The following is a 54,053-nucleotide window of genomic DNA, read 5'->3' as shown; positions in this document are numbered from 1 at the left end:
GCCGCTAGAAACTTCTTTCTGCTTGCCGGTGTAGAACGGGTGGCACTCGGAGCACACGTCCAGGTTCAGATCTTTACCGATGGTAGAGAAAGTGTTGATGACGTTACCGCAAGAGCACTTGGCGGTGATGGCTACGTAGTCAGGATGGATACCAGCTTTCATGGACAACCTCAATTAATAGGCCGTGTCGCCATCCGATCTCTTGTCGGACACCACACGATTGTTGAACACAGTTTCAAAGGCTGCGAATAATATAGGAAATGCCTGAGATCAGGCAAGTGGCTTCGCAGAAAAAATAGGCAACCCCTGGTGAATTCTTCCCAAACGCTGGATCTGGTTCGTGTCGCTGTCCCGGTACCGTTACGCCGTCACTTCGACTATCTCTCTCCCCTGCCGTTACCTGCCCCCGGTTGCCGGGTCGAGATCCCTTTCGGTCCCCAGACCCTGGTCGGGCTGGTGGTGGATCATCCGGTTGACAGTCAGGTGCCCCGCAACAAGCTCAAGCCCATCAAGCGCGTACTCGATACGACGCCGGTGCTGGGGCCGGATATTCTGGCGCTGATGAACTGGAGCGCCAGCTACTACCAGCATCCACTGGGTGAGGTGTTGCCTCACGCCCTGCCAGTGCTGGTGCGCAAGGGGGAGCCAGCCGCCTATCGCGAGCTGGAGTTCTGGTTTGCTACTGAGGCTGGCATGGCCATCGACCTTAACGAGCTCAAGCGGGCGGCCAAGCAGCAGCAGGCGCTCGCCCTGCTGCGCAAGGGGCCGCAGACCCCCTCTGCCCTCAAACAGGAGGAGATCCAGAGCGCCGCTCTCACCGCGCTGGAGAAGAAGGGGCTGCTGGAGAAGCGCTCGCTGGAGCCGAGTCACGATGGCGATTGGGCTACCCGTTTCGAGCCGGGGGAGGGGCTGCGCCTCAATGGCGAACAGGCATTGGCCGTCTCCGCCGTCACCAGCCAGAGCGACAAGTTTGGTGCCTTTCTGCTGGATGGCATCACAGGCTCCGGCAAAACCGAGGTGTATTTAAGCATCCTCGAGCCCTTGCTCAAGGCGGGCAAGCAGGCGCTGGTGATGGTGCCGGAGATCGGTCTCACCCCGCAGACCATCAACCGCTTCCGGCGCCGCTTCAACGTGCCTGTGGTAGCGATGAACTCGGCCATGAACGACAGGGAGCGCCTCGACGCCTGGCTCGCCTGTCGCGACGGCGGCGCGGCCATCCTGATCGGTACCCGCTCTGCGGTGTTCACCCCGTTTAACAACCTCGGCATCATTATCATCGACGAGGAGCACGACGGCTCCTTCAAGCAGCAGGACGGTTTTCGCTACCACGCGCGGGATCTGGCGGTGATGCGGGCTCATCGTGCCGGTATTCCGATCCTGCTTGGCTCGGCCACCCCGTCACTGGAGACGCTGCACAACGCCCGCAGCGGCAAGTATCACCACCTCACCCTGACCCGTCGCGCCGGTAACGCCCAGACCGCCCGTCAGGTGATCCTGGACATCAAGAACGTGCGGCTGCAGGCCGGACTCTCCCCCCAGCTGGAACAGCTGATGGCGGAGCATCTGGCGGCAGGCAATCAGGTAATGCTGTTTCTCAACCGCCGTGGCTATGCCCCGGCTCTGATCTGCCACCAGTGTGGCTGGAGCGCCGCCTGTGAGCGCTGTGATGCCTGGTACACCTGGCATCAGGCCGGGCGACGGCTGCACTGCCACCACTGTGACAGCGTGCGCCCGTTGCCCCACCACTGCCCCGAATGCGGCAGCAACGAGTTGATCGGATCGGGAGTGGGCACCGAGCAGCTGGAACAGTTGCTCACCACGGTTTTCCCTCAATATCCGGTGGTGCGCATCGATCGGGACAACACCCGCCGCAAGGGGGAGCTGGAGACCCATCTCGGCGACATCAAGGCGGGCAAGTACAAGATCCTGATCGGCACCCAGATGCTGGCCAAGGGCCACCACTTTCCGGACGTGACGCTAGTGGGTCTGCTGGATGTGGATGGTGCCCTGTTCAGCGCCGATTTTCGCGCCGCCGAGAAGCTGGCCCAGCTCTACACCCAGGTGGCGGGCCGTGCCGGTCGTGCCAGCAAGCACGGGCTGGTGGTGTTGCAGAGCCACCATCCGGAACATGCCCTGCTGCAGGATCTGACCCAGAATGGCTACGGCCACTTCGCCGATACGGCGTTGAAAGAGCGCCGCCTGTTGGGGCTGCCGCCGTTCAGCTATCAGGGGCTGTTCCGCGCCGAGGCCAATGGCCGTGACGAGGTGCAGCTGTTCCTCGCCCGCCTCGCCGATACCCTGCGCAGCGCCCGCTATCCCCACGTTCAGGTGCTGGGGCCCATCAGCGGCTTTATGGAGCGCAAGGCGGGCAAGTTTCGCATGCAGTTGCTGGTGCAGGGGCCGAATCGGGCACCGCTGGCCCAGCTGCTGGATTGGGCGGTGAAGGAGCTGGAAGGCTGGCCGGAAACCAAAAAGGTGCGCTGGAGTCTGGATATCGACCCCACCGAGCTGAGTTGATGGTGGCACCGGAGCCGGTCGCTGGCAGCTCTCGTCAGCGACCGGGTTTGCCATGCGGGTGCGGGGTTCAGACCCGCAGATCGATCTGCTGCACCCAGCCTCCCTTACCCTGTTCGGTGAGATAGAGGCCGGATTGGCGCAGCACCCCCTGATTGCCGCTCTCCCCCAGATGGTTGAAGGGGGTGTCGAGGGGGCGCAGCAGGATGGCGCCGATCCCCAGCTCCACCAGAGCGATAGGGGCGTGCTCGGGATGCCAGAACTGCAGGGCTGAAAACTGGCTATCCCCCTCATCCAGCACCCCGTTGCCATCCTCATCCAGGGTTGCCAGCTCGCCGAAGCCATTGCCGGAGCGGGCACCAAACAGCTCGCCGCCATCGTCTATGGTGCCGTTGCCATTGCGATCCAGCGCCACAAAGCCGCTGCCTTCACTCAAGCCCGGCAGGCTATCTTCTTTGCCATCCTGATCGATATCGAAGTTGACCCGTGCCTCGGTCAGATCGGCAATCTTGCCATCCAGACTGAGCACCAGCGGGTCTTTGAGGGCATTGAGGGTGGTGCGCCGCTGGCTCACCTCCAGCTGGCGCCAGTCGAGCACAAAGCCGAGATCGAGCTGAATAGTCTGACCATCCCGAGTCGCTACGCTGGCTGACGCCACCACGTTGAGCAGCTCCTGTTGCAGCAGGGTGTCAGTCACCTCCACCAGTTGATCCGGCTCGGCGGCTTGAGCCGCGGCGTCTCCTTGGGTCACTCCATAGCCTCCCTCTTCGGAGGGGTTGATCGGCTTGGGCAGCTCGATTTCGTGGCCCAGCATCGCCTCAATCATCAGCTTGATCAGTCGCTGGCGGTTATCCAGCCCATCATCGGGAATACCATCTTGCTCTTTGCCGACGTCCGCTGCGGGCGGGGCGGGAGGTGTTGTCGCTTGCTGGCTGGCGGCGGATTGCCTCGAGGTTTGCAGCATCAGGGCGCTGGTGAGAGTCAGGGCGCTACTGCGTTCGCCGGCCACTGCCGTGTTGTTGCCTTCCGGTGGATTGACGGCGGGTGGCACGGGCCCAAGATTGCGCACCTTGCGGCTCTGGGCCTGTTGTTGCCGGTATTGCACCTCCCCCTGGAGGTCGTAGTGATCGATGCGCATACGTTCGCCCTCGGCGCTATACATCTGGTCAGTTATCGACCAGAGAATAAGCAGGGCTTAACACCAAATCGGATTAATCAGAGAGGTGGTTAGTACTAGGTTGCAAGGTGGCGGCGTGGCAGGATGGCAAGAGACTGGACGGTGGTGCTGTAGCTGAACATTTTCAGGTAACGCGGCGCACTCTGGCTGACAAGCGGCATCGGTGAGGATAGGGAGAATTACATGGGAAATTGTCTGGTGATGGACGTGGCGGGCTATGGTGGATTCCTGTCTGGCACCCCTTGCATCAATGATGTTGAGGGCTTCACTCATGCGTAACTGTCTGGTGATGGGAGCGGCAGGATATATTGGTTCCTATCTGGTGCCTCACCTGCAAACCCTTGGCTACAGGGTGATTGCCGGGGCGCGCCGTCCCTGCCGCTTGCCTGAGGGGGTCGAGTTTCGCCTCGCCGACAGCCTCAAACCCATCACCCTGCTGCCTGCGCTGGCGAACATAGACACCGTCTTCTATCTGGTGCATGCCATGGGGGCGGGGGCCGATTTTCACCGATTGGAGCAGCAGGGGGTAAAGAACTTCGCTGCCGCCGCCCGCGCAGCCGGGGTGCGCCGCATCATCTATCTCGGGGCAATCCAGCCTGAGCAGTGCAACAGCCGCCATCTCAACTCCCGCCGCCACTGTGGCGAGCTGTTTCGCGAATCCGGTGTGCCTACGGTGGAGCTGCGCGCCGGCATCATCATCGGGCCCGGTTCGGCGGCGTTCGAGGTGATGCGGGATCTGGTGTTCAACCTGCCGATGATGGTGACGCCCAAATGGGTGCGCTCGCGTACGCCGCCGATTGCGCTGTCCAACCTGCTTCACTATCTGGGTGGGCTGGTGGAAGCCGACGAGGTGGATGGCCGCATTTTCAATGCGGTCGGCCCAGAACTGCTCAGCTATCAGCAGCAGTTGCAGAAGTTCGCCGCCCATATCGGCAAGCGCTGCCCCATCATGCCCATCCCGTTTCTGAGTCCGCGCCTCTCAGCCTGGTGGCTGCAGTTTGTTACCTCGGTGCCGCAACCGGTGGCCAAGGCGCTGGTGGGGGGCCTCAAGCACGATATCCCGGCCGACGATGGTCCGCTGCGTGCCCTGCTACCACAGACCCTGCTCAGCTTCGATGAGGCGCTGGCGGAGAGTCTGGCGCTGGAGCAGAAGCTGGGTGCCGAGCAGCAGGGGCAGGAGACTCCCCTCGGCCTGCGCTGGCGCCATCCCGAATATGGTTTTTACGATCGCACCGCCAGCGGCGAGGCCATCTGCCTCGCCTCTCCCGAGGTGGTGTGGCAGGTGTTGCAGCAGCTGGGGGGTGAACAGCGCTACTTCTACATGAACGAGCTGTGGGTGGTGCGCGAATGGATGGATCATCTGATCGGCGGCCCGGCCCGCACCCGTGGCCGCACCAATCCCGATCGCTTCGTGAAGGGGGATATGCTCGACTCCTGGCAGATCCTCGGGGTGGATGAGGGGCGCAGGCTCGATCTCTTGTTCAACATGAAGGCCCCGGGCGTCGGGCGGCTGGAGTTCAACATCCTGCCGGAGGAGTCCGGGTTGACCCGCATCCGGGTCACCGCTCACTGGCACCCGCAGGGCGCCTGGGGGTTGGCCTACTGGCTCGCCATGCTGCCATTCCACCTCTTTATCTTTCAGGGGATGACCGAGGCCATCGCCCGTCAGGCTGAGGCGAGGGCAGGTATCCCGGTGATGGATTAAACCCTCTTCACACCATTCTCGCTGATAGAGTGCCCCGTTCGGGGCATTTTTTATGCGGCGGCCATGCCCGGTTATGGCAGATAGTGGTAGGCGTCTCATGGCAAAGGCTGGCATCATGCCGCGGTCTTGTTTACCGCGGATAGATAATCAGTCAGAAAAAGAAGGGATTATGAAGAAAAAACCGTCAATTTTGGGGGGCGCCTGCATCATTGCCAGCGTCTGCGTGGGAGCCGGCATGCTCGGTCTGCCGAGTTCGGGGGCGGGGGCCTGGACCCTCTGGTCGGTGCTGGCGCTGACCGTCACCATGGTGATGATGACCCTCTCCGGCTGGATGTTGCTGGAATCCTTCCAGCACCACGATATGCGGGTCTCCTTCAATACCGTGACTCGCGAGCTGCTGGGGGAGAAGCTCAATCTCCTCAACAACCTCTCGGTCTACTTTGTTGGCGGCATTCTGCTCTACGCCTATATCACCTCCTCCGGTGCCATCCTGCAGGGGATACTGGGGATCGACAGCAAGCTCGCGTCCGTGCTGTTCGTGGCGCTCTTCTCTGCGGTGGTGTGGCACTCTACCCGCGCCGTTGACCGTATTTCGGTGGTACTGATCGCCTTTATGATCCTCAGCTTCGCCCTCGGTGTGGCCGGTCTGCTCGGCAGTATCAAGCTGCCGACCCTGCTCGATCTGGCGGGCAGCGAGAGTCGCTACGCCCCCTATGCCATGGCGATGCTGCCGGTGGCGCTCACCTCATTTGGTTATCACCACTCGGTTGCCTCCCTGCGTGCCTACTACCAGAACGAGCAGCAGGCCAGATGGGCCATTCTGGGGGGAACCCTGATCGCGCTGGCGCTCTACGTGCTCTGGCTGCTGGGGATCTTCGGCAACCTGCCCCGTCAGGATTTTGCCCCCGTGATTGCCAAGGGGGGTGATGTGAGCGTGCTGCTCTCCGCCCTCTCCGGGGTCATTGAATCGGAGAAGGTGGCCAGCGCCATCAACGGCTTCTCCATGGCGGCCATCCTCTCCTCCTTTATCGGGGTGGGGCTCGGGGTGTTCGACTATCTGGCTGATCTGTTCAAGTTCGACAACAGCCGCGCCGGTCGCTGCAAGACCTGGGCGGTCACCTTCCTGCCGCCGCTGGTGCTCTCCCTGCTCTTCCCGTTCGGCTTCCTGCTGGCCATCGGCTATGCCGGTGCCGCCGCCACCATCTGGACTTGCATCATCCCGGCACTGCTGGTGCTGCGCACCCGGGCGCGGGCCGAGCGGGGCGAAGTCACCCCCCATTTCGTCACCCCAGGCGGCAAGCTGATGGCCTGGCTGCTGATCCTGTTCGGATTGGCGACCGCGCTGTTCCACTTCCTGTCGATGGCAGATCTGTTGCCGGTCTATCTGGGCAACTGAGTCAGGCCTACAGCACTGGCAGAAAGGGTGGCAAGGCCAACTTGCCGCCCTTTTTGCGCCATTTTTACCCCACGCAGCAGGATCTATAACTAAAGTGGTAGGTGTGGGTGGAGTAAGGTGCTGAAACAACTGGTCTGATCTGGCTGGCGGTAGCATGATCTGCTGGGAATGACCCCTGCTTTCTTTTATGATCCCCGCCCTTCTGCGTGCCCCTGTCGGCACCTCATTTGCACCAACCACATCGGGGTCCCCCATGTCCGATCTGCGTCAAGAAGCACTCGATTACCACGCCCTGCCCGTACCGGGCAAAATTGCCATCGCCCTGACCAAGCCTGCCGAAACCGCCCGCGATCTGGCGCTGGCCTACAGCCCGGGTGTTGCCGAGCCGGTGCGCGAGATCGCCGCCAACCCGGCCGATGCCTATCGCTATACCGGCAAGGGCAATCTGGTGGCCGTCATCTCCAACGGCACCGCCATTCTGGGTCTGGGCAATCTGGGGCCGCTGGCCTCCAAGCCGGTGATGGAGGGAAAGGCCCTGCTGTTCAAGCGCTTTGCCGGCATCGACGCCATCGACATTGAGGTGAAGCACGAGACCAGCCAGCAGTTTATCGACACGGTGGCGGCCATCGCCGATACCTTCGGTGGCATCAATCTGGAAGATATCAAGGCACCTGAGTGTTTCGAGATTGAAGAGGCGCTGATCGCGCGCTGCGACATTCCGGTGTTCCACGATGACCAGCACGGTACCGCTATCGTCACCGCCGCCGGTCTGCTCAACGCGCTGGAGATTCAGGGCAAGCTCATCAGCGACAGCCGCATTGTGTGCATGGGGGCGGGGGCTGCCGCCACCGCCTGCATGGACCTGCTGATCAAATGTGGCGCCAGAGCGCACAACATCTTCATGCTGGATCGTCAGGGTGTTATCCACAGCGGCCGCAGCGATCTCAACAAGTACAAGCAGCGTTTCGCCAACGAGACCCCGCTGCGCACCCTGATGGATGTCATCGAAGGGGCGGATGTGTTTGTCGGTGTTTCAGGCCCCGATGTGTTGCCCGCCGAAGCGGTCGCCCTGATGGCGCCCAACCCGGTGATCTTTGCCTGCTCCAACCCGGACCCGGAGATCAAACCGGCGCTGGCCCACGGGGTGCGTAGCGACCTCATCATGGGCACCGGCCGCTCCGACTACCCGAACCAGATCAACAACGTGCTCTGCTTCCCCTTCATCTTCCGCGGTGCCCTCGACGCCCGCGCCAGCCGCATCAACGATGCCATGAAGATTGCTGCGGTCGAGGCGATCCGCGCGCTGGCCAAGGAGCCGGTGCCAGCCGAGGTGCTGACCGCCGCCGGGGTCAGCGAGCTCGCCTTCGGCAAGGATTACGTCATTCCCAAGCCGATGGATGCCCGTCTGCTGCCGCGCGTAGCCCGCGCCGTGGCGCTGGCAGCGGTGGCCTCCGGCGTTGCCCGCATCGAGCTGCCCGCGGACTACATGCTGTAATCCGGCATTGCAAACGGCCCCATAGCGGGGCCGTTTTTATTTCTGCTTCTGGCGACAGCCAGAGACGCCAGCCGGGCGACAGGTTGGGGCATATGGAGGCAAATCGGGTGCAAAGGTGGTCAAACAGCGCTCTCCTCTGACACAATATTGCCACTATGACGCTAACGAGAATCAAGATGCAGCAGCCTGTCAGCGGCCGTTTGGCCCACGCCCTCTCCTTCTTGCGCCATGATGGTCGCCACTTTGCCCAGTTTGTCTGGGGCCGTTTCCAGCAGGACAGATTGACGGTTACCGCCGGCTATCTGGCCTATGTCACCCTGCTTTCGCTGGTGCCGATGATTGCCGTGGTCTTTGGCATGATGTCCGCCTTCCCGGTGTTCCAGAGCCTCAAGCAGGCGATGGAGCAGTTCGTCTACCACAACTTCGTGCCGACCGCGGGCGACATGCTCAAGGAGTACATCGACGGCTTCGTGGCCAATGCCACCAACACAACGGCAGTGGGGATTGGGGCGCTGGTGGTGGTGGCGCTGATGCTGATCTCCGCCATCGACAAGAACCTCAACTACATCTGGCGTTCGACCCAGGGCCGCCCGCTGGCGCAGGCGTTTGCCATGTACTGGATGATCCTGACCCTGGGACCCGTGCTTATCGGGGCCAGTATCGCCATCTCCTCCTACATCTTCTCGCTACGGCTGTTTGGCGCCGAGAGCCTGTTCGGCATCGGCTATCTGCTGCTGCGCGGCTTGCCGTTCCTCTTCTCGGTGCTCACCTTCCTGCTGGTCTATACCGTGGTGCCGAACTGCAAGGTGCGGCTGATCCACGCCTTTATCGGTGCGCTGGTGGCGGCGACCCTGTTCGAGCTGGCCAAGCGCGGCTTTGCCATCTACATCACCAACTTCCCCTCCTATCAGGCCATCTACGGCGCGCTGGCCACCATCCCGATCCTGTTTGTCTGGGTCTATCTCAGCTGGCTGGTGGTGCTGCTGGGGGCTGAAACCACGGCCTGCCTCGGCGAATACGAGAAACCGGCGAGTGAGGAGCTTGGCTAAGCCATCGCCTTGGCCACCGGTTTATTGGTAGCATCGACGACCGCCCTGCGAGGGGGCGGTCGTTCTGTTTTCAAAGGAGAGGGATGTGATTGCATTGATTCAGCGGGTCAGCGAGGCCAGCGTGACTGTCGAGGGGGAGGTGACCGGCGCCATCGGTCAGGGGCTGCTGGTACTGCTCGGGGTGGAGCAGGGGGATGATGAGGCCAAGGCCGACAAACTGCTGCACAAGGTGAGCGGCTATCGGGTCTTCAGTGACGAGAACGGCAAGATGAACCTCAATGTCGGCCAGATCGGCGGCAGCCTGCTGGTGGTCTCCCAGTTTACCCTGGCGGCCGATACCAAGAGCGGGATGCGCCCGAGCTTCTCCTGCGGTGCCCACCCGAGCGAGGCCGAGCGCCTCTATGACTACTTCGTGGCGAAGGCCGCCGCTAGCGGCATCCCGACCGCAACCGGGCGTTTTGCCGCCGACATGAAGGTGGCTCTGGTCAACGACGGCCCGGTTACCTTCTGGCTACAGGTCTGAGGATGCCTGATCCCGCGGTATGACGTGGACGATCACGTTGATAAGCCCAGCGACCGGATAGGGGGTAGCCGGGCCAATCCACTGCTCGATCAGCGTCAGGGCGTGGGTTAGCTCCAGTTCGGTGCGCGGCAGCAGGTTGATGACCAGGGTGCCGGTCAGGCGGGGGGCCAGCGCCCGGTAGAGCCGCTCCTGAAACAGCAGCAGCGGGTTGCCATCCTGACTGAAGAGATCGAGCAGGATGAGGTCGTACTGCTGCTCGCTCTGCTCGAGAAAGGCGAGGGCATCGGCCTGATGGAGTGCCGGAACGGCGCGTTCATCGCTCTCCTGATACTGGAAAAACTGCTGATAAATGGTCAGCACCTCTTCGTCGAGGTCGACGCACTCGTGGCGAGCATCTGGCCAGCGTTGGCAGAGATGGCGGGTGAGATCGCCGCCACCCAGACCCAGTTCTAGGATCCGGGTGGCCTGCTCCGGCAGCAGGCAGGCGATGACCCGTTGATGGGGCAGACAGAGGGTCGCGGGGTTGGCGAGCGACATGGCGGATTGCACCACGCCATCTATCTCCAGCCAGCGGTGCTGGTCATTTTCCTGTACCGTGAGGCGGCGCTGGGGTTTGACGCTGAGGTGCAACAAGTGATCGGCTTGGTACGCTTGCAGATTGAAGTCCATGAATTTGCACGGCAAGATGGTTTCCGACCAGTGTAACTCAAGGATGAAACTATGTACCGGGTAGTCACCCCTCAGACAGTCGCCGAGCTGGATGCCTACTACCAGTTGCGCTGGGAGCTTCTGCGTAAGCCCTTCAATCTGCCCGTCGGTTCCGAGCGGGACGAATACGACACCGTCGCCATTCACCGGCTGATGCTGGCACCCGATGGCACCCCCATCGCGGTGGGCCGCCTCTTTATCGGCGGTGACGAGGCGCAGATCCGCTTTATGGCGCTGCGCCCCGAATATCGCGGGCAGGGGCTGGGCGCCAAAATGGTGGAGGATCTCGAGGAGCTGGCCCGCAGCGAGAAGGTGAAACGGCTGGTGATGAACGCCCGTCAGGAGGCGGTGGAGTTCTATCGCAAGTGCGGCTTTCTCGAAGTGGGGGGCGGCCCCGTCTCCTTCGGCCGGATTCCCCATCGCCAGATGATCAAATCCCTGAGCCCGTTGCAGACCATCCAGTACCGGCCGGAGTGGTGTCAGGATCTCACCACCCGCTGGTCGCGCGGGGTACCCATCAGCGAGAAGATGGGGATGCACATCAGCCACTACGACGGCCAGACCTTCCATCTCAAGGCCAATCTGGCGGCCAATTTCAACGTGCATGGCAGCATGTTCGCCGGAAGTGTCTACAGCCAGTGCGTGCTGGCGGGCTGGGGGCTGATCTGGCTGCAGCTTAAAGAGGAGGGGCTGGTGGGCGAGCCGGTGCTGGCCGAGAGCACCATCAAATATCATGGCCCGGTCGATGAGGAGCCCGAGGCGCGAGTGGCCCGCGAGGGGATGCCCGCCGTGCTGCAGCCGCTCAAACGGGGGGAGCCTGCCACCTTCAGCCTCAAGATCCAGCTGTTCAGCGGCAGCAAGCTGGCGGCGGAGTTCTGCGGTCACTATGTGGTGCAGCCGCCCCGCCGTCCGGGCCAGTAACCGCGTCGTTTCCCCATCAAACAACAAGGCCTCATCATGAGGCCTTGTCTGTTTTTACCCTTGCTGGCTGTCGCTTGTCTGCCCGGTTTGGGTCTGCACTTGGGCCTGGTTTTGGGCTTTCGGTGCGGGAGCCGGTCGCCAGAGCGGGGCGCTGTTGCCTTGCGGCGGATAGCGTACTCCCACTTCCCAGCCGCAGGCGTCCTGCTTCTGCGGGAAGCTCCAGGCCAGTGTGGGTTCCGTCAGCGGCCCGCGCCACTGACCGAGCAGCTCGGCGCAGCGGTTGCCATTGAGGATCCCCAGATCGAGCTGCCACTGTTCGTTGACCAGATCGATCCCCCCTTGCAGCGCCAGCAGATGAGTGATGGTGGAGGCGCCAGCCTGCTCGACTTGTAGTTGCCCCTTGTCGATCTTGCCCTGCAGCTTGATGCGGTAGAAGGGGGTGTCACCCTCCTGCATCGCCTGCCACAGCTGATCCGGCGTCAGGGTGGGCGGAGTCGCGCCCTTGAACCACTCATCCAGCAGCGGATCTATCTTTACCTTGTCCCAGAATGGCTCGTCGGCATCGAGGGCAAAGCTGCCCTGCAGGGTCTGGCGCCACTCGCCCGCCGTTTTGCCGTGTTCGGCTTGCAGGTCGGCGCTCACGTCCGCCTTGCCTGCGAACGACACAGGGGAGTGGAATATCTTGCCCCACTGCTGCAGATCCAGCTTGGTTGCCTGCAACTGCAGGCGGCTGCTCTGGCCCGGTTCGCGGCCCCACTGGCCACTCAGGCTGAGAGTGCCCTCATCCGGCAGCGAGCTGGTGAGCTTGCCCAGCTGCCAGGAGCTGGGGGTCAGCTCCCCATCCAGCTCGCCGTTGCGGGCGCTGAGGCCATCCCACACCAGCTCGAACCACTTGCTCTCGATACGGGCTCGGCCCAGCAGCGGGCCGGGCTGGTTATCGCGCAGGGCGAGATCGCTCAGATAGAGCTGCCAGCCGGTCAGCGACAGGGGCAGGGTATCGTCGAAGGAGAGCACCTTGAGCTTGTCGAACGCCAGCTTGCGGATATCGACCTGCTGCGGGCGCCAGCTCTGCCAATCCTGCCACCATCCCTGCGGCAGGCTGATATCCATGCCGCTCAGCGCCACGTCTTTCAGGGTCAGCTTCTGCTGCTGGGTATCGAGGGAGAGCTCGACATTGAACTCCCCTTCATAGGCCTTGCCCTGCAGTTCGCCGTCGATCTGTTGGGACGAGAAGGCGAGCTTGCCCTTGATCTCCTCCAGCTGGAACAGGCCACGGCCCATGTCCCCCAGGGTGCCGCTCAGATAGCCGGTGGGCTGGCTGCCCGCCTGCCAGTTGAAGGCGGTGAGCTGGCCGCTGAAGTTGTTGAAAGAGAGCTCCTGATTGATGTCGTTGAGGCTGACGCCGTCCAGCTGGCCGCGATCCAGCGACACGCTTTGCAACGGGAAGCGCTGCGGGAAGCCTTGCTGTGTCAGATCGCCCAGCTCCACCCGCATGCCGCGCGCCTTGAGATCGTGCAGTTGCAGGGTACGAGCGGGCCAGTCCAGCACCATGCTGGTCTCCAGCAGACCTTCAAACAGGTTGGTCACCAGCTTGTCGGTGCGCAGCACTTCCCCCTCCAGCCGTCCTTGCAGGCTGAGACGGGCGAAGGTGAACTGCGGAGTCTCCAGCTGGCCGATATTGAGGCTCAGGTTGGCCTGTGGCTGCCGTTTCGGGTCGATCAGCTCCCAGTCACTCAGGGTGGCGTTGAGACCGCGCAGGGTCAGCTCGGGGCTCTCCAGACTGAGGCGATCGATAGTGCTGTCACTGATGGTGAGGGAGTGCACCGGCAGGTTCGGCAGTTGGTTGGGCAGCGGCAGCTTGATGGCGGGGCGAATGAGATCGAGATGGGCGATGCGCACGTCGCGGCTCAGCCAGTCGATGCTCTCGATCTCCAGATAGATCTTGTCGAGGGAGACCGCATCGCCGTAACGCACCTGCTCAGCCAGCAGGGTGTAGGGGTGGAGCGGGTTGAACACCAGTCGCCCTATGGTGACCGGCACGCCTGTCTGCTGGCTGATCCAGCTGGCGATGGGGCCTTTGGCGCGCTCGGCGTCGAACAGGCCGAGGGCAACCCAGACAAACAGCAGCAGGAAGGCAAAGGTGTAGAGCAGGCCGCGTAGCCAGGAATTCATAAGTGCTTTCCTCCTGTTTTGGGATGTGTTGTCAGGCGTTGGAGTAGTGGTCTCGCAGGCCGAGCCAACGCCGAATCAAGGGTTGGACATGACTCGGGTGCCTATCCATAAGGAAGCGCGCCATCTTCTGTACCTGCGGAATAAGCGGCTGATCCCGCACCAGATCGGCGATCTTGAGATCGGCCAGACCGGTCTGGCGGGTGCCGAGCAGTTCCCCCGGGCCGCGCAGTTCCAGATCGCGCTGGGCGATGAGGAAGCCGTCGTTGGTCTCCCGCAGCACCCCGAGTCGGCTCTGGGCCGTCTTGGACAAGGGGGCATGATAGAGCAGCACGCAGTGCGAGGCCACCGCCCCCCGGCCAACCCGACCGCGCAGCTGGTGCAACTGCGCCAGCCCGAGCCGTTCCGGGTTCTCGATGATCATCAGGCTGGCGTTGGGCACATCCACCCCCACTTCGATGACGGTGGTGGCGACCAGCAGTTGCAGTATGCCCGCCTTGAACTCCTCCATCACCCGCTGTTTCTCCACCGGGCGCATCCGGCCGTGCACCAGCCCGATATGCAGGCCGGGCAGCAGGTTTTGCAGCTCGGCAGCGGTATCCTCGGCGGCTTGGCACTCCAGCACCTCCGACTCCTCGATCAGGGTGCAGACCCAGTAGGCCTGCTTGCCCTCGGTGCAGGCGAGTTTGACCCGCTCGATCACATCGCCGCGACGGCTGTCGGGCAGCGCTACCGTGGTGATAGGGGTACGGCCCGGCGGCAGTTCGTCGATGATCGAGGTGTCGAGGTCGGCATAGGCGGTCATCGCCAGGGTGCGGGGGATGGGGGTGGCGGTCATGATGAGCTGATGGGGATGCACCCCTTCCCGCTCCCCTTTCTCGCGCAGGGCGAGGCGCTGATGCACCCCGAATCTGTGCTGTTCATCGATGATGACCAGCGCCAGACGCTGGAACACCACCTGCTCCTGAAAGATGGCGTGGGTGCCCACCACCATCTTGACGCTGCCATCGGCGATGGCGGCCAGCGACTCTTCCCGCGCCTTGCCTTTCTGTTTGCCCGCCAGCCAGCCGACTCCAATGCCGAGCGGCTCCAGCCATTTGGCGAAGTTGATGGCGTGCTGTTCCGCCAGCAGTTCGGTCGGCGCCATCAAGCCCACCTGACAGCCGTTGCCGATGGCCTGCAGGGCGGCCAGCGCTGCGACCAGGGTCTTGCCGGAGCCTACGTCACCCTGCACCAGCCGCATCATGGGGTGGCTCTGTTGCAGATCCTTACTTATCTCGGCTACCACCCGGCTCTGGGCGCCGGTCGGCTTGAACGGCAGGGCGCCGAGCAGCTGTTCGACCAGCGCAGGCGCCGGTTTGAGGGCGCGGGCCAGCTGGGTTTGTGCCTGAGCGCGCACCTTCAAGACCGAGAGGTTGTGAGCCAGCAGCTCCTCCAGCACCAGCCGCTGCTGGGCCGGATGCTGGCCGCTTTCGAGCAGCGGCAGTGCCACCGAGGGGGGCGGACGGTGCAGCAGCTTCAGAGCAGCGGCCAGCTCAATCTGGTGGGGATAGAGGCCGGCGGGCAGCAGCTCCTCCACGCCGTAGAGGTCGAGCTGGGCCAGCGCCTGATCGGTGAGGCTGCGCAGGGTGAGCTGGCGCAGCCCTTCGGTCGTCGGGTAGACGGGGGTGAGCGCCTCTTCGGTCTGGCCGGCCTGCTCCTCGCCGAGCAGCTTGTACTCGGGATGGGCCATCTCTAGCCCGTATTTGCCGGGGCGCACCTCGCCAAAGCAGCGGATCAGGCGGCCCGCCGCCAGACTGTTTTTCTGGGCGGCGGTGAAGTTGAAGAAGCGCAGGGTGAGGGTGCCGGTACCGTCGCTGATGCGACAGACCATCATGCGGCGGCGCCCCATCACCAGTTGAGTGTCCTGGATTTCGCCCTCGACAGCGCCGTGCAGGCCGGGCGGCAGATCGCCGATGGGCCACACCTGGGTGCGGTCCTCGTAGCGCAGGGGAAGGTGGAACAGCAGATCCTGTACCGTGGCCAGCCCCAGCCGCTCGAGCTTCTCCAGCATCTTGCTGCCGACACCCTTGAGGCTATCGAGAGGAATTTTATCCAATTTCATCAATTAGATGCCCGAAAACACTGTAAATATGTCCAGATGATAGGGGTTGTTGAGGGGCCGATGCAAGCCGAGTTGCTGCTGGCTGGGCCGTCAAAGTGGGGGAAACGGCGGATATAACAAAGGCCTGCCGAAAACGGGAGGCCTTTGTGCGGCTGCCAACAGGCAAGGTGCGGGCGCATGGCGCCCGGAGTCAGATGATGCGTTTGAGCAGCAGGTGGGCCTTGACCCTGTGGATCCGTCCCAGCAGCTTGCGCACCTGTTCCGGGTAGTCCTGAATCTGCTCAACCTGATCAAAGTGGCTGATCCGCTTGGTGTTGGTCAGGATGTTCTCCCGCTCCGCGTTGAACTGGGGACGCAGCAGGTGGCGACGATCGTGTACCAGCAGGCCATTCTCCAGATCCAGCGCCCAGGCGCGCGGGTTGAGGTTGTTGCCGGTGAGCAGGGCCCACTCGTCATCCACGAAGATCCCCTTGAGATGGTAGGAGTTGCGTTCGCAACACCAGAGCATCAGGTTGAGGCGGCCGTCGTCGATGTGACGCTGGTTGCGCTCGGCAAACTTGCGCAGGTTGGTCTCGTAGAGATAGGGCAGGCCACCGATGGTGGAGAACTTCTCTTCCGGCGGAATGAAGAAGTCGTTGGCGGTCTTGTCGCCCACTACGATGGTGACTTTGCAACCGCGCTGCAGCAGATCCTCGATATCCTTGCTCAACTCCTTGGGCGGGTTGAAGTAAGGGGTGCAGATGAAGATCTCCCGCTCGGTGGCGCGCACCAGATTGCGGATCATCAGGTTGAGCTGATTGTTGCGCTTGCCCAGACCCACCATGGGGGTGACGGCCACCTCCTGGGTGTTGACCGGCATGGTGCTGAAACGGTACTGGCTCTGGCGCAGGCTCTGCTTGAAGCGGCGGATCGGCCCCTTCAGCTGCTTGGCGCTGGGGATATCGCTATGATCCAGCCGCTGCACCGCGTCGCTCTTCACGAACAGGTCATCCACATAGTTGACCATGCTGCGGGCCAGCTCCGGGCTGGTGATCTGGTGATAGCGATCGAAGCGGTAGCGATCCTGCTGATGCAGGTAGATATCGTTGAGGCTGGCGCCGGAGTAGAGCACCACATCATCGAAGATGAAGCCCTTGAGGTGGAGCACGCCGAGCAGCTCGCGCCCTTTGACCGGCACGCCGTAGATTTCGATCTGGTGCTCGTGTTCGGCAGCCATGGCCTGATACATCAGGTGGTTGCCGCCCTGCTTGCCCTTGCCGATCAGGCCGCGCTGGGCACGGTGGAAGTCGACGAACAGCTTGATGTCGAGGGCCGGATTGCGCTGCTTGGCGGCGTAGAGGGCGGAGAGGATCTCCCGGCCTGCTTCGTCATCCTGCAGATAGAGCGCGACCAGATAGATGCGCCGGGTGGCACTGGCGATAAGCGCAAGAATGCGGCGTTTGAAATCCTGGGCGCTATAGAGCACTTCAAACTGATCCGCTGCGACGGCGATCTGGGGCAGGCGCGCCAGCAGTTGTCGATAATGGGCCGATGAATGCATAGATAAACCTGAAATCACGGGGTTAAGCGTTCCACTCGGAGCGATGAATAGGCGATTCTAGCAATCTCGCCCTCTCAGCCAAAGAAAGAATCATCAGAAAGATGAAAAAGGCCTCACGAGTGAGGCCTTTTTGTCAGCATTTCGCCCTTGTCAGAGGAAGCTGTAGATGATCATCGCCATCACGCCGCCGGTGGTGCCGATGATGGTCTCCATCACGGTCCAGGTCTGCAGGGTCTGCTTCTCGGTGAGGCCGAGGTAGCGGTTCGCCAGCCAGAAACCGGAGTCGTTGACGTGGGAGAGCACGATGGCACCGCCGCCGATAGCTATGGTGACGGCAGCCAGCTGGGCACCGTTCAGGCCGAGGGGTTCCAGCATCGGCAGCACCAGACCGCAGGCGGTCAGCATGGCAACGGTGGCAGAACCCTGAATCACCCGCACCGCGGCGGCCAGAATGAAGGCCAGCGCGACGATGGGCAGACCTGAGTCGGCCAGCATGTTGCCCAGCGCGGCGCCTACGCCGGAATCAACCAGCACCTGCTTGAACACGCCACCGGCACCGGTCACCAGGATGATGACACCGGCCGGCTGGATGGCGCTGTTGCAGACGCTCATCACCTCGTCACGGGACATGCCACGGCGAATACCCAGCAGATAGAAGGCGGCCAGACAGGCGACCATGATGGCGGTGAAGGGGTGACCGATGAACTCCAGCCAGTTGTGCAGGGTGGAGCCCGCCTCGACGAAGCGACCGACAATGGTCTTGAGGCCGATCAGCAGCAGCGGCAGACCGATGAGGCCCATGGCCAGCCCGAAAGAGGGCAGGGATTTGCTGTCATCATGGACGCTGTTCTGGGCATCGGCAGGCAGCGGCACATCGACGATCTTGCTGATGAAGTCACCGAACAGCGGGCCTGCCAGGATCAGCGCCGGTACGGCGGCGATCAGGCCGAACAGGATCATGTAGCCGAAGTCGGCACCCAGCTGGGATGCCACCAGGATCGGGCCCGGCGCGGGGATAAGGAAGGCCTGGCAAGTCGCGATACCGGCCAGCAGAGCGATACCGATCTTCACCACGCTGCCGCCGCCACGACGGACGATGGCGAAGGCGACGCCGATCAGCAGCACCACGGCCACGTCAAAGAAGAGCGGTAGGGCGCAGACAAAGCCGGTCAGGGCCATGGCCCAGTTGGCGCGCTTGACGCCAAACTTGCCGAGCAGGGTGTGAGCCACCCGGTCGAGGGCACCGGTCACTTCCATCACCTTGCCAAACATGGCACCCAGCGCCACCACCACGGCGACGAAGCCGAGGGTGCCGCCCATCCCTTTCTGGATGGTGGCGGCGATGTCGGCCGGGTTCATGCCGGCGGCGAGACCCGCCACCATGGAGACCAGGATCAGGGCTACCACGGCGTGGAGCCGGGCCTTCATCACCAAGAAGAGCAGCAGCACAATCGAGCCGGCGGCTGTCATGATCAGGGAGAGGTCAGACATTGTTATGCGTTCCTTTTTCCAAGTTCAGTCGTGACACCTTGCCGATCCGTCGGCAAACCATATCTTTATGATTTATTTAGATTTATGGCAAGGGCTCAACATCATATGCCCAGGTGACTATGGGTTTGCTCAGTCTGTGGCAGACTTCACATTTTCAATCGTTACCGGTAACATGTTACCGGTAACGTGTTAGATTAGAACCCATCAACAGCTGGTTTTTTGAAAAGTGGGACAGAGGTCAAATTATGGCGGGTAAGTGCATTATCGTGATGGGTGTGTGTGGTAGCGGCAAATCCAGCGTGGGTCTGAAAGTGGCCGAAGCGCTGGGCGCCAAGTTCATCGATGGTGATGACCTGCACCCCAAGGCCAACATCCAGAAGATGGCTGGCGGCAACCCCCTCAACGATGAGGATCGTGCCCCCTGGCTGGAGCGGATCCGCGACGCCGCCTACAGTCTCGAGCAGAAGAACGAGACCGGCATCATTGTCTGTTCCGCCCTCAAAAAGAAGTACCGCGACCAGATCCGCGAAGGCAACGAGTCGGTCAGCTTCATCTTCCTCGATGGCAGCCAGCCGCTGATCCTCGAGCGGATGCGTGCCCGCAAGGGCCACTTCATGCGTGAAAGCATGGTACAAAGTCAGTTCGATACTCTGGAGCGCCCGGATGGCGAAGCCGGTGTATTCCACATTGATATAGACGGCACCTTCGAACAGGTGGTTGACCGCGCCGTCACAGCATTGGAGCAAGCCCAATGATTCATCAGGTAATTTCCGACGTCACCGCCCGCATCCGCGAGCGCAGTGTCGCCCGTCGTCAGGCATTTCTGGCCCGCATCCAGCGTCAGGCAGAGCAGGGCAAGACCCGCGCCGCGCTGGCCTGCGGCAACCTGGCCCACGCCGTGGCCGCCTGCAGCAGTGACGAGAAGGGTCGCATTCTCGATATGACCCGCGCCAACGTCGGCATCGTCACCGCCTACAACGATATGCTGAGCGCCCATCAGCCCTATCAGGGCTATCCGGACATCATCAAGGGCGCGCTGGCCGAACTTGGCCACAGCGCCCAGGTCGCCGGCGGCGTGCCCGCCATGTGCGACGGCGTGACTCAGGGTCAGCCGGGGATGGACATGTCCCTCTTCTCCCGCGACCTGATCGCCCAGGCGACCGCGCTCTCTCTTTCTCACAACACCTTCGATGCGACCCTGCTGCTCGGCATTTGCGACAAGATCGCTCCGGGCCAGATCATGGGGGCCCTCTCCCACGCTCACCTGCCGACAGCATTTGTTCCTGCCGGCCCCATGGCGAGCGGTATCAGCAACGACGAGAAGGTGAAAGTTCGTCAGAAGTACGCCGCCGGTGAAGTGGGTCGCGATGCCCTGCTGGAGATGGAGTGCGGCGCCTACCACGCGGCGGGCACCTGCACCTTCTACGGCACCGCCAACACCAACCAGCTGGTGTTCGAGGCCATGGGCCTGATGCTGCCGGGCTCCGCCTTTGTGCATCCGCATAGCGAGCTGCGCCGCGCCCTGACCATTGAGGCGGCCCGCCGTATCAGCGCCATGATCCCGGGCTCTCCCGCCTATCGCCCGTTGAGCGAGGTGCTGGACGAGCGTTCGCTGGTCAACGGTCTGGTGGCCCTGCTCGCCTCCGGCGGCAGCACCAACCACAGCATCCACATGGTGGCGCTGGCCCGCGCCGCCGGTCTGGTACTGACCTGGGATGACATCAGCGATCTCTCCGATGTGGTGCCGCTGCTGGTTCGCATGTACCCGAACGGCCCGGCCGACGTCAACGCCTTCGAGCAGGCGGGCGGTGTGCCCGGCCTGATGCGCCGTCTGGCGCAAGAGGGGCTGATCCACATGGACGCTACTCCGGTCTTTGGCGAGATGCAGGATTACCTCAGCCGTCCGGCACTGGTCGATGGCCAACTGGTGTGGCAGCCGGTGGGCGAGAGCGGCGATGCGAGCGTGTTGTCGCCTTCCGGCAGCGTGTTCCAGGCCACCGGCGGCACCAAGCTGCTGGCGGGTAATCTGGGCCGCGCCGTGGTCAAGGTCTCCGCCGTGGCTCCGGAGTATCGGGTCATCGAAGCGCCTGCGCGGGTCTTCTCCTCCCAGCATGCGGTGGAAGCGGCCTACAAGGCGGGTGATCTCAATCAGGACGCCGTGATCGTGGTGCGCCACAATGGCCCGGCCGCCAACGGCATGCCGGAGCTGCACAAGCTGATGCCGGTGCTCGGCAACCTCCAGAAGGCGGGTTACAAGGTGGCGCTGGTCACCGATGGCCGTCTCTCCGGCGCCTCCGGCAAGATCCCGGCCGCCATCCACGTCACTCCGGAAGCGCTGCACGGCGGGGCCATCGGCCTGCTTGCTGACGGCGACCTGCTGCGGGTTGACGCCGTAAACGGCAGCCTCGATTGTCTGACCGATTTGAGTGGCCGCACCCAGGCCGAGATTGACCTCACTCTGGAACAAGAGGGGTGGGGTCGTGAACTGTTCAGCGTGATGCGTCGCGCGGTATCGAGCGCCGAGTGTGGCGCCACCATCTTTGACTAAGGAAGAGCTATGCAGAACTGGAAAGTGACCCCGGCCGAGGTGTTTGCCGCCTCCCCGCTGGTACCCGTGATGGTTATCAACGAGCTGGATCAGGCCCTGCCGATGGCCAAGGCGCTGCTCGACGGCGGCATCTCTGTCTTCGAAATCACCCTGCGCACCCCGGTGGCGCTCGATGCCATCGCCCTCATCGCCAAGGCGATGCCGGATGCCATGGTCGGTGCCGGTACCGTGCTCAACTGCGAGCAGTTTGACGCCGCCGTCGCCGCCGGTGCCCGTTTCGTCATCTCCCCGGGGATGACCCCGGCCCTGCTGGCCCACGCGGCCAAGAGCACTGCACCGCTGATCCCGGGCGTTGCTACTCCGTCTGAAGTGATGCAGGCGCTGGAAGCAGGCTATGACCACCTGAAGTTCTTCCCGGCCGAAGCGAACGGCGGCACCAAGGCGCTCTCCGCCATTGCCGCGCCGCTGCCCCAGGTGAAGTTTTGCCCGACCGGCGGTATCGGCCCGAAAAACGTGGCCGACTATCTGGCGCTCAAGTGCGTGGCCACTGTCGGCGGCTCCTGGATGCTGCCGGCCGATGCGGTCAAGAGCGGCAACTGGGAAGAGGTGACTCGCCTCTCCCGCGAAGCGGTTGAGCTGGTTAAACGCTAAGCGTCAGTTGTGCAGAAAACCAAACAGGCCACCCTCGGGTGGCCTGTTTGTTATCGGCGTGGCTTCAGTGTGTGCGGGAAGGGATTACCCCAGACTCTCCCCGACATAGAGGGAGAAGCCGATATCCTTGCGGGTGTCGGGTTGGGATTGGCCGCTGAGACGTGCCAGCAGCATGGTGGCCGCCTCCCGACCGATCGCTTCCCGCGGGGTGGCGATACTGGCCAGTTTGGGGGTCATGGCGTGGCCGATGTCGAGAGCGTTGCAACCGGCGATGGCGATCTGCTGGGGCACCGGGATCCACTTGGCCTGACACTGCAGCAGAGCACCCACCGCCAGGTCATCGTTGGTGCAGAACAGGCCGTCGAGGTCGGGATAGCGCACCAGCGCCTGATCCAGCAGCTCGCCCCCCAGAGTGAAGCTGGAGGATTGTTCGGTCAGCAGATGCTGGCCGGTGAGGCCGAAGTCGGTCATCGCCTGATAGTACCCCTCCATCCGCAGCTGGGTGCGCACGTCGAGCCGTGCCCCCATATAGACCACCTTGCGTCGGCCCCGGCGCAGCATCTCTGTTACCATGGCCCGGGCGGCGGCTCTATGGTCCATACCGACCACCATGTCGATGGGGGTTTGCGGCAGATCCATGGTCTCCACCACCGGAATGCCGGCGGTGGCGATCATCTTGCGGGTGCGTTCGGTGTGCTGGCTGTCGGAGAGGATCAGCCCATCCACGTGATAGGAGAGCAGGGACGCGACCTGCTCCTCCTCCCGCTCCGGGCTGTAGCCGTAGTGGGCCAGCAAGGTCTGGTAACCGGCCGGTCGGGTTACCGACTCGATGCCATGGATCACCGCCGAGAATACCTGGTTGGAAAGTGAGGGGATCAAGATGCCGATCGCCTTGCTGGTCGCGTTGGAGAGAATGTCCGGCGCCCGGTTGGGGATATAACCCAGCTCTTCCACCACAGCTGCGATCCGCTCGCGGGTCCCCTCCGCTACGGTCTGCGGGTCGCGCAGATAGCGGCTGACAGTCATCTTGGTCACGCCGGTCTGGTCGGCGATATCTTGCAGGGTGGGGCGGCGCTTGCGGGTGGGGCTCATAGGGGTGTCCAGCGTGGATGTTACATGTAACATTACCGTTTTTGGCGGATAAAGTCAGCATATGAAGCCGTTTTTGCAGGAGTTTTCCGATGATCAGAGGCAAGCAGTTCGTGGATGTCCGGTTCGAGCAACAGGATGTGGAGGGGGAGCAGTTCTCGGAGTGCCGCTTTATCGGCTGCAATTTCTCCTGGCTGGATTTGAGCGATAGCCGCTTCATCGACTGCAGCTTCTACGATCGGGAGAGTGAACGGGGCTGCCTGTTGCAGGGTTGTGATCTGCGCGAGGCCAGCTTCCTGCGCTGCGATCTCACCATGGCCGATTGCAGCCGCAGCCAGTGTCTGGGGTTGGAGATGCGCGACTGTCAGGCGGTCGGCATCAACTTCGGCCACGCCAGCTTCGCCAACCAGATCACCGCCAAAAGCTACTTCTGCGAGGCCCATCTGACCGGCAACAACTTCAGCTATGCCAGCTTCGAGGGCTGCCTGCTGGAGAAGTGCGAGCTGACCGGCAACCGCTGGCAGGGGGCCAACCTGTTTGGTGCCTCGCTGGCGGGTTCCGATCTCAGCTGCTCCGAGTTTGGCCAGATCGACTGGAGCAGCTTCAAGCTGCAGGGCTGCGATCTGCGCCAGTGCGACCTGCCGGGGCTGGATCTGCGCTGGGTCGATCTGCAAGGGGTGCAGATCAACGAGGATCAGCAGCAGACCTTGCTGGAGCAGATCGGTCTGGTTGTCTTCCCCTGAGCCGAGCGGAAAATTAGGTAATTTTTCATCAAATGGGCCGACAGTGGGGAGGGCGCTCCTGAAACGACAAAAGCCTGCATGATGCAGGCTTTTGCTAGTGAGCGTGTGATGGCTTGTCGGCCGGGTTAACTCAACCCTTGGCCAGCCATTTGGTCGGGTTGATCGCCTCGCCCTGATAGCGAATTTCGAAGTAGAGGCCCGGTCTGTCCTGACCGCCACTGTCACCGACCAGTGCCACCGGTTCACCCTGTTCCACATTCTGGCCAACCTGACGCAGCAGCGACTGATTGTGACCGTAGAGGCTCATATAGCCTTTACCGTGGTCGATCACCAGCAGCATACCGAAGCCGTCGAGCCAGTCGGCGTAGACCACTTGTCCCGGTGCAACCGCCTTGACCTGGGTCCCTTCGCTGGCGCCGATCAGGGTGCCTTTCCACTTGAGCTGGGCGGTACGGGGCGAGCCATAGGAGATGAGGATCGGTCCCTGCACCGGCCAGCGCAGGCTGCCATTGGTCTTGAGGCCGCTATAGTGACCGGCACTGCTGATGCCCGAGCCGCGATCCGGTTTGCTGCTGGCCAACTCTTCGACCGGTTCTGCCGGTTTGACGGTTTTGTTCTGCTGGGCGGCGAGTCGTTGTTGCTCGGCGCGGCGCTGTTCGGCCAGCTTGCGCTGACGCTCCTGCTCCGCTTTCAGCTTGGCCAGCCGTTCCCGCTCGGCCCGTTCGCGGCGCTCCTGCTCTTCCCGCTTGCGACGCAGCTCTTCCAGTCGGGCCTTCAGCGCTTTCTCCGCCTTGACCAGCTGGGTCAGCTTCTGCTCGTCATCCTGTACCGACTGCTGCAACTGGTTGCGCACCTTGGCCCGGCTCTGCTGGCTGGCCAGCAGGGTCTGGTGGTGCTCCTGCTGTTCGGCCAGCAGGGTCTGCAGTCTGGTTTCGGTCTCTTTGGTTGCCTGCTGGTTTTTCGCCAGCTTGTCACGGGTGGCGCGCAGGGCGTCGATGGCCTCGATGCGGGCCTTGTTGAGGTAGTCGTAGTAGTCGAGGGAGCGGCTCAGTTTGGCCGGATCCTGCTGATTGAGCAGCAGTTTGAGGTAGTCGTGGTTACCCGCCTGAAAGGCGCTCTCCGCCTGTTTGGCCAGCAACTGCTTTTGATGTTTGGCTTGAACTTCCAGCGCGAGCTTGTCTTTTTGCAGGGTCGCCAGCGTCTGCTGGTTCTGCTTCAACTGCTGTCTGGTCTGGTTGAGTTTGGCGGCGGCGGCCGAGATGGCCTGCTCGTCAGCCTTGAGCTGGGTATTGAGCTTGGCAAGCTCCTGCTTGCTGAGCTTGATGGTCTTCTGTTGCTCTTTGATCTGGGACTGCATGGTCCCCAGCTGCTGATTGGCGGCCAAAGCCGGTTTGCTGGCGCCAATCGACAGGCAAAAAAACAGCGCGCCGGCCAACAGGCCGACGCGACTGGTTTTCTGTGAAATAACTTCGCATCCCCGCATGGGGAAGGATTATTTCAGAATCATCAGGGGCTTGCCAGTCATTTCCGGCGGCACCGGCAGACCCATCAGGGTCAGCATGGTGGGGGCCAGATCGGACAGTTTGCCACCTTCAACTACCTCGGCTTTGCGACCGAAATAGATGAGCGGAACCGGCAGATTGGTGTGGGCGGTGTGGGCCTGACCAGTCTCTTCGTCCAGCATCTTCTCGGCGTTACCGTGGTCGGCAGTGATCAGGCACTCGCCACCCACTTCGGCCAGGGCGTCGGTGACGCGACCGATGCAGTGGTCAACGGCTTCACACGCTTTGACGGCGGCATCGAATACACCGGTGTGACCAACCATGTCGCCATTCGGGTAGTTACAGATGATGACGTCGTACTTGCCGCTCTTGATGGCCGCAACCAGCTTGTCGGTCAGCTCTTCGGAGCTCATCTCTGGCTGCAGGTCATAGGTCGCCACTTTCGGACTGGCCACGATCTCGCGATCTTCGCCGGTGAAGCAGGACTCCTCGCCACCGTTGAAGAAGAAGGTGACGTGAGCGTACTTCTCGGTTTCGGAGATCCGCAGCTGGGTCTTGCCCTGCTTGGCCAGCCACTCACCCAGGGTGTTGACCAGAGCGGTCGGCGGGTAGGCACAGGCAGTTTTGATGTCGGCCGCGTATTCGGTCAGCATCACGAAGTTCAGCTTCGGCTCGACTGCACGGGCGAAGCCGGTGAAGTCGGTGTCAACGAAGGCGCGGGTGATTTCACGGGCACGGTCGGCACGGAAGTTCATGAAAATCAGCGCATCGCCATCTTCCATCGGTGCAGCTTCGCCGATGCGGGTGGCTTTGACGAACTCGTCGTTCTCGTCGCGAGCATAGGCGGCAGCCAGCGCTTCGGTGGCGCTATTGGCGGTGAACTCGCCCTTGCCCTGGGTCATCAGGTCATAGGCTTGCTGCACGCGATCCCAGCGGTTGTCACGGTCCATGGCGAAGTAACGACCGATCATGGAGGCGAAACGACCCTTGCCGAGCTTGGCGAACAGGGCGTCGAACAGCTCGATGGAGGACTGGGCGGAGCGCGGCGGAACGTCACGGCCATCCAGGAAGGCGTGCAGGTAGATCTTCTCGGCGCCACGCTTGGCCGCCATTTCGATCATGCCCATGATGTGCTCTTCGTGGCTGTGTACGCCACCCGGGGACATCAGGCCCATGATGTGAACGGCTTTGCCGTTGGTCACGGCAGCGTCAACAGCCTTGGCCAGCTCGACGTTCTGGAAGAATTCGCCGTCCTGGATGTCTTTGGAGATGCGGGTCAGCTCCTGATAGACGATGCGACCGGCACCGATGTTGACGTGGCCCACTTCGGAGTTGCCCATCTGGCCATCCGGCAGACCGACGTCCAGGCCGGAGCCGGAGATCAGGGTGCTGGTGTAGTCACGGGCCAGACGATCGAGGTTGGGAGTCTTGGCTGCAGCGACGGCGTTGTGCTCTTGCTTGGTGCTGTAGCCCCAACCGTCCATGATGACCAGAACCAAAGGTTTCTTAGCTGTTGACATAAGACTATGTCCTCTCGGATTGGAAAAAATGCGGGAAATGAAACTAGCGTAATATTACTACATCTGCCGAAATAGTCACCTGATAGCCAAGGGGCGCTCCTGCGGCCCCGCAAGCCATGCCTTTCCTGCCATGCTCGCAGCCCAATGAGGATGGGAGCCTGCTCGCGCTTTGCCGCCAAGATGGCTGATCTTATCAATACCCCCATGTATACTCGGGCCCTTGTCTTGGTCCCTGGATAGTAGAAGATGCAAGAGTATTTGGATTTTGCGGCCCGTAACCCGCTGCTGACCGCAGCCTGGTTGGGTCTGGCTGGCACCCTGGTTTACACCACTGTGCGTGCCCGTTTGTCTCCGGTAAAAACCGTCAACAATCACACCGCGACCCTGCTGATCAACCGCGAGAATGCCACCGTGGTGGATATTCGCAGTCAGGAAGAGTACGCCAAGGGCCATCTGGCCGGTGCCCAGCACCTGCCGCTGACCCAGATCCAGAGCAATAATCTGGGCCCGGTTGAAAAGCATAAAGATGCCCCCATCATAGTGGTGTGCGAGTCGGGAATGACTGCGGGCGGCGCGGGCCGTCAGCTGAGCAAAGCTGGCTTCAAGCAGGTTTATGTGCTCGGCGGTGGCATGGCCCAATGGCGTGCAGAAAATCTGCCGGTAACCAAGAAACGCTGATTTAAGCAGGGCCTGAGCCCACTTATCCATATAACAAGGAATCAAACGAAATGGCTGACGAGATCAACAACCAGGAAGTACAACCGGAATTCCACATCCAGCGTGTTTACACCAAGGATGTCTCTTTCGAAGCGCCGAACACCCCGCACATCTTCCAGAAAGAGTGGCAGCCGGACGTCAAGCTGGATATGGATACCAAGACCAACATCCTGGCTGAGAACGTGTACGAGGTTGTCCTGACCCTGACCGTAACTTGCAAACTGGAAACCGAAACCGCCTTCCTGTGCGAAGTACAGCAAGCCGGTATCTTCACCATCGGTAACCTGCCGGAGCCGCAACTGGCTCACTGCCTGGCTGCCTTCTGCCCGAACATCCTGTTCCCGTATGCCCGCGAAGCCGTGGCCAACATGGTGAGCAAGGGTTCCTTCCCGCAGCTGAACCTGGCACCGGTCAACTTCGATGCCCTGTTTGCCCAGCACATGGCGCAAGCACAGGCCCAGCAGGCGACTGCGGAAGCCTGATAATGGCTGACCAGATCGCTATCTCGGTCTTGGGGGCGGGGTCTTATGGCTCCGCCCTTGCCATTTCTCTGGCGCGCAATGGTCATCCGACCCTGTTGTGGGGTCACGACCCCGCTCATGTCGCCGAGTTGGAACAAGACCGCTGCAACAAGGCATTTTTGCCTGATGTCCCTTTTCCCGCCGATTTGCAGCTGACTGCGGATCTGCAACGTGCGGTACAAGCGGCTCCCGTGCTGCTGCTGGTCGTGCCGAGCCATGTATTTGGCGATGTGCTGATCCGGATCAAACCCTTCCTGCGCCCCGATACCCGTATCGCCTGGGCCACCAAGGGTCTGGAGCCGGACAGTGGCCGTCTGCTGCAGGACGTGGCCCGTGAAGTGCTGGGTGACGAGATACCGCTGGCGGTGATCTCCGGTCCCACCTTCGCCAAGGAGCTGGCTGCCGGTCTGCCGACCGCCATCTCGGTCGCCTCGACTCACGATGAGTTCGCCGACGATCTCTCCCATCTGCTGCACTGTGGCCGCTCGTTCCGGGTCTATACCAATCCGGACTTCGTCGGTCTGCAGCTGGGCGGGGCGGTGAAGAACGTCATCGCCATCGGTGCCGGTCTTTCCGATGGGCTAGGGTTTGGCGCGAATGCCAGAACCGCGCTCATCACCCGGGGTCTGGTGGAGATGCAGCGTCTGGGTGCGGCGCTGGGTGCCGATGCCAAAACCTTTATGGGGATGGCGGGGCTCGGGGATCTGGTGCTCACATGTACCGACAACCAGTCGCGCAACCGTCGCTTCGGGCTGGCCCTCGGGGCTGGCAAGGATGTGAACACCGCCATGACCGAGATCGGTCAGGTGGTGGAGGGGTATCGCAACACCAAAGAGGTGCATCTGCTGGCGGCCCGCTGCGGCGTCGAGATGCCCATCTGCGAGCAGATCTTCAAGGTGCTCTACGAGGGTAAGAACCCGAAAGAGGCGGCCATCGCCCTGCTGTCGCGAGACAAGAAGGACGAGTAATCTGCCGATTGCCCATGCAAAAGGCCCCGCCAGATGGCGGGGCCTTTTCTTTGCTGCAAGGGCTGCAAATCAGTAGTAGGAGTGGTCGCCGCGCTGGTGCTCGGTGGCGTCTTTCACACCGTTGAGTTCGCCCGGGAACTTCTCCAGCAGCTGCTTCTCGATCCCCTCTTTCAGGGTGTAATCGACCATGGAGCAACCGTTGCAACCACCGCCAAACTGCAGGATGGCCAGTTTGTCTTCAGTCAGCTCGACCAGGGTGACCTTGCCACCGTGACCGGCCAGCATGGGGTTCACTTCGGACATCAGCACGTACTCGATGCGCTCGATCAGTGGCGCGTCATCGGCCACTTTACGCATCTTGGCGTTCGGTGCCTTCAGGGTGAGCTGGGAGCCCATCTGATCGGTCACGAAGTCGATGGTGGCATCCACCAGGAAGGGGGCGCTCAGGGGATCGACCATGCAGTCGAAGCCGCTGAAGGGCAGGTGTTGATCTTCCGGGTCCACGGCATCGGGCGGGCAATACGATACGCCACACTCGGCATTCTGGGTTCCCGGATTGACCACAAACACCCGGATATTGGTGCCATCAGGCTGTTTTTCCAGCAGTTTACGGAAATGGGCCTGGGCGGCGTCGGAAATGCTGATCATCACTATCCTCATAAACCTGAGTGTACGACTAGGGTATTCATGATAACGCGGTTAGCAAGGCTTGGGTAGCATGCCGATGGCTACTTGAGATGCCTCTGGGTGCGGCAGATGGCCCAGACCTCCACCTTTGTGACTCCGCTCTCATGAAGCAGGCGGGTGAGCTGGCCGGCGGTGGCGCCTGTGGTCACAACGTCATCGAGCAGGGCGACATGATGGTATTGGTGGGAGCGGATCCGGAATGCCCCGCGCAGATTGCGCCGCCGCTGCCCGGCGCTCAGGGTTGTTTGTTGCGGGGTCGCCTTGATGCGCTGCAACAGGGTGTTGTCGCAGGGAATGTCGGTGAACTCGCCAAGGGCTTGCGCGATCTCCTCCGCCTGATTGAACCCGCGCCGCCACTGCCGCCACCAGTGCAGGGGAACCGGAATGATCGCCTCCGGCGGCTCGCTGCCATCCAGATGATCGGCCAAGAGGCGTGCCAGTAGCGGCGCCAGCAGGATCTGGCCGGAATATTTAAGCCGGGGGATCAGCATGGGGTAGGGGATTTGGTAGTCGCCGATCACCTGCAACCGCTCCCAGGGGGGAGGTCTGCGCTGGCAGCGACCACAGACCGGTATGCTCTCTTCTATATATTTAGTCAGCGGTGCGGCGCAGAGGCGGCATCTCGGCTGTGACTGGTGCAGCGCCTGCCGACACCAGCTGCAGAGCAGGGGCTCGCTGTCGCAAGGTTGATGACAGAGGAGGCAACTCCCTTGCCAGTCACCGTGGCTGCCGAGCAGCGGGCTTGCTTTAGCGAGCAGTCGCTTTAACATGCTGACCCCAAGAGCATGAACAGGGATCTTGAGTCTAGATGAGCATATCGGTAGAGCAGTTTGGCCAGGGGCCCGATCTGGTGCTGTTGCACGGTTGGGGGATGAATGGTGCGGTCTGGCATGGTATTGCCCAACAGCTGGCGTCCCACTATCGGGTTCATCTGGTGGATTTGCCCGGTTTTGGCAACAGCCCGCTGGATGACGAGGTGGATTACAGCCTGCCCTGGCTTGCCGAGCAGGTGGCCGCCATCTTGCCGCAGAAGTGTCATCTGCTTGGCTGGTCGCTCGGCGGTCTGGTGGCAAGCCAGTTGGCGCTGACGCATCCCGATCGGCTGCACTCCCTGATCACCGTGGCCAGCTCCCCCTGTTTCATGGCCCGTGATGAGTGGCCGGGGATCGCTCCCAAGGTACTGACCGGCTTCAACCAGATGCTGGCGGGGGATTTTCGCCAGACCATAGAGCGCTTTCTGGCGATCCAGGCAATGGGCAGCGAACATGCCCGAGATGATATCCGTCAGTTGCGCCACTGGCTGGCCGAGCGCCCGGCGCCCCAGTTTGCCGCACTTGAGGCCGGGCTGACGCTGTTGGCCGACATTGACCTGCGCGAACCGCTGCGGGAGCTGGATCTGCCCTGGTTGCGGATCTATGGCCGACTGGATTCATTGGTACCCAAGGCGGCCATTCCCCTGCTGGATGATCTCTACCCTGCCAGCCGCAGCGTGACCCTCAATAAGGCCTCACACGCACCTTTTATCTCCCACCCTGACGAATTCATTGAAATCGTTCGAGATTTTGTTGGCTAAAAAACAGCCGGCAAGCTTCATTAATCCTTTGGTCTGGCGGATAATTAAGCTGTGACCAGAGGAGTAACACCATGCGTATTGATTCTGCTTTCAACAGCGGGGTACAGGGATTTCAGCGAGCAGAGCAGATTGCCGACAAGGCATCCAATCAGATCGCCCGCCTCAACACCCCCAGCGGGGATCAGGTGCAAGTGACCGATGAGCTTGTCAATCTCAAGGTGGCCGAGCAGCAGGCTGGCGCTTCCGCCAAGGTAGTGCAGACCGCCAGCGAGATGATGGGAACCCTGATCGACATCCGGGTGTGAGATGAACATCAATGTCAGTCTGCCCCCTCTTATCCCGACACAGCTGCAACCCCAGGTGGAAGCGGCGAGGACGGATAATCGCCGGGCAGAACTGATCCCGCAGGCCCGTGCGGGCCAAGCCTCCGTTGCCGAATCTGAAGTCGGCTCCCAGAAAGAGAAATCCAAAGCCGCTCAGGCCTCCAGCAATCAGACCTCCCAGAACAGCCGTGAAACCGGGCAATTAGCCCCGACGACACTGCCAGATAATCGCTTTGTCGAGGCCACCGGCGAGGATGGGCAGCGCAAGCAGCAAGATCCCAAACAGCAGGAGCAGCAACAGCGGCAAGAGCAGCAGGTTCAGGATCTTGTCGAGCGTGACAAGGAGGTTCGAACCCACGAGCAGGCGCACCAGTCAGCGGGTGGTGAGTACGCCAGCTCGCCCACCTATCAGTTTACGCAAGGGCCGGATGGCAAGCGTTATGCAACGGGTGGCGAAGTCCAGATCGATACCAGTATCGTACCCGGTGACCCTGCCGCTACCATCGCCAAGATGCAGCAGATCCGCACTGCAGCGCTGGCGCCTGCCGAGCCTTCTGCGCAGGATTTGGCCGTTGCGCGCAGCGCCGCCGCGAGTGAGGCCAAGGCCCGCAAAGAGCTGATGGCCGAGCAGAGCGCGAAATCGGGCGGTGTGCTGAGCGCCTATATGGACAAGCGCAACAGCGTCATCGCGAGCCACTATCAACAGGCTGTCAGCCCGGCCTCTACCCAGTCCCTCAGTCTGCATATCTGAATCACCCTCGCCAAACTTTCAGCTGCTTTGCCTGTTTTGCAACTAACCTGAAGATCAGGCCCATTCCAATTTCACAGGAGCTGTCATGCATTTCGATGAAGTCAAAGCGGAAGATTTCACCACCTTCTCCCGTGTACCGCCCCCCCACCTGCAGATGGAGCAATTTCTGATGCAGCTCGGAGGAGGAGGAACTGAAGGAACCAGTTTCAAGAAGAAAGTGATGCTGGCGGCTGGCTGGAGTCACACCGGCGTCGTCTCTTACGGCAAGTATCCACAAGAGGCCTGCAAGGCATTCAACCGACTGCGGGAGGTGCTGGCCCAGCATGGAGAGCCCGAGAGTATTCTTGCTGCCCTGACGCAGTGATCCTGAGCTTCTGTCTAGTCCTGAAATAGGTTTACACATTTTCAACTAGCATTTCTCTACTCAGCACCCCCTATGTACCGCATCGGGGGTTCTGTATTTCAACGCATGATGCGGCCGCTCCGCGTTGTAAATATCTACTGCTTCACGCACCATCTCCCGCGCTTGCGCCAAATCCTGCGGGCTTTGCAACAATAACTCTCCTTTCAAAATCCCGTTCACCCGCTCCGCCAACGCATTCTGATAACAGTCATACCCATCCGTCATCGAGCATTTCACCCCGTACCGTTCATGTAATGATTGATACAGTCCCGAGCAATACTGCACGCCGCGGTCTGAGTGATGGATTAGCTCCCCGCCGCCACGCCGTTGCTTCAGCGCTTTCTTGAACGCCATCGCCACCGATTCGGCATGCATCCCTTCGTGCACGTGATGGCCCACTATCTTGCGTGAGTACGCATCCGTCACCAGGCTCAGGTACAGCGGTCCGCTCCTGGCTGGCAGATAGGTGATATCTGCAACCCAGACCTGCTCCGGGGCCACCGGCGTAACCTGCTCTGGCCCCGCCTTGAGCAAGTTGGGATGACGGTAGAAACGGTGAAAACTGTGGGTGGTCTTGTGATACGCCCGTCTGGGTGGCACCAGCAGGCGGTGCTCGGTCAATATCCGAAACAGCCTGTCCCGCCCGACCTTGAGCCCGTCATCATCCTGACCCTGCAGCAGATAATGCAGCTTGCGAGTGCCCACCCGCGGTTGTCGCAGTCGAACCTGACGCACGAAGCGCACCACCTGCAATCCCTGTGCATGGCGCTCGTCGGCGACCCGATTGCGCTTGTAGTAAGCCTGCCGGCTTATCCCGAGAAACAGGCAAGCCCTGACAATGGTCAGCCTCTCGACTTGCCGCTGCGAGAGGACTTGCCGGGTCGCTTTTTTACGATGGAGACGCCGTAGTCATTCTTCAGTACATCGACGACGGCCTCAAAGAACTGGGCTTTCTGACTCATCAGCGCCAGCTGTTGCTCGAGTTCCTTGATGCGCTGTTCGGGTGTCTGGTTGTCGGGGTCAGGCATGGTGATGCTCCTGCCGGCACGCACAGAAGCCCCCTGGCTCCAATCTTGCCGACTAGGTTTACGCAACCATACCAGAACGGTGGAGCGGCCCTGAATGCCATAACGCACCTGAGCCTGTTTGTAGGTGAGCTCGCCTTTTTCAATCTGCTCGACCAGTGCCAGTTTAAAAGTCAGCGAGTAATCGCGCTGTGTTCGTTTCACACCTTGTCCCATCGAGTTCTCCATTTATTGGGAGGAAAGGTGTAAACCATATTCAGGACGGGACATCGCGTGTAAAAAAGCCCCTTGCGGGGCTTTTTGCATTCAGAGGCGTTCCGGAAGGTTTCGTTACTTTTTCGCTTTGGAAAGCGCCGCCGCGAAGGCGTTGCCCATGGCACCACCCATAGGGGCGCTTTGCCGCGGCTCATTTCTTGGTTTGGCGTTGCCGGCACTGCTGTTGCGCGCTTCAGCTAGCTGCCCTGCCTTTTCGTCGAGGCGCATGGTCAGGCTGATCCGTTTGCGCGGGGCGTCCACTTCCAACACCTTGACCCGCACAATGTCGCCCGCCTTGACCACCTCACGGGGATCCTTGACGAAACGGTCGGTCAGGGAGGAGATGTGCACCAGCCCGTCCTGATGAACACCGATATCGACGAAGGCGCCGAAGTTGGTGACGTTGGTGACCACCCCTTCCAGTACCATCTCTGGCACCAGGTCGCTGATCTGCTCCACACCTTCCTTGAAGGTCGCGGTTTTGAACTCGGGGCGCGGGTCGCGGCCTGGCTTGTCCAGCTCGCCGATGATGTCGGTGACGGTAGGTACGCCAAATTGCTCATCGGTGTAATCGGCCGGTTTCAGGCTGCGCAGCAGGCTGCTGTTGCCGAGCAGGCTCTCCACGGTCTGCTCCAGCTTGGCGAGGATCCGCTCCACCACCGGATAGGACTCCGGGTGCACCGCCGAGCTGTCGAGGGGATTGCTGCTGCCGCGAATGCGCAGGAAGCCAGCGCACTGTTCGAAGGCTTTGGGGCCGAGTCGGCTCACTTTCAGCAACTGCTGGCGGCTCTTGAAGGCTCCGTGCTCATCCCGGTAGGCGACGATGTTCTGGGCCAACGTCTGGGAGAGGCCGGAAACCCGATTGAGCAGGGCGACCGAGGCGGTGTTCACATCGACCCCGACCGCGTTCACGCAATCCTCGACCACGGCATCCAGTCGGCGGGCCAGCTGGCTCTGGCCGACGTCGTGCTGATACTGACCTACCCCGATACTCTTGGGGTCGATCTTGACCAACTCGGCCAACGGGTCTTGCAGGCGGCGGGCGATGGAGACGGCGCCACGGATCGAGACGTCGAGATCCGGGAACTCCTGGGAGGCGAGTTCGGAAGCGGAGTAGACAGAGGCTCCCGCTTCGCTCACCACTATCTTCTGCGCTTTGGCGGCGGGGTAGCGCTCGAACAGATCGCTGACCAGCCGGTCGGTCTCCCGCGAGGCGGTGCCGTTGCCGATGCTGATGAGCTCGACCTTGTGTTTCTGACACAGCTCGCTCAGGGTCTTGAGGCTCTGATCAATCTGGCGTTTTGGTTCGAACGGATAGATGGTGGCGTGATCGACCAGCTTGCCGGTTGCATCCACCACGGCCACCTTGACCCCGGTGCGGATGCCCGGATCCAGCCCCATGGTGCAGCGCATGCCGGCCGGGGCCGCCATCAGCAGATCCTTAAGGTTCATGGCGAACACCTTGATCGCCTCCTCCTCTGCCGACTCGCGGATGCGGCCGATCAGCTCGGTCTCCATCTGAAGCGACAACTTGATCTTCCAGGTCCAGCTCACCACCCCTTGCAGCCATTTGTCGGCCGGGCGGTTCTGCAGATTGAGCTTGAGGTGGTGGGCAATGATCCCTTCGCAGGGGCTGGCACTCTCATCGTCACCGGTGACCAGCGCCAAATTGAGGATCCCCTCATTGCGACCGCGCAACATGGCCAGTACCCGGTGGGAGGGGGCCTTGTGCAGTGGTTCGTCGTGTTCGAAATAGTCCTTGAACTTGGCCCCTTCCTGCTCCTTGCCTGCCACCACGCGGGCGCGCAGGGTGGCATTTTGCCACAGGTAGTCGCGCAACTTCTCCAGCAGGTCGGCCTGCTCGGCGAAGCGCTCCATCAGGATATAGCGGGCGCCGTCGAGGGCAGCCTTGCTGTCGGCAATGCCCTGTTCGGGATTGAGGAAGGTGGCTGCAGCTTGCTCGGGATCCTGCATCGGGTCGCTGAGCAGCAGGTTGGCAAGCGGCTCCAACCCGGCTTCGATCGCCATCTGCCCCTTGGTGCGGCGCTTGGGCTTGTAGGGGAGGTAGAGATCTTCCAGTCGGGTCTTGCTGTCGGCGCCATTCAATTCGCGCATCAGCTCGGGGGTCAGTTTGCCCTGCTCTTCGATGGAGCGAATGATCACCTGACGGCGATCTTCCAGTTCACGCAGATAGCCGAGGCGGCTCTCCAGAGTACGCAGCTGGCTATCGTCCAGACCGCCGGTCACCTCTTTACGGTAACGGGCGATAAAGGGCACGGTCGAGCCTTCATCCAGCAGGCGCACTGCGGCCTGCACCTGCTCCGGGCGAGCATTGAGCTCACTGGCAATCTGTCTCTCTATGGTTTGCATCATGATGTTGTTGAGGGCCTCTGTGGTCGAGTCCGCGCCATCAGGCGCCAAGTGTGAGCACTATATGGGGTCGTGTTGCGGGATGCCACCCTGCTCCGGGGTCTGCACCAGTCAGACTGATAAAGTCGCAGGGGGGCGTTTATCTTGCCATTGCACCTGTGACTCAGGATGTGGCTGTGGCAAGCAGCACGCCAGCAGTCCGATTATTTGGGGTAGCTGATCTCGTTGATATACCAGCAGACGTCACCAACTGGCGTACGGACGATGGCCTCATCACCGACCTCTTTCTTGAGCAGGGCGCGGGCCATGGGGGAGTCGATGGAGATGTAATCCTTGCGCTCGAAGATCTCGTCATAGCCGACGATGCGAAAGCGCTTGGTCTCGCCCTCATCGTTTTCCACCTCGACCCAGGCGCCGAAGAAGACCTTGCCCTCCTGCGCGGGGGCATAGTCGACGATCCCCAGCTCTTCGAGGCATTTGCGCAGGTAGCGCACCCGCCGATCGATCTCCCGCAGCCGCTTCTTGTTGTACTGGTAGTCGGCATTTTCGCTGCGATCCCCCAGACTGGCGGCCCATGCCACCTTCCTGGTGACCTCGGGGCGCTCCTGGCGCCAGAGGAAATCGAGCTCTTCTTTCAGCTTGTTGTAGCCTTCGCGGGTGATCAGCTTTGTCTTCATGGTGATGCGGACCTGTCAAAGAGGGGTATTCATCGCTAACTGCTCGGGAATATTAGCTTTTGTCCTCTTGCTGTCGAGGGAAATCGTGATGGCTCGGCTGGCGCCATTCAGGGAGTCGCTGGCCAGCGCAGTGACTTGATGGCCGTCACGCTCTCGGGACGGGTAATAACCGGTAACATATTTGTGCTTTGCTCCCGCTATATCCCCCCCTAGTATTGGGGGCAGCTAAAGAATGAAGAGGCAAAGCAATGAGTCAGCAGCAATACAAGGTCCTGGTCGTGGACGATGACCTGAAATTACGTTCCCTGTTGGAGCGCTATCTCACCGAGCAGGGATTCGTAGTGCGCGGCGTGGCCAATGGCGAGCAGGCCGATCGCTTGCTGACTCGTGAAAACTTCAGCCTGATGGTGCTCGACCTGATGTTGCCGGGGGAGGATGGGCTCTCCATCTGCCGCCGTCTGCGGGAAGCGGGTAACCAGATCCCGGTGCTGATGCTCACCGCCAAGGGGGATGAAGTGGATCGCATCGTCGGGCTCGAGATGGGGGCCGATGACTATCTGCCCAAGCCGTTCAACCCCCGCGAACTGCTGGCGCGGATCCGTGCCGTGCTGCGCCGTCATACCGTCGAGTTGCCCGGGGCCCCCTCGGCTGCAGAGAAGGTGGTCAACTTCGGGGCCTTCCAGCTCAATCTCGCGACCCGCGAGCTGAGCCGGGATGGCGAGCCTATGGCGCTCACCAGCGGTGAGTTTGCGGTGCTCAAGGTGCTGGTCAGCCATCCGCGTGAACCGCTCTCCCGCGACAAGCTGATGAATCTGGCCCGTGGCCGCGAATACACCGCCACCGAGCGCAGCATCGACGTGCAGGTCTCTCGTCTGCGCCGCCTGCTGGAGCAGGATCCGGCCCAGCCCCGCTACCTGCAGACCGTCTGGGGTCTGGGGTATGTGTTCGTGCCAGATGGTGACGGTGCATGAAAAAGGTCGGCAGCATGTTCTCGCGCATGCTCTGGTTTCTGGCCGCCGTTCTGGTGGTCTATCAAGCAGTCTCCTACGTCACCTTCTACAACTATCTGCTGGCGCCAACCGTCAAGCAGATCAGTCACTTGCTGGCCAATCAGGTCAAGCTGATCTTTCCGGTTAACACTGAACAACTGGCGCTGAGCGAAGATGCCGAGGCGCTGGTCTATGTGACGACCGGTACCGACATCTATACCCAGAGCGAGGCGGTGCAGCATGGCTTTAACGATGCCAAGCCGTACCCCTATCTGGAGGAGAACATCAGTCGCGAACTGGGTGGCCCGGCCAAGGTGCGGGTCGAGATCCAGGATCACTACATCATCTGGATCCAGCCGCCGCAGGCCAGCAAAATCTGGGTGCGGATCCCGCTGACCGAGATTGAAGATGACGATATCGAACCCCTCATCATCTATCTGAGCGTGCTGCTGGTGATCACTCTGTTTGCGGCCTGGCGCTTTGCCCGGCAGCTGGTGCGCCCGCTCGAGGATCTCGAAGCTGGTGCCGTTGCTGTTGCCAGGGGTCATTTCCCCGAGGCGCTGGGGGAGCTGGGCTCAAGGGAGGTGCGGCGGCTGACCCGCACCTTCAACCATATGTCGCACTCCATCAAGAGCCTGATCGAAGAGCGTAACCTGATGATGGCGGGGGTTTCCCACGATCTGCGTACCCCGCTGACCCGCATCCGGCTGGCGACCGAGATGATGTCCTCCGGTGACGAGTACCTCAAGGAGAGCATCAACGCCGACATTGATGAGTCCAATGCCATCATCGATCAGTTCATCGATTACATCCGCCCGGATGAAGGTCAGGATCTGGAGCCGATCGACCTGACCCAGCTGGTGCACGATACCTTGCTGATCTACTCGGAGCAGGGGCTGGAGGTCGATCTGGCGCTGCCGCAAGAGGCGGTGCGGGTGGCCTGCAATCCGGTCAGTATCCGGCGAGTGTTGAACAACCTCTCAAGCAACTCGCAGCGTTACGGGGCGAGCCGCTTGCATGCCGAGCTCAAGGACGATGGGCACTGGGTGCGCCTGCGCCTATCCGATGATGGCCCCGGCATTCCGGAGCAGGACTATTCCCGGGTGCTCAAGCCGTTTACTCAGGGGAATGTGGCGCGGACCGTTGGCGGCAGTGGCCTGGGGTTGGCCATCGTGGCCAAGATAGTCGCCCAGCACCACGGTACTATCCGGTTGGGGAGCTCGGAGCTCGGCGGCTTGCTGGTCGAGATGCGGCTGCCAAAACATCAGCCACAGGAGTGGATGGATTGAGAGAAGGGCGTATCCGTGGATACGCCCTTCTGCATGGTCAGCTCTTTGTCTCGGCTGATGCACGATAGCGTTTGCCGTACTTGAGCTGCTGGATCAGCAGGGCTGCAACGATGAGCGCCAACCCGATGGGGGTGGCCGGATGGATGGCTTCGCCGATCAACAGGTAGAGCAGCACCAGTGAGGCAAACGGCGAGATAAAGATGAGGTTGCTGATGGGGGCCGTGTTGGTGGCATGGCGCAGCGCCATCAGCCAGAGCACGAAACCGAAGCCCATTTCGAACAGTCCCACATAGATGGCTCCAGCCCATCCCTGCCAGGCGGTCATGGCAAAATCGGAGAGCAACCAGGTTGCAACGACGATAAAAGGCAGGCTGATCATAAAGCCGAGCAACAGGCTGACAATGGGATCCCCCTGATTGCGGGTGTTGAGGATCCAGTAGCTTGCCCAGATGAGGGTCGAGACCAGCGCCAGCGTCACGCCGAGGGAACTGTCGAACTGGAGGCCGAATACATCCCCTCTGGTGGCGATCACCAGTGCGCCAAAATACCCCAGCACGATGGCGACGCCATCACGCCGACGCAGCTTCTGGCCGAGGAAGGGGACGGCCAGCAGACTGAGGGTAATGGCCCAGGTGTAGTTGAGGGTCTGTGCCTGCTGGGCAGGCAGCAGGTCATAGGCCTTGAACAGCAACAGGTAATAGAGAAAGGGGTTCAGCACACCCAGAGTCAAGTAGTAGAAAGGGCGGGCCTTGATGTAGCTCCCCAGCAGCGGCAGTTTGCCCTGTTTGGCGACGACGGCTGTCAGCGTGAGAGTTGAGGTGAAGGCGGCCACAAGCAACAGTTGCACAGGTTCGAAATAGGCGAGGGAGATCTTGAAGGCTGTGGCGACCGTCGACCAGAGGGCAACGGCGCAAAGGCCATACTGATAGGCTTTCTTTTGATCTTTGAGCATGGGATGTCGTTCCACTGACGGAGGCAAGCGCACAGTCTACCAGTCTGCTTGTAACATTGTCGTTACCTGGGTGTTGGTAGCAGAGTGCGTTGCCGCAGGCGAGATCCATCTGTTACATAAAACTGCGCATAATCTGTTCGCTCTCCCTTGCGCAAATTTGAAAAATCCGTATAATCCCCTCCGCTTACCCATGAGGTAAGCCAGACGACATGTCTGTTGCTGAGTTTCCTGTTTACAGGAGCCAGCCATACAGTCCTCCCGATATGGGAGGAAACGTGAAAAATCGCACCTCTGGCGGGAGAAATCTCGGTCGGGCGGTGTTGATTTATGTTCTTTTATCTATTGGAGCTCTGTCAATGCAGAACCAAAGAATCCGTATCCGCCTGAAGGCTTTTGATCATCGCCTGATTGATCAATCCACTGCGGAAATCGTTGAAACTGCTAAGCGCACTGGCGCGCAGGTTCGCGGTCCTATTCCGCTGCCGACTCGCAAAGAGCGCTTCACCGTCCTGATCTCCCCGCACGTCAACAAAGATGCGCGTGATCAGTACGAGATCCGCACTCACAAGCGTCTGGTAGACATCGTTGAGCCGACTGACAAGACCGTAGACGCCCTGATGCGTCTGGATCTGGCAGCTGGTGTAGACGTCCAGATCAGCCTGGGTTAATTACGGAAAGAGGTTGATAACAATGACAATCGGTCTTGTAGGTCGCAAAGTGGGTATGACTCGCATCTTCACTGAAGATGGCGTTTCTATCCCGGTGACTGTTATCGAAGTTGAAGCTAACCGTGTAACTCAGGTCAAATCTGTAGAAACCGACGGCTACAACGCTATTCAGGTTACCACTGGCGCCAAGAAAGCCAGCCGTGTGACCAAGCCGGAAGCTGGCCACTTCGCCAAAGCTGGTGTAGAAGCCGGTCGCGGTCTGTGGGAATTCCGCCTGAACAACGGTGAAACTTTCACTGTTGGTAGCGAGCTGAAAGTAGATCTTCTCGCTGACGTTAAGCTGGTAGACGTTACCGGCACATCCAAAGGTAAGGGCTTTGCTGGTACTGTTAAGCGCCACAACTTCCGCACCCAGGATATGACCCACGGTAACTCCTTGTCTCACCGCGTTCCGGGTTCTATCGGTCAGAACCAGACTCCGGGTCGTGTATTCAAGGGCAAAAAGATGGCTGGTCACATGGGTGCTGAGCGTGTAACGACTCAGAACCTGGAACTGGTTCGTGTTGACGCTGAACGCAACCTGCTGCTCATCAAAGGTGCAGTACCGGGTGCAACCAACGGCAACGTGATCGTCAAACCTGCCGTCAAAGCGTAACGTCTGAGGAGATAGTAATGGAATTGGTAATGAAAGACGCCAAGAGCGCTCTTGAAGTTTCCGAGACTACCTTCGGGCGCGAATTCAACGAAGCTCTGGTTCACCAGGTCGTCGTTGCATATGCCGCTGGTGCCCGTCAGGGTACTCGTGCGCAGCTGACTCGCTCTGAAGTGTCTGGTGGCGGCAAAAAGCCGTGGCGTCAGAAGGGTACTGGTCGTGCCCGTGCTGGCTCCATCCGTTCGCCCATCTGGCGTTCCGGTGGTGTGACTTTTGCTGCTAAGCCGCAAGATCACAGCCAGAAAGTAAACAAGAAGATGTACCGCGGCGCTATCCGTAGCATTCTGTCCGAGCTGGTACGTCAAGAGCGCCTGATCGTTGTTGAGAAGTTCGGCATCGAAGCTCCGAAGACCAAAGAACTGATCGCCAAGCTGAAAGAAATGGAACTGACTGACGTTCTGATCGTGACTGCTGAAGTCGATGAGAACCTGTTCCTGGCTGCTCGCAACCTGTACAAAGTTGACGTGCGTGACGTTGCCGGTATCGACCCGGTCAGCCTGATCGCTTTCGACAAGGTTCTGATGACTGCTGATGCAGTTAAGCAAATCGAGGAGATGCTGGCATGATCCGTGAAGAGCGTCTGCTGAAAGTTCTGAAGGCTCCGCACATCTCTGAAAAGAGCACCATGGTTGCAGAAAAGCAGAACACTATCGTGTTCAAAGTTGCTGTTGATGCTACCAAGGCGGAAGTCAAAGCTGCAGTTGCGAAACTGTTCGAGGTCGAAGTTGAGACCGTCCGTACCCTGAACATGAAGGGTAAGACCAAGCGCGCAGGTGCACGCGTAGGCCGTCGTTCCGATTGGAAAAAGGCTTATGTGACCCTGAAAGCTGGTCAGGACATCGACTTCATGGGCGCAGCCGAGTAAGAGGAGTTCTCAAAAATGGCAATCGTTAAGTGCAAGCCTACTTCTCCGGGCCGCCGCCACGTCGTCAAGATCGTCAATCAAGAGCTGTACAAGGGCAAGCCCTTCGCCGCTCTGCTGGACAGCAAAAGCAAGTCCGGTGGTCGTAACAACAACGGCCGTATCACTACCCGTCATATCGGTGGTGGTCACAAGCAGCACTACCGTATCGTCGACTTCAAGCGCGACAAAGACGGTATCCCGGCTAAAGTAGAGCGCCTGGAATACGATCCGAACCGTACCGCTAACATCGCTCTGGTGTTGTATGCAGACGGTGAGCGTCGTTACATCTTGGCTCCGAAAGGCCTGAAAGCTGGTGACGCGATCGCTTCTGGTGCTGATGCAGCCATCAAGGTAGGTAACGCCCTGCCGATGCGCAACATCCCGGTTGGTTCTACCGTTCACGCTGTAGAGATGAAGCCTGGTAAAGGTGCCCAGCTGGCTCGTTCCGCTGGTACTTTCATCCAGATCCTGGCTCGTGAAGGTAACTATGTAACTCTGCGTCTGCGTTCCGGCGAAGTACGTAAAGTTCTGGCCGAGTGCCGCGCTACCATCGGTGAAGTCGGTAACTCCGAGCACATGTTGCGTCAACTGGGTAAAGCCGGTGCAAACCGCTGGCGTGGTATTCGTCCGACCGTTCGCGGTATGGCGATGAACCCGGTTGACCACCCGCACGGTGGTGGTGAGGGTCGTAACAAGGGCATGCAGCCTGTGTCCCCATGGGGCCAGAAGGCTAAAGGCTTCAAGACCCGTAAGAACAAGCGTACCGACAAGTACATCGTACGTCGTCGTAACAAGTAATTGTTAACATAGAGGAATCACCATGCCACGTTCTCTCAAGAAGGGTCCATTTATTGACCTGCACTTGCTGAAGAAGGTAGAGAAAGCGGTGGAAAGCGGGGATAAAAAGCCGGTTAAAACCTGGTCCCGTCGTTCAATGATCATCCCGAACATGATCGGTTTGACCATCGCTGTCCATAATGGTCGTCAGCACGTTCCGGTTTTCGTTACCGAAGAAATGATCGGTCACAAACTGGGTGAATTCGCACCGACTCGTACTTATCGCGGCCATGCTGCTGATAAGAAGGCTAAGAAGCGCTAAGGGATAAATGATGGAAGCTATCGCTAAACACCGTTATGCCCGTACTTCTGCCCAGAAAGCTCGTCTGGTAGCCGATCAAGTACGTGGTCTGTCCGTAGACAAGGCTCTGAATATCCTGACCTTCAGCCCGAAAAAGGCTGCAGTGCTGGTTAAGAAAGTGCTGGAATCTGCCATTGCAAACGCTGAGCACAACGAAGGCGCCGATATCGACGCGCTGCGTGTTGCTACTATCATGGTCGACGAAGGTCCCTCCATGAAGCGCATCCGTCCGCGTGCCAAAGGTCGTGCGGATCGTATCCTCAAGCGTACCGCTCACATCACTGTAGTGGTATCCGACGCTAAGGCTGGGAGATAAGCAATGGGTCAGAAAGTACATCCTAATGGCATTCGCCTGGGTATTACCAAGCCTTGGAATTCTACCTGGTTCGCGAACACCAAAGACTTCGCTGACAACCTGTACAGCGATTTTCAAGTACGCCAGTTCCTGACCAAGGAACTGAAAAACGCGTCCTTGTCCAAGATCACCATTGAGCGTCCGGCCAAGAGCATCCGTGTGACCATTCACACCGCTCGTCCGGGTGTTGTCATCGGTAAGAAAGGCGAAGACGTTGAGAAGCTGCGCAAAGCTGTAGCCACTATTGCTGGCGTGCCTGCTCAGATCAACATTTCCGAAGTCCGCAAGCCGGAGCTGGATGGCAAACTCGTTGCCGACAGCATCACTTCCCAGCTGGAGCGTCGTGTAATGTTCCGTCGTGCTATGAAGCGCGCCGTACAGAACGCAATGCGCCTGGGTGCCAAGGGCATCAAAGTGGAAGTTTCCGGTCGTCTGGGCGGCGCTGAAATCGCGCGTACCGAATGGTACCGTGAAGGTCGTGTGCCGTTGCACACCCTGCGTGCCGACATCGACTACGCAACTTCTGAAGCCCACACCACTTACGGTGTGATCGGCGTTAAAGTTTGGATCTTCAAGGGCGAAGTTCTGGGCGGTCTGGCTGCTGTTAACGCTGCCGCTGCTCAAGAGCAAGCTCCTGCAAAGCCCAAGCGTGACAACAAGCGCCGCGCTGCTAAGTAAGGAGATTCGGTAAATGTTGCAACCTAAGCGTACTAAATTCCGCAAGACCCACAAGGGTCGTAACCGCGGTCTGGCCACCTCTGGTAACGAAGTATCCTTCGGTACCTTTGGCCTGAAGGCGACATCCCGTGGTCAACTGACTGCTCGTCAAATCGAAGCAGCCCGTCGTGCCATGACCCGTCACGTTAAGCGTCAAGGTAAGATCTGGATCCGTGTGTTCCCGGACAAGCCCATCACCGAAAAGCCCCTCGAAGTTCGTATGGGTAAAGGTAAGGGTAACGTGGAATACTGGGTTTGCCCGATCCAGCCTGGCAAGGTTCTGTACGAGATGGACGGTGTACCTGAGGCTCTGGCGCGTGAAGCGTTTGCCCTGGCCGCAGCTAAGCTGTCTGTTCAGACCACTTTCGTAATTAAGACGGTGATGTGATGAAAGCCCAAGATCTGCGTCAAAAGAGCGTCGAAGAACTGAACCAGGAGCTGCTGGGCCTGCTGCGTGAGCAATTCAACATGCGCATGCAAGCGTCCACCGGCCAGCTGGCTCAGACTCACACTCTGAAACAAGTGCGTCGTGACGTCGCACGTATCAAGACTGTACTGACTGAGAAGGCAGGTGCGTAATGACTGACAAGATCCGTACTCTGCAAGGTCGTGTAATCAGCGACAAGATGGACAAGTCCATCACTGTTGCTATCGAGCGCAAGGTAAAGCACCCGATCTACGGTAAGATCATCAAGCGCACTACCAAGCTGCACGTGCATGACGAAAACAACGAGTGCAAAGCTGGCGACCTCGTGGAAATCCGCGAATGCCGCCCGCTGTCCAAGACCAAGTCCTGGACCCTGGTTGCCGTTGTAGAAAAGGCCTAATCGGTACTTTGTAGTCCAAGCGGCCCCTTTCAGGGGCCGTTTGTTTTTTAGGCTACCTTTTCTGAAAATCCTGTGTTATAGTTTCGCGCCTTTTGAAGGCAGCCAGATCCCATTAGGGATAAGAAGTAAACAAAGCGGAGCACTAAGATGATCCAGATGCAAAGTATGCTGGGTGTTGCCGACAACTCCGGCGCTCGCAGTGTAATGTGTATTAAGGTTCTGGGTGGCTCGCACCGCCGTTACGCCGGCATCGGCGACATCATCAAGGTTTCCATCAAGGAAGCCATTCCTCGCGGTAAAGTGAAGAAAGGTGATGTGTATAACGCGGTGGTCGTACGCACCCGTAAAGGCGTTCGTCGTCCGGACGGCTCTGTCATCCGTTTCGACAACAATGCGGCTGTGTTGCTTAACAACAACCAACAGCCAATCGGTACTCGTATTTTTGGCCCGGTGACCCGTGAACTGCGTAATGAGAAGTTCATGAAGATTGTGTCCCTGGCACCCGAAGTACTGTAAGGAGTCGAACGATGGCAGCTAAAATCCGTCGCGAAGACGAAGTGATTGTTCTTACCGGCAAAGACAAGGGCAAGCGTGGCAAAGTCACTCAAGTCCTGATTGCAAAAGGTAAGGTAATCGTGGAAGGCATCAACCAGGTGAAGAAACACCAGAAGCCGGTACCCGCACTGGGTCAGGCTGGCGGTATCGTCACCAAAGAAGCCCCCATCGATGTATCAAACGTAGCGCTGTTCAACTCTGCCACTGGCAAAGCTGACCGCGTTGGTTTCCGGATTGAAGACGGCAAAAAAGTCCGTTTCTTCAAATCCACCGGCGAACTTGTGAAGTAATTGGAGTTTAACGATGGCGAAACTGCATGATTACTACAAATCCGATGTAGTAAATGAACTGTCCAAGCAGTTCGGTTACAAGACTATCATGCAAGTCCCTCGGATCGAGAAAATCACCCTGAACATGGGTGTTGGTGAAGCGATCTCTGACAAGAAATTGCTGGAAAATGCTGCTGCCGATATGGCTGCCATTTCCGGTCAGAAGCCGCTGATCACCAAAGCTCGCAAATCTGTTGCGGGCTTCAAGATTCGTGAAGGCTACCCGATAGGTTGTAAAGTAACCCTGCGTGGCGAGCGTATGTGGGAGTTCCTGGAACGGCTGATCTGCATCTCCGTACCGCGTATCCGTGACTTCCGTGGCCTGAACGCTAAAGCGTTCGATGGTCGTGGTAACTACTCCATGGGCGTGCGTGAGCAGATCATCTTCCCGGAAATCGACTATGACAAAGTCGATCGCGTCCGTGGTTTGGATATCACCATTACCACTTCCGCGAATACCGATGAAGAAGGCCGTGCTCTGCTGGCTGCCTTTAACTTCCCATTCCGCAAGTAAGGTTAGGGTTATGGCTAAAACATCCATGAAAGCGCGCGAAGCAAAGCGTGCCAAGCTGGTAGCCAAGTACGCGACCAAGCGTGCCGAGCTGAAAGCTATCATCGTTGACATGAACGCTTCTGAAGAAGCGCGTTGGGATGCTGTACTGCAACTGCAACAGCTGCCCCGTGATTCCAGTCCGTCCCGCCAGCGTAACCGTTGCAATATTACTGGTCGTCCGCACGGTTTCCTGCGCAAGTTTGGCCTGTCTCGCATCAAGGTGCGTGAGCATGCCATGAAGGGCGAAATTCCGGGCCTGAAGAAGGCTTCTTGGTAACGAATCTCGGGAGTTAGACTTATGAGCATGCAAGATCCGATCGCGGATATGCTGACCCGCATCCGTAACGGTCAGGCGGCGAGCAAAGTTGCGGTTTCCATGCCTTCTTCCAAGCTGAAAGTGGCTATTGCCAAAGTGCTGAAAGAAGAAGGTTACATCGCTGGCTACTCCGTAGCTGGTGACGTGAAGCCGGAACTGGAAATTGAACTGAAATATTTCCAGGGCAAGCCAGTTGTAGAACTGATCCAACGCGTAAGCCGTCCAGGCCTGCGTATTTACAAGCGCACTACTGATCTGCCGAAAGTTATGGGCGGTCTCGGTGTTGCTATCGTGTCCACGTCTAAAGGTGTGATGACTGACCGTGCTGCTCGCAAAGCAAGCATGGGCGGTGAGATCATCTGCTACGTCGCTTAATAGGAGGTAGGAAATGTCTCGTGTTGCTAAGGCACCCGTCACTATTCCTGCTGGCGTAGAGGTGACTCTGAACGGCCAGGAACTGACCATCAAAGGTGGTAAAGGTTCTCTGGTTCGCTCTATTCACGCCGGTGTAGAAGTGACCAAAGAAGACAATGTACTGAAGTTCGCCCCGCGCGGCAGCATCGCTGGTGCTGACGCTCAGGCCGGTACTGCCCGTGCATTGGTCAACAACATGGTAATCGGTGTTACCCAAGGCTTCGAGCGCAAGCTGCAGCTGGTTGGTGTAGGTTATAAAGCCTCCATCAAGGGCAATGCTGTTGCGCTGGCTCTGGGCTTCTCTCACCCGGTAGAGCATGCGCTGCCGGCTGGTGTGACCGCTGAGTGCCCGACTGCTACAGAAATCGTTCTGCGTGGCGTCGACAAGCAGCTGGTTGGCCAAGTCGCCGCCGATATCCGTGCTTACCGCGCTCCGGAGCCCTACAAGGGCAAGGGTGTACGCTATGCCAACGAGCAAGTGCGTACTAAAGAAGCTAAGAAGAAGTAAGGTAACACTATGGACAAGAAAGCAGCTCGTCTCCGTCGTGCTACTCGTGCTCGGAAAAAGATGCAGGAACTGGGAGCTACCCGTCTGGTTGTTCACCGTACCCCGCGTCATATCTATGCGCAGGTTATTGCAGCCAACGGTTCCGAAGTTCTGGCCTCTGCTTCCACAGTAGAGAAAGCCATCAGTGAAGCTCTGAAATACACCGGTAACGCAGATGCTGCTACCGCTGTAGGTAAGGCTATCGCTGAGCGTGCTATTGCCAAAGGCGTTCAGAACGTATCTTTCGATCGTTCCGGTTTCAAGTATCACGGTCGCATCGCTGCCCTGGCAGCTGCCGCACGTGACGCTGGTCTTCAGTTCTAAGCTAGGAGTCGAAGATGGCTAAAGTCGAATCTCAAGCCGGCGAACTGCAAGAAAAGCTCATTGCAGTAAACCGTGTTTCGAAAACTGTTAAAGGTGGTCGTATCATGTCCTTCACCGCGTTGACCGTGGTGGGTGATGGTAACGGCCGTGTAGGTTACGGTTACGGTAAAGCCCGTGAAGTTCCGGCTGCTATTCAAAAAGCAATGGAACAGGCTAAGCGTAACCTGAACAAGGTTGAGCTGAACAACGGCACTCTGCACCACCCGGTGCGTGGTGTTCACTCTGGCTCCACCGTGTTCATGAAGCCGGCCTCCCAAGGTACTGGTATCATTGCAGGCGGCGCCATGCGTGCTGTTCTGGAAGTTGCCGGTATCCACAACGTGCTGGCCAAGACCTACGGTTCCACCAACCCAATCAACGTTGTTCGCGCTACTGTAGACGCTCTGGTTCACGGTCAATCACCGGAACAGATCGCTGCCAAGCGTGGTCTGCGCGTTGAAGAAATTCTGGGGTAATGCGACATGGCTAACACTGTAAAAGTAACTCAAACTCGCAGCTCTATCGGCCGTCTGCCAAAGCACAAGGCGACTCTGCGTGGTCTGGGTCTGCGTCGCATTGGTCACACCGTTGAGCTGGAAGATACTCCTTGCGTACGCGGCATGATCAACCAGGTTTATTACATGGTTAAGGTGGAGGGCTAAGCATGCGTCTGAACACTCTGTCTCCGGCCGCTGGTTCCAAGCCTGAAAAACAACGTCGTGGTCGTGGTATCGGCTCCGGCCTGGGCAAAACTGGTGGTCGTGGTGTTAAAGGCCAAACCTCTCGTTCCGGTGGCGGTAAAGTCCGCAACGGTTTCGAAGGCGGCCAGATGCCTTTGAAAATCCGTCTGCCGAAGTTCGGTTTCTTCTCTCGCAAATCTTTGGTTTCTGCCGAAGTGCGTCTGAACGAAATCGCCCTGGTAGAAGGTGATGTGGTCGACCTGAGCACTCTGAAGCAAGCCGGTGTTGTTACTAAGAACATCGTGTTCGCTAAAGTTGTTCTGTCAGGCAACATTGACCGTGCTGTGACCGTTCGTGGTCTGTCCGTCACCAAAGGTGCACGCGCAGCCATCGAGGCCGCTGGCGGTAAAATCGAGGAATAATCAGTACAATGGCTAAGAAACCAGGATTGGATGTTAAAGCACAGGGTGGTCTGAGTGAACTGAAGAGCCGTCTGCTCTTCGTTCTCGGGGCGATTATCGTTTTCCGTGCAGGCTCTTATGTGCCGATTCCTGGTATTGACGCCGCCGTACTGGCCGAGTTGTTCCAGCAACAGAAGGGCACCATCATTGAGATGTTCAACATGTTCAGTGGTGGTGCACTCTCGCGTGCTTCTATTCTTGCGTTGGGGATCATGCCGTACATTTCGGCATCGATCATTATCCAGCTGCTGACAGTGGTTCACCCCGCTCTTGCTGAACTCAAGAAAGAAGGTGAATCCGGCCGTCGCAAGATTAGCCAATATACCCGTTGGGGCACGCTGGTTTTGGGAACTTTCCAGGCCATTGGTATTGCAACCGGTCTGCCGAATATGATGCATGGACTCGTGACTAATCCGGGTTTGGGCTTCTATTTCACAGCGGTTGTGAGTCTGGTCACCGGTACCATGTTTTTGATGTGGTTGGGTGAACAGATTACCGAGCGTGGGATTGGTAATGGTATCTCGTTGATTATTTTCACAGGTATCGTTGCTGGTCTGCCGCATGCCATTGGCGCTACGGCCGAACAGGCACGTCAAGGGGAATTGCACATCCTGCTGTTGTTGTTGCTGGGCTTGATTGTTTTCGCAGTGACTTACTTTGTGGTGTTCGTGGAGCGTGGTCAGCGTCGTATCGTCGTTAACTATGCCAAGCGTCAACAAGGCCGCCAAGTATTTGCCGCGCAAAGCACACACCTGCCGTTGAAAGTGAATATGGCTGGTGTGATTCCTGCGATTTTCGCATCCAGTATCATCCTCTTCCCGGGGACCATTACCTCTTGGTTTGGTCAGGGCGAGGGTAAAGTAGCTGATATCCTGCAACAGGTCTCTATGGTCCTGCAGCCGGGTCAACCGCTTTACGAGATGCTGTATGCAGCAGCCATTATCTTCTTCTGCTTCTTCTATACCGCGCTGGTGTTCAACCCCCGCGAGACAGCAGATAATCTGAAGAAGAGTGGAGCCTTTATCCCGGGGATTCGCCCGGGCGAGCAGACAGCACGTTACATCGATAAGGTTATGACTCGCCTGACATTGGCAGGTGCGCTCTATATAACCTTTATCTGTCTGGTACCCCAGTTCTTGATGACTGCCTGGAACGTACAGTTCTACTTCGGTGGCACTTCGCTGCTGATTATCGTGGTAGTTATCATGGACTTCATGGCTCAGGTACAAACCCATATGATGTCTCATCAATATGGTGACGTCCTGAGGAAGGCCAACCTGAAGGGCTACGGCCGCTAAAGGTCGGCGTAGTTACGGAGTTAAGCAATGAAAGTTCGTGCTTCCGTTAAGGCAATCTGCCGTAACTGCAAAATCATCAAGCGTCACGGTGTGGTGCGTGTGATTTGCAGCGAGCCAAAGCATAAACAGCGCCAAGGCTAATTTTTTACGGTTAGTACTTGCAACAAATAGTTGTGCTGGCTAATATAGCCAGCCAACTTTTGTTGTGTATTGGTTGACCGCCACGTATCCGCTCACGGGCTTTGTGGTGGTCGTAATCTACTATATGTAGGAGTGAATAGTGGCCCGTATCGCTGGCATTAACATTCCTGACCATAAGCATGCAGTCATCGCTTTGACTGCGATTTATGGCGTCGGTCGTACCCGCTCCAAGGCCATCTGTGCCGCAGCCGGTATCGCTGAGAATGTGAAAATTAAAGACCTGGACGAAGCTCAGATCGAGAGTCTGCGTGAACAAGTAGGTAAATTCACCGTTGAAGGTGACCTGCGTCGTCAGATTTCCATGAACATCAAGCGATTGATGGATCTGGGTTGCTACCGTGGTTTGCGTCACCGTCGTAGCCTGCCTGTTCGTGGTCAACGTACCAAGACCAACGCTCGTACCCGTAAGGGTCCGCGCAAGGCTATCAAGAAGTAACGGGAAGGTAGAAAATGGCTAAAACTCCGACTCGTGCTCGCAAGCGCGTTAAAAAGCAAGTGAGCGACGGTATTGCGCACGTTCATGCATCTTTCAACAACACAATCGTGACCATTACTGACCGTCAGGGCAATGCTCTGTCTTGGGCTACTTCTGGTGGTTCCGGTTTCCGTGGTTCTCGTAAGTCCACCCCGTTCGCTGCTCAGGTAGCTGCCGAGCGCGCTGGTGAGATGGCCAAAGAATATGGCGTCAAGAACCTGGAAGTCATGGTCAAAGGTCCGGGTCCCGGTCGTGAGTCTTCCATCCGCGCCCTGAACGCGGCTGGTTTCCGCATCACTAACATTACTGATGTGACTCCGATCCCGCACAACGGTTGTCGTCCTCCCAAGAAGCGCCGCGTATAACGCTGTAGCTACTTGGTCTAGGATTGTTGGAGAAAGAAGATGGCAAGATATATCGGTCCTAAGCTTAAGCTTAGCCGTCGTGAGGGCACCGACCTCTTCCTGAAGTCAGGTGTTCGTGCGATTGATTCTAAGTGCAAGATTGACACCGCCCCTGGTCAGCACGGTGCGCGTAAAGCGCGTCTGTCCGACTACGGTGTTCAGCTGCGCGAGAAACAAAAAGTTCGTCGTATCTACGGCGTATTGGAAAAACAGTTCCGCAACTACTACCGCGACGCTGCCCGTCAAAAGGGTAACACCGGTGAAAACCTGTTGCAGCTGCTGGAAGGTCGTTTGGACAACGTTGTTTACCGTATGGGCTTCGGCGCTACCCGTGCTGAATCTCGTCAACTGGTGAGCCACAAGGCCATCATGGTAAACGGTCGCGTTGTGAACATTCCTTCTTTCCAGGTTTCCCCTGAGGACGTGATCTGCGTTCGTGAGAAGGCTAAGAAGCAAGCGCGTATCAAAGCTTCCCTGGAAGTTGCTGGTCAGCGTGAGAAGCCGACTTGGGTAGAGGTTGACGCCGCTAAAATGGAAGGTGCTTTCAAGCGTCTGCCAGAGCGTTCCGACCTGTCTGCCGACATTAACGAACAGCTGATCGTCGAGCTTTACTCCAAGTAAAGCTAGCTTCTAAAGAGAGGACACAATGCTGGGTTCTGTAACAGATTTTCTTAAACCGCGGCTAGTTGACATCGAGCAAGTTAGCCCGACTCATGCGAAAGTGACTCTTGAGCCACTCGAGCGTGGCTTTGGTCACACGCTGGGCAACGCCCTGCGTCGTATTTTGCTGTCATCTATGCCCGGTTGTGCAGTTACTGAAGTCGAAATTGACGGGGTACTGCATGAGTACAGCAGCAAAGAAGGTGTACAGGAAGACATTCTTGAAATCCTGCTCAACCTGAAAGGTATCGCTGTGAAGCTGGAAGGCAAGGACGAGGTAACTCTGTCCCTGACCAAGTCTGGAACAGGCCCCGTTACCGCTGGTGATATCACTCACGGTGATGAAGTCGAGATCGTAAACCCGGAGCACGTAATCTGCCATCTGACTGGTGCCAATGCTGAAATCAGCATGCGCCTGAAAGTTCAGCGCGGTCGTGGTTATGTGCCTGCTTCTGCTCGTGTTCACAACGATGACGAAGAGCGTCCTATTGGTCGCCTGCTGCTGGACTCCGCGTTCAGCCCCATCGTTCGTATTGCCTACAATGTTGAGGCAGCACGTGTGGAACAGCGTACCGACTTGGACAAGCTGGTCATCGACATGGAGACCAATGGTACCCTGGATCCTGAAGAAGCCATCCGTCGTTCTGCCACTATCTTGGCCGAGCAACTGGAAGCCTTCGTGGATCTGCGCGATGTCAGCGTGCCCGAGAAGAAAGAAGAGAAACCCGAGTTTGATCCGATTCTGCTACGTCCTGTCGATGATTTGGAGCTGACAGTTCGTTCTGCGAACTGTCTGAAGGCAGAAGCTATCCACTATATTGGTGATCTGGTACAGCGTACCGAAGTTGAGTTGCTTAAGACTCCTAACCTCGGTAAGAAGTCCCTGACTGAGATCAAGGACGTGTTGGCCTCCCGTGGTCTGTCTCTTGGCATGCGCCTTGAGAACTGGCCGCCCGCCAGCATCGCTGACGAGTAATCCAGATTACGGGTTTCACAGATTTAGTTAGAAGGATAAGGTCATGCGCCATCGTTTGAGTGGTCGTCAACTGAACCGGAACAGCAGCCATCGTCAGGCAATGTTCCGCAACATGGCCAGCTCCCTGGTTCGTCATGAGATCATCAAGACGACTC

At 59.3% G+C, this 54,053-nt stretch carries 64 protein-coding genes (2 of these 64 cut by a window edge); 48 read left to right on the top strand and 16 right to left on the bottom strand.

The annotated features are described in order from the left end of the window. Nucleotides 1-162: the 5' portion of a 50S ribosomal protein L31 gene (gene rpmE / locus I6L46_RS16130; protein ID WP_005340673.1), read on the bottom strand. 54 nt of this gene lie to the left of the window's left edge; 162 of the gene's 216 nt are visible here — the first part of the coding sequence; its start codon is at nt 160-162; its stop codon lies beyond the left edge, outside the window. Nucleotides 163-309: 147 nt separating this feature from the next. Between rpmE and priA the strand changes: the two genes are divergently transcribed. Continuing rightward, nucleotides 310-2,517 carry a primosomal protein N' gene (gene priA / locus I6L46_RS16125; protein ID WP_216976325.1) on the top strand — a complete coding sequence of 736 codons (2,208 nt, stop codon included), beginning with the start codon at nt 310-312 and terminating at the stop codon, nt 2,515-2,517. A 67-nt stretch (nt 2,518-2,584) separates the two neighbouring features. Here the strand turns inward: priA and I6L46_RS16120 are convergent, their stop codons facing one another. Next, on the bottom strand, nt 2,585-3,676 hold the full coding sequence (locus I6L46_RS16120; protein ID WP_216976323.1) for a hypothetical protein: 1,092 nt from the start codon (nt 3,674-3,676) through the stop codon (nt 2,585-2,587). 286 nt (nt 3,677-3,962) lie between these two features. Between I6L46_RS16120 and I6L46_RS16115 the strand changes: the two genes are divergently transcribed. The 5 genes from I6L46_RS16115 (at nt 3,963) to dtd (ending at nt 9,859) form a co-directional block, all read left to right on the top strand. Next, the gene (locus I6L46_RS16115; RefSeq protein WP_216976321.1) at nt 3,963-5,396 is read left to right on the top strand and encodes a DUF2867 domain-containing protein; all 1,434 of its coding nucleotides are present in this window, start codon (nt 3,963-3,965) and stop codon (nt 5,394-5,396) included. A gap of 169 nt (nt 5,397-5,565) precedes the next feature. Continuing rightward, nucleotides 5,566-6,792 (top strand): aromatic amino acid transporter, encoded by a 1,227-nt coding sequence (locus I6L46_RS16110; RefSeq protein WP_159162701.1) that lies wholly within the window; start codon nt 5,566-5,568, stop codon nt 6,790-6,792. Between the two features lie 253 nt (nt 6,793-7,045). Next, on the top strand, nt 7,046-8,287 hold the full coding sequence (locus I6L46_RS16105) for a malic enzyme-like NAD(P)-binding protein (protein ID WP_216976319.1): 1,242 nt from the start codon (nt 7,046-7,048) through the stop codon (nt 8,285-8,287). Nucleotides 8,288-8,463: 176 nt separating this feature from the next. Beyond that, nucleotides 8,464-9,336: a virulence factor BrkB family protein gene (locus I6L46_RS16100; RefSeq protein ID WP_005340664.1), complete on the top strand. Its 873-nt coding sequence runs from the start codon at nt 8,464-8,466 to the stop codon at nt 9,334-9,336. Between the two features lie 85 nt (nt 9,337-9,421). Beyond that, complete coding sequence (gene dtd, locus I6L46_RS16095; protein WP_005342646.1) at nt 9,422-9,859, top strand: D-aminoacyl-tRNA deacylase; 438 nt, start codon at nt 9,422-9,424, stop codon at nt 9,857-9,859. On the opposite strand, the gene I6L46_RS16090 is transcribed toward dtd, so the two are convergent. After that, nucleotides 9,848-10,528, bottom strand: a complete 681-nt coding sequence (locus I6L46_RS16090; protein WP_216978065.1) for a spermidine synthase — start codon at nt 10,526-10,528, stop codon at nt 9,848-9,850. The two genes, dtd and I6L46_RS16090, sit on opposite strands and share 12 nt — an antisense overlap. A gap of 51 nt (nt 10,529-10,579) precedes the next feature. Between I6L46_RS16090 and I6L46_RS16085 the strand changes: the two genes are divergently transcribed. Then, nucleotides 10,580-11,488: a bifunctional GNAT family N-acetyltransferase/hotdog fold thioesterase gene (locus tag I6L46_RS16085; protein ID WP_042081677.1), complete on the top strand. Its 909-nt coding sequence runs from the start codon at nt 10,580-10,582 to the stop codon at nt 11,486-11,488. 54 nt (nt 11,489-11,542) lie between these two features. Here the strand turns inward: I6L46_RS16085 and I6L46_RS16080 are convergent, their stop codons facing one another. The 4 genes from I6L46_RS16080 to gntU all read right to left on the bottom strand — a co-directional run bounded on the left by I6L46_RS16080 (nt 11,543) and on the right by gntU (nt 18,792). Continuing rightward, nucleotides 11,543-13,660 (bottom strand): AsmA family protein, encoded by a 2,118-nt coding sequence (locus I6L46_RS16080; protein ID WP_216976317.1) that lies wholly within the window; start codon nt 13,658-13,660, stop codon nt 11,543-11,545. 31 nt (nt 13,661-13,691) lie between these two features. Beyond that, nucleotides 13,692-15,761: an ATP-dependent DNA helicase RecG gene (recG, locus tag I6L46_RS16075; protein WP_216976316.1), complete on the bottom strand. Its 2,070-nt coding sequence runs from the start codon at nt 15,759-15,761 to the stop codon at nt 13,692-13,694. 190 nt (nt 15,762-15,951) lie between these two features. Continuing rightward, nucleotides 15,952-17,301, bottom strand: coding sequence for a CDP-diacylglycerol--serine O-phosphatidyltransferase (gene pssA / locus I6L46_RS16070; RefSeq protein WP_021230775.1), 1,350 nt, complete (start codon nt 17,299-17,301; stop codon nt 15,952-15,954). Between the two features lie 150 nt (nt 17,302-17,451). Next, nucleotides 17,452-18,792, bottom strand: a complete 1,341-nt coding sequence (gene gntU, locus I6L46_RS16065; RefSeq protein ID WP_069527617.1) for a gluconate transporter — start codon at nt 18,790-18,792, stop codon at nt 17,452-17,454. 245 nt (nt 18,793-19,037) lie between these two features. Here gntU and I6L46_RS16060 point away from each other — a divergent pair, with 245 nt between their 5' ends. Genes I6L46_RS16060 through I6L46_RS16050 form a run of 3 tightly spaced genes read left to right on the top strand, consistent with a single transcriptional unit; the run spans nt 19,038 to nt 21,991 of the window. Next, nucleotides 19,038-19,547, top strand: a complete 510-nt coding sequence (locus I6L46_RS16060) for a gluconokinase (RefSeq protein WP_005340649.1) — start codon at nt 19,038-19,040, stop codon at nt 19,545-19,547. Next, nucleotides 19,544-21,340 (top strand): phosphogluconate dehydratase, encoded by a 1,797-nt coding sequence (edd, locus tag I6L46_RS16055; protein WP_216976314.1) that lies wholly within the window; start codon nt 19,544-19,546, stop codon nt 21,338-21,340. The genes I6L46_RS16060 and edd overlap by 4 nt, the downstream gene beginning before the upstream one ends. 9 nt (nt 21,341-21,349) lie before the next feature. Then, complete coding sequence (locus I6L46_RS16050) at nt 21,350-21,991, top strand: bifunctional 4-hydroxy-2-oxoglutarate aldolase/2-dehydro-3-deoxy-phosphogluconate aldolase (protein WP_005342660.1); 642 nt, start codon at nt 21,350-21,352, stop codon at nt 21,989-21,991. 84 nt (nt 21,992-22,075) lie between these two features. On the opposite strand, the gene I6L46_RS16045 is transcribed toward I6L46_RS16050, so the two are convergent. Next, nucleotides 22,076-23,083 carry a substrate-binding domain-containing protein gene (locus I6L46_RS16045; protein ID WP_216976312.1) on the bottom strand — a complete coding sequence of 336 codons (1,008 nt, stop codon included), beginning with the start codon at nt 23,081-23,083 and terminating at the stop codon, nt 22,076-22,078. A gap of 89 nt (nt 23,084-23,172) precedes the next feature. On the opposite strand from I6L46_RS16045, the gene I6L46_RS16040 reads away from it, so the two are divergent. Next, nucleotides 23,173-23,823, top strand: coding sequence for a Qnr family pentapeptide repeat protein (locus I6L46_RS16040; RefSeq protein ID WP_216976310.1), 651 nt, complete (start codon nt 23,173-23,175; stop codon nt 23,821-23,823). Nucleotides 23,824-23,953: 130 nt separating this feature from the next. Here the strand turns inward: I6L46_RS16040 and envC are convergent, their stop codons facing one another. Then, on the bottom strand, nt 23,954-25,306 hold the full coding sequence (gene envC, locus I6L46_RS16035; protein ID WP_216976308.1) for a murein hydrolase activator EnvC: 1,353 nt from the start codon (nt 25,304-25,306) through the stop codon (nt 23,954-23,956). Nucleotides 25,307-25,315: 9 nt separating this feature from the next. Beyond that, the gene (gene gpmM / locus I6L46_RS16030) at nt 25,316-26,845 is read right to left on the bottom strand and encodes a 2,3-bisphosphoglycerate-independent phosphoglycerate mutase (protein WP_005342668.1); all 1,530 of its coding nucleotides are present in this window, start codon (nt 26,843-26,845) and stop codon (nt 25,316-25,318) included. Nucleotides 26,846-27,091: 246 nt separating this feature from the next. On the opposite strand from gpmM, the gene I6L46_RS16025 reads away from it, so the two are divergent. Genes I6L46_RS16025 through gpsA form a run of 3 tightly spaced genes read left to right on the top strand, consistent with a single transcriptional unit; the run spans nt 27,092 to nt 29,051 of the window. Continuing rightward, a complete protein-coding gene (locus I6L46_RS16025) occupies nt 27,092-27,523 on the top strand; it encodes a rhodanese-like domain-containing protein (protein ID WP_005340640.1) in 432 nt (143 codons plus the stop codon). A gap of 50 nt (nt 27,524-27,573) precedes the next feature. Further along, entirely contained in the window at nt 27,574-28,044 is a 471-nt protein-coding gene (secB, locus tag I6L46_RS16020; RefSeq protein ID WP_005340639.1) for a protein-export chaperone SecB, read from the top strand. 2 nt (nt 28,045-28,046) lie between these two features. Then, nucleotides 28,047-29,051, top strand: a complete 1,005-nt coding sequence (gpsA, locus tag I6L46_RS16015; RefSeq protein WP_216976306.1) for an NAD(P)H-dependent glycerol-3-phosphate dehydrogenase — start codon at nt 28,047-28,049, stop codon at nt 29,049-29,051. Nucleotides 29,052-29,120: 69 nt separating this feature from the next. Here gpsA and nfuA read toward each other — a convergent pair whose 3' ends face one another. Both nfuA and I6L46_RS16005 read right to left on the bottom strand, forming a co-directional pair. Further along, on the bottom strand, nt 29,121-29,699 hold the full coding sequence (gene nfuA / locus I6L46_RS16010; RefSeq protein ID WP_005340636.1) for a Fe-S biogenesis protein NfuA: 579 nt from the start codon (nt 29,697-29,699) through the stop codon (nt 29,121-29,123). Nucleotides 29,700-29,779: 80 nt separating this feature from the next. After that, nucleotides 29,780-30,508: a ComF family protein gene (locus tag I6L46_RS16005; protein WP_216976304.1), complete on the bottom strand. Its 729-nt coding sequence runs from the start codon at nt 30,506-30,508 to the stop codon at nt 29,780-29,782. A 38-nt stretch (nt 30,509-30,546) separates the two neighbouring features. On the opposite strand from I6L46_RS16005, the gene bioH reads away from it, so the two are divergent. From bioH to I6L46_RS15985, 4 genes are all read left to right on the top strand, one after another. After that, nucleotides 30,547-31,311, top strand: a complete 765-nt coding sequence (gene bioH / locus I6L46_RS16000) for a pimeloyl-ACP methyl ester esterase BioH (protein ID WP_216976302.1) — start codon at nt 30,547-30,549, stop codon at nt 31,309-31,311. Between the two features lie 71 nt (nt 31,312-31,382). Continuing rightward, on the top strand, nt 31,383-31,616 hold the full coding sequence (locus tag I6L46_RS15995) for a flagellar basal body rod C-terminal domain-containing protein (protein ID WP_005342675.1): 234 nt from the start codon (nt 31,383-31,385) through the stop codon (nt 31,614-31,616). Nucleotide 31,617: 1 nt separating this feature from the next. Continuing rightward, on the top strand, nt 31,618-32,385 hold the full coding sequence (locus I6L46_RS15990) for a putative metalloprotease CJM1_0395 family protein (RefSeq protein ID WP_216976300.1): 768 nt from the start codon (nt 31,618-31,620) through the stop codon (nt 32,383-32,385). Between the two features lie 85 nt (nt 32,386-32,470). Next, entirely contained in the window at nt 32,471-32,749 is a 279-nt protein-coding gene (locus tag I6L46_RS15985) for a hypothetical protein (RefSeq protein ID WP_005355353.1), read from the top strand. Nucleotides 32,750-32,809: 60 nt separating this feature from the next. Here the strand turns inward: I6L46_RS15985 and I6L46_RS15980 are convergent. The 3 genes from I6L46_RS15980 to greB form a co-directional block, all read right to left on the bottom strand. Continuing rightward, nucleotides 32,810-34,029, bottom strand: a protein-coding gene (locus I6L46_RS15980) for an IS3 family transposase (protein ID WP_216976298.1) whose coding sequence is annotated in 2 segments (ribosomal slippage) — nt 32,810-33,681 and nt 33,681-34,029 — 1,221 coding nt in all. Because the reading frame shifts where the segments join, the coding sequence is not laid out codon by codon here. A 114-nt stretch (nt 34,030-34,143) separates the two neighbouring features. Beyond that, complete coding sequence (locus I6L46_RS15975; RefSeq protein WP_216976296.1) at nt 34,144-36,441, bottom strand: Tex family protein; 2,298 nt, start codon at nt 36,439-36,441, stop codon at nt 34,144-34,146. A 200-nt stretch (nt 36,442-36,641) separates the two neighbouring features. Further along, nucleotides 36,642-37,115, bottom strand: a complete 474-nt coding sequence (greB, locus tag I6L46_RS15970; RefSeq protein ID WP_005340627.1) for a transcription elongation factor GreB — start codon at nt 37,113-37,115, stop codon at nt 36,642-36,644. Nucleotides 37,116-37,363: 248 nt separating this feature from the next. Here greB and ompR point away from each other — a divergent pair, with 248 nt between their 5' ends. Then, the gene (ompR, locus tag I6L46_RS15965) at nt 37,364-38,086 is read left to right on the top strand and encodes a two-component system response regulator OmpR (RefSeq protein WP_005340625.1); all 723 of its coding nucleotides are present in this window, start codon (nt 37,364-37,366) and stop codon (nt 38,084-38,086) included. Then, the gene (envZ, locus tag I6L46_RS15960) at nt 38,083-39,393 is read left to right on the top strand and encodes a two-component system sensor histidine kinase EnvZ (RefSeq protein WP_128834456.1); all 1,311 of its coding nucleotides are present in this window, start codon (nt 38,083-38,085) and stop codon (nt 39,391-39,393) included. The genes ompR and envZ overlap by 4 nt, the downstream gene beginning before the upstream one ends. A 37-nt stretch (nt 39,394-39,430) precedes the next feature. Here the strand turns inward: envZ and I6L46_RS15955 are convergent, their stop codons facing one another. Continuing rightward, nucleotides 39,431-40,345 carry a DMT family transporter gene (locus tag I6L46_RS15955; protein ID WP_199415583.1) on the bottom strand — a complete coding sequence of 305 codons (915 nt, stop codon included), beginning with the start codon at nt 40,343-40,345 and terminating at the stop codon, nt 39,431-39,433. Nucleotides 40,346-40,701: 356 nt separating this feature from the next. On the opposite strand from I6L46_RS15955, the gene rpsJ reads away from it, so the two are divergent. From rpsJ to rplQ, 28 genes are all read left to right on the top strand, one after another. Beyond that, a complete protein-coding gene (rpsJ, locus tag I6L46_RS15950; RefSeq protein WP_005307944.1) occupies nt 40,702-41,013 on the top strand; it encodes a 30S ribosomal protein S10 in 312 nt (103 codons plus the stop codon). A 22-nt stretch (nt 41,014-41,035) separates the two neighbouring features. Continuing rightward, a complete protein-coding gene (rplC, locus tag I6L46_RS15945; RefSeq protein WP_005340620.1) occupies nt 41,036-41,668 on the top strand; it encodes a 50S ribosomal protein L3 in 633 nt (210 codons plus the stop codon). A gap of 17 nt (nt 41,669-41,685) precedes the next feature. Next, nucleotides 41,686-42,291 (top strand): 50S ribosomal protein L4, encoded by a 606-nt coding sequence (gene rplD / locus I6L46_RS15940; protein ID WP_005340616.1) that lies wholly within the window; start codon nt 41,686-41,688, stop codon nt 42,289-42,291. Next, nucleotides 42,291-42,590 (top strand): 50S ribosomal protein L23, encoded by a 300-nt coding sequence (rplW, locus tag I6L46_RS15935; protein ID WP_342690021.1) that lies wholly within the window; start codon nt 42,291-42,293, stop codon nt 42,588-42,590. Before rplD ends, rplW begins: the two co-directional genes overlap by 1 nt. Before the next feature lie 15 nt (nt 42,591-42,605). Continuing rightward, nucleotides 42,606-43,427, top strand: a complete 822-nt coding sequence (rplB, locus tag I6L46_RS15930) for a 50S ribosomal protein L2 (protein WP_005340614.1) — start codon at nt 42,606-42,608, stop codon at nt 43,425-43,427. Between the two features lie 22 nt (nt 43,428-43,449). After that, complete coding sequence (rpsS, locus tag I6L46_RS15925) at nt 43,450-43,728, top strand: 30S ribosomal protein S19 (protein ID WP_005307960.1); 279 nt, start codon at nt 43,450-43,452, stop codon at nt 43,726-43,728. A gap of 10 nt (nt 43,729-43,738) precedes the next feature. After that, nucleotides 43,739-44,083: a 50S ribosomal protein L22 gene (gene rplV / locus I6L46_RS15920; RefSeq protein WP_005319741.1), complete on the top strand. Its 345-nt coding sequence runs from the start codon at nt 43,739-43,741 to the stop codon at nt 44,081-44,083. Between the two features lie 3 nt (nt 44,084-44,086). Then, a complete protein-coding gene (gene rpsC / locus I6L46_RS15915) occupies nt 44,087-44,800 on the top strand; it encodes a 30S ribosomal protein S3 (protein ID WP_005307962.1) in 714 nt (237 codons plus the stop codon). A gap of 13 nt (nt 44,801-44,813) precedes the next feature. After that, complete coding sequence (gene rplP / locus I6L46_RS15910; RefSeq protein WP_005340612.1) at nt 44,814-45,227, top strand: 50S ribosomal protein L16; 414 nt, start codon at nt 44,814-44,816, stop codon at nt 45,225-45,227. After that, nucleotides 45,227-45,418, top strand: coding sequence for a 50S ribosomal protein L29 (rpmC, locus tag I6L46_RS15905; protein ID WP_005307965.1), 192 nt, complete (start codon nt 45,227-45,229; stop codon nt 45,416-45,418). Before rplP ends, rpmC begins: the two co-directional genes overlap by 1 nt. Continuing rightward, nucleotides 45,418-45,666: a 30S ribosomal protein S17 gene (gene rpsQ / locus I6L46_RS15900; protein ID WP_005307966.1), complete on the top strand. Its 249-nt coding sequence runs from the start codon at nt 45,418-45,420 to the stop codon at nt 45,664-45,666. The genes rpmC and rpsQ overlap by 1 nt, the downstream gene beginning before the upstream one ends. A gap of 147 nt (nt 45,667-45,813) precedes the next feature. Continuing rightward, a complete protein-coding gene (gene rplN, locus I6L46_RS15895) occupies nt 45,814-46,182 on the top strand; it encodes a 50S ribosomal protein L14 (protein ID WP_005307975.1) in 369 nt (122 codons plus the stop codon). Nucleotides 46,183-46,193: 11 nt separating this feature from the next. Then, complete coding sequence (gene rplX / locus I6L46_RS15890; RefSeq protein ID WP_005307977.1) at nt 46,194-46,511, top strand: 50S ribosomal protein L24; 318 nt, start codon at nt 46,194-46,196, stop codon at nt 46,509-46,511. 13 nt (nt 46,512-46,524) lie between these two features. Then, a complete protein-coding gene (gene rplE / locus I6L46_RS15885; RefSeq protein WP_005331162.1) occupies nt 46,525-47,064 on the top strand; it encodes a 50S ribosomal protein L5 in 540 nt (179 codons plus the stop codon). 10 nt (nt 47,065-47,074) lie between these two features. After that, nucleotides 47,075-47,380, top strand: a complete 306-nt coding sequence (gene rpsN, locus I6L46_RS15880) for a 30S ribosomal protein S14 (protein ID WP_005340609.1) — start codon at nt 47,075-47,077, stop codon at nt 47,378-47,380. A gap of 21 nt (nt 47,381-47,401) precedes the next feature. Continuing rightward, nucleotides 47,402-47,794: a 30S ribosomal protein S8 gene (gene rpsH / locus I6L46_RS15875; RefSeq protein ID WP_005307980.1), complete on the top strand. Its 393-nt coding sequence runs from the start codon at nt 47,402-47,404 to the stop codon at nt 47,792-47,794. A gap of 13 nt (nt 47,795-47,807) precedes the next feature. Then, complete coding sequence (rplF, locus tag I6L46_RS15870) at nt 47,808-48,341, top strand: 50S ribosomal protein L6 (protein ID WP_005340607.1); 534 nt, start codon at nt 47,808-47,810, stop codon at nt 48,339-48,341. Nucleotides 48,342-48,350: 9 nt separating this feature from the next. Continuing rightward, nucleotides 48,351-48,704: a 50S ribosomal protein L18 gene (gene rplR / locus I6L46_RS15865; protein ID WP_005340606.1), complete on the top strand. Its 354-nt coding sequence runs from the start codon at nt 48,351-48,353 to the stop codon at nt 48,702-48,704. A 14-nt stretch (nt 48,705-48,718) separates the two neighbouring features. Then, nucleotides 48,719-49,219: a 30S ribosomal protein S5 gene (gene rpsE, locus I6L46_RS15860; protein WP_005340605.1), complete on the top strand. Its 501-nt coding sequence runs from the start codon at nt 48,719-48,721 to the stop codon at nt 49,217-49,219. A gap of 6 nt (nt 49,220-49,225) precedes the next feature. Continuing rightward, a complete protein-coding gene (rpmD, locus tag I6L46_RS15855) occupies nt 49,226-49,405 on the top strand; it encodes a 50S ribosomal protein L30 (RefSeq protein WP_005307985.1) in 180 nt (59 codons plus the stop codon). Between the two features lie 2 nt (nt 49,406-49,407). Continuing rightward, nucleotides 49,408-49,845, top strand: a complete 438-nt coding sequence (gene rplO, locus I6L46_RS15850) for a 50S ribosomal protein L15 (RefSeq protein ID WP_005340604.1) — start codon at nt 49,408-49,410, stop codon at nt 49,843-49,845. 8 nt (nt 49,846-49,853) lie between these two features. After that, nucleotides 49,854-51,182: a preprotein translocase subunit SecY gene (gene secY / locus I6L46_RS15845; protein WP_005340602.1), complete on the top strand. Its 1,329-nt coding sequence runs from the start codon at nt 49,854-49,856 to the stop codon at nt 51,180-51,182. A 27-nt stretch (nt 51,183-51,209) separates the two neighbouring features. Next, nucleotides 51,210-51,323, top strand: coding sequence for a 50S ribosomal protein L36 (gene rpmJ / locus I6L46_RS15840; RefSeq protein WP_005319705.1), 114 nt, complete (start codon nt 51,210-51,212; stop codon nt 51,321-51,323). Between the two features lie 139 nt (nt 51,324-51,462). Beyond that, nucleotides 51,463-51,819 carry a 30S ribosomal protein S13 gene (gene rpsM, locus I6L46_RS15835; RefSeq protein ID WP_005307991.1) on the top strand — a complete coding sequence of 119 codons (357 nt, stop codon included), beginning with the start codon at nt 51,463-51,465 and terminating at the stop codon, nt 51,817-51,819. 14 nt (nt 51,820-51,833) lie between these two features. Continuing rightward, entirely contained in the window at nt 51,834-52,223 is a 390-nt protein-coding gene (gene rpsK, locus I6L46_RS15830) for a 30S ribosomal protein S11 (RefSeq protein WP_005307993.1), read from the top strand. Nucleotides 52,224-52,262: 39 nt separating this feature from the next. Further along, nucleotides 52,263-52,883 (top strand): 30S ribosomal protein S4, encoded by a 621-nt coding sequence (gene rpsD / locus I6L46_RS15825; protein WP_005340600.1) that lies wholly within the window; start codon nt 52,263-52,265, stop codon nt 52,881-52,883. Between the two features lie 25 nt (nt 52,884-52,908). Then, nucleotides 52,909-53,898, top strand: a complete 990-nt coding sequence (gene rpoA / locus I6L46_RS15820; protein ID WP_005307997.1) for a DNA-directed RNA polymerase subunit alpha — start codon at nt 52,909-52,911, stop codon at nt 53,896-53,898. A gap of 43 nt (nt 53,899-53,941) precedes the next feature. Continuing rightward, nucleotides 53,942-54,053, top strand: the 5' end (the start) of a protein-coding gene (rplQ, locus tag I6L46_RS15815) for a 50S ribosomal protein L17 (protein WP_005307999.1). The gene runs 272 nt beyond the window's last position; 112 of the gene's 384 nt are visible here — the first part of the coding sequence; its start codon is at nt 53,942-53,944; the stop codon falls past the right edge of the window.

Origin of the sequence: Aeromonas sp. FDAARGOS 1416 (genome assembly GCF_019048085.1) — a bacterium.
Lineage (GTDB): Bacteria > Pseudomonadota > Gammaproteobacteria > Enterobacterales > Aeromonadaceae > Aeromonas > Aeromonas veronii.
This window is presented reverse-complemented; position numbering and strand designations above follow the sequence as displayed.

Coding starts and splice junctions, on each gene's coding strand:
- rplN (WP_005307975.1), top strand. CDS start 45,814: ATGATCCAGATGCAAAGTATGCTGGGTGTTGCCGACAACTCCGGCGCT.
- I6L46_RS15975 (WP_216976296.1), bottom strand. CDS start 36,441: ATGATGCAAACCATAGAGAGACAGATTGCCAGTGAGCTCAATGCTCGC.
- secY (WP_005340602.1), top strand. CDS start 49,854: ATGGCTAAGAAACCAGGATTGGATGTTAAAGCACAGGGTGGTCTGAGT.
- rpsE (WP_005340605.1), top strand. CDS start 48,719: ATGGCTAAAGTCGAATCTCAAGCCGGCGAACTGCAAGAAAAGCTCATT.
- I6L46_RS16110 (WP_159162701.1), top strand. CDS start 5,566: ATGAAGAAAAAACCGTCAATTTTGGGGGGCGCCTGCATCATTGCCAGC.
- greB (WP_005340627.1), bottom strand. CDS start 37,115: ATGAAGACAAAGCTGATCACCCGCGAAGGCTACAACAAGCTGAAAGAA.
- gpsA (WP_216976306.1), top strand. CDS start 28,047: ATGGCTGACCAGATCGCTATCTCGGTCTTGGGGGCGGGGTCTTATGGC.
- rpmD (WP_005307985.1), top strand. CDS start 49,226: ATGGCTAACACTGTAAAAGTAACTCAAACTCGCAGCTCTATCGGCCGT.
- I6L46_RS16085 (WP_042081677.1), top strand. CDS start 10,580: ATGTACCGGGTAGTCACCCCTCAGACAGTCGCCGAGCTGGATGCCTAC.
- rplO (WP_005340604.1), top strand. CDS start 49,408: ATGCGTCTGAACACTCTGTCTCCGGCCGCTGGTTCCAAGCCTGAAAAA.
- I6L46_RS16025 (WP_005340640.1), top strand. CDS start 27,092: ATGCAAGAGTATTTGGATTTTGCGGCCCGTAACCCGCTGCTGACCGCA.
- rpoA (WP_005307997.1), top strand. CDS start 52,909: ATGCTGGGTTCTGTAACAGATTTTCTTAAACCGCGGCTAGTTGACATC.
- I6L46_RS16100 (WP_005340664.1), top strand. CDS start 8,464: ATGCAGCAGCCTGTCAGCGGCCGTTTGGCCCACGCCCTCTCCTTCTTG.
- envZ (WP_128834456.1), top strand. CDS start 38,083: ATGAAAAAGGTCGGCAGCATGTTCTCGCGCATGCTCTGGTTTCTGGCC.
- I6L46_RS16050 (WP_005342660.1), top strand. CDS start 21,350: ATGCAGAACTGGAAAGTGACCCCGGCCGAGGTGTTTGCCGCCTCCCCG.
- I6L46_RS16115 (WP_216976321.1), top strand. CDS start 3,963: ATGCGTAACTGTCTGGTGATGGGAGCGGCAGGATATATTGGTTCCTAT.
- I6L46_RS15995 (WP_005342675.1), top strand. CDS start 31,383: ATGCGTATTGATTCTGCTTTCAACAGCGGGGTACAGGGATTTCAGCGA.
- gpmM (WP_005342668.1), bottom strand. CDS start 26,845: ATGTCAACAGCTAAGAAACCTTTGGTTCTGGTCATCATGGACGGTTGG.
- pssA (WP_021230775.1), bottom strand. CDS start 17,301: ATGCATTCATCGGCCCATTATCGACAACTGCTGGCGCGCCTGCCCCAG.
- rplE (WP_005331162.1), top strand. CDS start 46,525: ATGGCGAAACTGCATGATTACTACAAATCCGATGTAGTAAATGAACTG.
- rpsK (WP_005307993.1), top strand. CDS start 51,834: ATGGCTAAAACTCCGACTCGTGCTCGCAAGCGCGTTAAAAAGCAAGTG.
- I6L46_RS16005 (WP_216976304.1), bottom strand. CDS start 30,508: ATGTTAAAGCGACTGCTCGCTAAAGCAAGCCCGCTGCTCGGCAGCCAC.
- rpsS (WP_005307960.1), top strand. CDS start 43,450: ATGCCACGTTCTCTCAAGAAGGGTCCATTTATTGACCTGCACTTGCTG.
- rpmJ (WP_005319705.1), top strand. CDS start 51,210: ATGAAAGTTCGTGCTTCCGTTAAGGCAATCTGCCGTAACTGCAAAATC.
- rplC (WP_005340620.1), top strand. CDS start 41,036: ATGACAATCGGTCTTGTAGGTCGCAAAGTGGGTATGACTCGCATCTTC.
- I6L46_RS16080 (WP_216976317.1), bottom strand. CDS start 13,660: ATGAATTCCTGGCTACGCGGCCTGCTCTACACCTTTGCCTTCCTGCTG.
- bioH (WP_216976302.1), top strand. CDS start 30,547: ATGAGCATATCGGTAGAGCAGTTTGGCCAGGGGCCCGATCTGGTGCTG.
- edd (WP_216976314.1), top strand. CDS start 19,544: ATGATTCATCAGGTAATTTCCGACGTCACCGCCCGCATCCGCGAGCGC.
- rpsN (WP_005340609.1), top strand. CDS start 47,075: ATGGCTAAAACATCCATGAAAGCGCGCGAAGCAAAGCGTGCCAAGCTG.
- I6L46_RS16105 (WP_216976319.1), top strand. CDS start 7,046: ATGTCCGATCTGCGTCAAGAAGCACTCGATTACCACGCCCTGCCCGTA.
- I6L46_RS16120 (WP_216976323.1), bottom strand. CDS start 3,676: ATGTATAGCGCCGAGGGCGAACGTATGCGCATCGATCACTACGACCTC.
- I6L46_RS15990 (WP_216976300.1), top strand. CDS start 31,618: ATGAACATCAATGTCAGTCTGCCCCCTCTTATCCCGACACAGCTGCAA.
- rplP (WP_005340612.1), top strand. CDS start 44,814: ATGTTGCAACCTAAGCGTACTAAATTCCGCAAGACCCACAAGGGTCGT.
- rplX (WP_005307977.1), top strand. CDS start 46,194: ATGGCAGCTAAAATCCGTCGCGAAGACGAAGTGATTGTTCTTACCGGC.
- I6L46_RS16090 (WP_216978065.1), bottom strand. CDS start 10,528: ATGGACTTCAATCTGCAAGCGTACCAAGCCGATCACTTGTTGCACCTC.
- I6L46_RS16045 (WP_216976312.1), bottom strand. CDS start 23,083: ATGAGCCCCACCCGCAAGCGCCGCCCCACCCTGCAAGATATCGCCGAC.
- nfuA (WP_005340636.1), bottom strand. CDS start 29,699: ATGATCAGCATTTCCGACGCCGCCCAGGCCCATTTCCGTAAACTGCTG.
- rpsQ (WP_005307966.1), top strand. CDS start 45,418: ATGACTGACAAGATCCGTACTCTGCAAGGTCGTGTAATCAGCGACAAG.
- rplR (WP_005340606.1), top strand. CDS start 48,351: ATGGACAAGAAAGCAGCTCGTCTCCGTCGTGCTACTCGTGCTCGGAAA.
- rpmC (WP_005307965.1), top strand. CDS start 45,227: ATGAAAGCCCAAGATCTGCGTCAAAAGAGCGTCGAAGAACTGAACCAG.
- I6L46_RS16060 (WP_005340649.1), top strand. CDS start 19,038: ATGGCGGGTAAGTGCATTATCGTGATGGGTGTGTGTGGTAGCGGCAAA.
- I6L46_RS16040 (WP_216976310.1), top strand. CDS start 23,173: ATGATCAGAGGCAAGCAGTTCGTGGATGTCCGGTTCGAGCAACAGGAT.
- secB (WP_005340639.1), top strand. CDS start 27,574: ATGGCTGACGAGATCAACAACCAGGAAGTACAACCGGAATTCCACATC.
- rplD (WP_005340616.1), top strand. CDS start 41,686: ATGGAATTGGTAATGAAAGACGCCAAGAGCGCTCTTGAAGTTTCCGAG.
- rpsC (WP_005307962.1), top strand. CDS start 44,087: ATGGGTCAGAAAGTACATCCTAATGGCATTCGCCTGGGTATTACCAAG.
- rpsH (WP_005307980.1), top strand. CDS start 47,402: ATGAGCATGCAAGATCCGATCGCGGATATGCTGACCCGCATCCGTAAC.
- rpsJ (WP_005307944.1), top strand. CDS start 40,702: ATGCAGAACCAAAGAATCCGTATCCGCCTGAAGGCTTTTGATCATCGC.
- rplF (WP_005340607.1), top strand. CDS start 47,808: ATGTCTCGTGTTGCTAAGGCACCCGTCACTATTCCTGCTGGCGTAGAG.
- envC (WP_216976308.1), bottom strand. CDS start 25,306: ATGCGGGGATGCGAAGTTATTTCACAGAAAACCAGTCGCGTCGGCCTG.
- I6L46_RS15955 (WP_199415583.1), bottom strand. CDS start 40,345: ATGCTCAAAGATCAAAAGAAAGCCTATCAGTATGGCCTTTGCGCCGTT.
- rpsD (WP_005340600.1), top strand. CDS start 52,263: ATGGCAAGATATATCGGTCCTAAGCTTAAGCTTAGCCGTCGTGAGGGC.
- rplV (WP_005319741.1), top strand. CDS start 43,739: ATGGAAGCTATCGCTAAACACCGTTATGCCCGTACTTCTGCCCAGAAA.
- I6L46_RS15985 (WP_005355353.1), top strand. CDS start 32,471: ATGCATTTCGATGAAGTCAAAGCGGAAGATTTCACCACCTTCTCCCGT.
- rplB (WP_005340614.1), top strand. CDS start 42,606: ATGGCAATCGTTAAGTGCAAGCCTACTTCTCCGGGCCGCCGCCACGTC.
- ompR (WP_005340625.1), top strand. CDS start 37,364: ATGAGTCAGCAGCAATACAAGGTCCTGGTCGTGGACGATGACCTGAAA.
- gntU (WP_069527617.1), bottom strand. CDS start 18,792: ATGTCTGACCTCTCCCTGATCATGACAGCCGCCGGCTCGATTGTGCTG.
- recG (WP_216976316.1), bottom strand. CDS start 15,761: ATGAAATTGGATAAAATTCCTCTCGATAGCCTCAAGGGTGTCGGCAGC.